Origin of the sequence: Bartonella sp. AP11XZML (assembly GCF_042196445.1) — a bacterium.
Classification (GTDB): Bacteria; Pseudomonadota; Alphaproteobacteria; order Rhizobiales; family Rhizobiaceae; genus Bartonella.
In genome coordinates this window covers 1-57671 of the sequence record NZ_JBHIQF010000019.1, presented here as the reverse complement: position 1 = coordinate 57671, position 57671 = coordinate 1, and the positions used below count along the sequence as shown (strand labels likewise).

The following is a 57671-nucleotide window of genomic DNA, read 5'->3' as shown; positions in this document are numbered from 1 at the left end:
CAGTTATATTAATTAAACATGTTATTATTATAAATATAATTAATTATTTTAATATAATTTGTTACTTCTTAGAAAGAACAAAAATATTTTTTTACATCAGTAATAGATATGATTCAAAATACAATTTATTATTTTTTATCTTACGTTATTATTCATTATTGCTTAGTAGAGCTGTTTTGATGATTTTGTTGGAAATATTTGCATAATTTCCTTGAATCCATAACCGGGATACATTCCTTCGCGCATAAATAAATTACGTAATGGTGGGAAACTATGCAACAAACCAAGCCCAATGCTTCGTATGATATGAACAGGCAACATATGAGAAAGTAGAGCAGAGTTCAGTGTATGAACAGCTCCACTTCGGATTAATATATCTGGTTTTCGGCATTTGTTATAATGTGCAACAATCATTTCAGAGTTAGAATTGGATATTTTATCCGGTAAAATATCAATTAAAGTTTGGACATCACGGAATCCTAAATTCAATCCCTGTGCCCCAATAGGGGGAAAAACATGAGCGGTTTCACCCACTAAAATTGTTCGATTAGCAGCAAAATGATGAGAAAGAAGTCCGAAAAGCGGCCATGCTTGAATTGATGTTTCTAAGCTTAGCTTTCCAAGCATTGATTGCATTTGGTTTTCGATCATTTTTGCAATTGTTTTTGGTTCTATATTTAATAATTCCTCAGCGCGGGAAGGATGAACAACCCATACAAGACTAGATCTTCGTCCTGGTAGTGGAACCTGTGTAAATGGACCGTGTTCTGTATGAAATTCAGTTGATGTATTTTGATGAGAAAACTCATGAGAAAAGTTGAGAACAAGTGCTTTTTGGGGATAATTCCACTGTTTGACACTTATCCCTGCTGCGGCACGTGTAAGAGAGTGACGTCCATCAGCTGCAACAACAAGTGGTGCTTGAATAATTCTATGATCAGCAAGAGTAATGCATACATGGTTTTTTGTGTGATGAACAGATTTGGCTGCAGAAACAAATCTTGTAATATTGGGCGTATGTGTAACAGCGTCGACTAAAGCACTGTTCAATTTTACATTAGGTATATTATAGCCAAAAGCTTTTTCGCCAATTTCAGTAGAAGAAAAATGCACCGTAGGAGCATGCACAATTCTAGAAGTTATATCTATAATTCTCATGGACGATAAAGCAGCTGCATGTTTTTGAAGATTATCCCAAATATTGAGTTTTTGAAGCATGCGTATTGCAGGCATCATAAGAGCCGTTGTCCGTAACTCATCTGTATGAGCAGGGGGCCCAACAAGAAAAACAGAAAGCCCCTTCTGTGCAAGACTCAGCGCGGCTAACATTCCGACAGGACCTGCACCAATAACAGCAATATCTTTATGCTCTTCCTTTTCAAATATCACAACGATTTGAACCTTTATTCATTGAGAAAATATTTTAACATTTCCAAATGATCTCTCTCTTTTTATTATATGAAGCTCTTCTATTATTATAGTATGTAATAAATAATGCGATATAAAAAAGTAACCTTTTTATGATTTTTTAAATGCTGAGTTATATCATCGTTAAAAAATGGCGTATTGATAGATGGTTGAAGACTTTAAAAACGAGGATAAGAAAACCTTGAAACGTAAATTAACAAAGAAAATCAAAACAAATGCTAAATTATTACGCCATAAAAAAGTAACAATGCCACAAGCAAAGGCCTTTTCCGTTCATTTACTAACAGCTTCGGGATCATTTTTAGCGTTTCTTTCTCTTATATCAGCCTCTCAAAAAGAATGGACAGCTATGTTCTGTTGGCTTGGGCTTGCTCTTCTCGTTGATGGTATAGATGGACCAATTGCACGCAAACTTGATGTTAAGTACGTTCTTCCAACATGGTCTGGAGAGCTGTTAGATAATATTATTGATTACGTGACTTATGTCTTAATTCCTGCCTTTGCACTCTATCAAAGTGGTTTCATGGGGGTAGGGTTATCATTTTCATTGAGTGCAATTATTGTTATTTCATCTGCTATTTATTATGCAGATACTAGTATGAAAACCAAAGAAAACTTTTTTAAAGGATTTCCTGTTGTTTGGAATATGATGATTTTTACGCTTTTTGTCGTCAGACCAGGAGAGTGGATTACTTTTATCATTATTGTTTTATCGGCGATTATATCTTTTTTGCCAATTTATTTTATTCATCCAGTAAGAGTCCTTCGTTTACGTAAAATTAATTTTCCCATTTTTCTCTTATGGTGTTTTTTTGGTGTTTCTGCCTTCTTTTATCAACTAGAGGCTCCCTATTGGGTTAAAATAGGAATTTCGGTAACAGGAATTTATATATATTGTATTGGCGCAATCATGCAAATATTTCCTAAACTTGGGGCAAAAAGTATAAAAAAACAATGAATAATTGTTTTAAGAAGGGTGTGAGATGCAAATTAATTTTGGAGCAGATGATGATATTTCTTTTACGAAAGAAGGGTGTGCTGGTATTATAAAGCTCACACGTCCTTCAGCATTAAACGCTCTTAATCAACGAATGGTTTCAGCTTTAAAAAAAGCTCTCAGAACATGGGAAACAGATGATAATGTTTCTTGTGTCTTAATTGAAGGGGAAGGGCGTGCTTTTTGTGCTGGTGGAGATGTTGTAGAAATCTATCATATGGGGAAAAGTGCTGCTGCTTGTCAATACTTTAGAAATGAATATAGTTTAAATGCTTATATCAAACATTTTTCAAAGCCCTACATTTCTTTCTTAAACGGTATTTGGATGGGAGGAGGGGTAGGTATTTCTCTCTATGGCTCGCATCGAATTGTTACAGAAAATACAGTTTTTGCTATGCCAGAAGGTGCGATTGGATTTTTCCCAGATGTAGGTGCAAGTTTTTTCTTACCATCTCTTCCCAATCATTTTGGTATCTATCTTGCATTAACGGGCGCACGTATAAAGTGGGGAGATTGCTTAAATTTAGGATTAGCAACACACGCCGTTGCTGAAACTGAATTCGATATGATTAGAAAAGCTGTTATTGAGCAAGGAGATCCTACTTTAGCTTTAAACGAGCGAGCAATTACAAAAGACTATGAAACAAGTCATGAAATACGTTGTATTATTAACACTTGTTTTAGTGCACATACCTTAGAAGAATGTCTTGAGTTGCTACATAAAAAAAGCAATGAAGATGTTTTATTTGCTAAAGAATGTTATGATATTTTGCAGTCACGTTCTCCGACAAGTTTAAAAGTTATCTGGAAACAAATGAAACAAAATTCATCTCAAACGTTGGAAGATTGTATGAAAATTGAAAACCGCATAGCGTATCATATGATTCATTCACATGATTTTTATGAAGGTATACGTGCTATGTTAATCGATAAGGATAAAAGACCTCAATGGCAACCAGATAAACTTTCAAATGTGACAGATGAAATGGTAGATTCTTACTTCCAACCTGTTGAACAAGAGTTATTATTGTGAAAAATAATTCTCACAAACAGATTTCAAAAATCAATTTAATCTATAACTGTTACTTACGGTTTTTGGCACTTATTTGCTTAGTTCTAGGTATTTGTTATTGGATACGCCTTGTTGGTGTTTTTCCAGGTATTCTATGGCGTTTTGATCTTATGCCTTGGCAGTGGCAATTTGCATCAGCTATATTGGCTATTCTCTATCCTATTGCCTTAGTTGGACTTTGGATGTATTCACTATGGGGTATCATTGTGTGGTGTATTGCAGCATTGATTGAAGCAATAACAATATATTATTCCGATTTTATTTATCAGCCATTTGTACCATTATTTCATGGAATATTGTTTTTAGCTTTTATAGTACTACAAATTGTAATTATTTTTTTTAAAAGAGTAAAAAATAAAAAAACATTGTGATTGAAATTTTCGAGCCAGAATAACAGGCTCGATTTTCGATCTTAGCTAACTTAACTAGCTCAAGTAGCTCATTTTAAAGCTTCGTTCCTCAAAACATTGATGCTAGCTATACTTCTCCATAAAGTTCCATAATATATATTATGCGATAATATGATGCAGAAGATAAATCCTTTATCCAAAAAGAAAACCCTACTTTAAAACATCATCATAATATTTATATCATACAATTTACTTTTAAAATAAAATTTGGTCTTTAAGGTATATTCCTTAAAGACCAAAAATAGTGATAATGAAGTTACGTCGTATAAATAATAAAAATTACTGTACTATTTTACAACGTTTCATACGTGCAAGATCACTCAAAACAGCATTACGATTATTTAAAGCTGAAATTTCATTACTTTCACTGGATTTAGTATCCATAAAAAACAAAGCAGGTACAAATACAACACTTGCTGCTGCTAAAGCCACGTTCTTATTTCTTGCTTTAGAACGCTCTGCAATTGTATCATTAATCTGACGTTTATTAGCAAAAAACTCCCGTTGAATATCGGCACAACTCATTGATCCGTCATGTAATGTTGTCGTTGCAATATTTTTTTCTAAACGCCCCCCACATGCTGTTAAGGAAACTGCTAAAACCACAATACATACACCCCGCTTAAAATTCTTATACATAAAAGCCTCATTTTTGACATAAAAAAACACTAAATATGTCAAAAATGAAATAAAATAAAGGATAAATTTAAAAGTATTTTATTTAACTTAAATATTGCGCATAATAAGCTTATGCATCTGTTTCAAAAGTAAGACCTTGATATGCAGGTTTTACATAGGATGGAACGTAATTTATAACCTTATTGTAATCCAGCGATCTGTCCATATGTGTGAGTATTGCTTGTTTTGGCTTTAAATATTCTATCCACTGTAATGCTTGATCAACAGAAAAATGACTCGGATGGGATTTAAATTGAAGAGCTTCAATGATGAGAACATCCAAATCCATTAATTTGGATAAAGTTTTTTCAGGAAATTCACTAACATCCGTACAATAGGCAACATTCCCAATCCGAAAACCTAAGGAATGAATGTTTCCGTGGTGTTGTAAATGTGTATTGACGCTTATTTCTCCGCCCTGCCCCTGAATAATAAATTGGCTATCTTCATTGATAAGATGCTCTTTTAAAATGGGAGAATAAGATGAATCTTTTGGAGTTTGAAAACAATATCCGAAAGCACTTTTGAGATGCTCTAGTGTAAATCTGTCGGCATAGATATCTATTAAACATTTTTGTGCAAGTGCATAGCTGCGTAAATCATCAATACCGTGGATATGGTCTGCATGAGAATGCGTGTAAAGAGCAGCATCAAGATGGCTTACACGCGCATCGATCATTTGTGAGCGAAAATCTGGACCTGTATCAATAACGATCGTTGTTTTGCCTCCTGAAGGTTTAATACGTTCAACTAATAAAGAACTTCTGTAGCGTTTATTTTTAGGGTTATTCGGATCACATGTTCCCCAATCACCATTAGGTCTTGGCACTCCTGGAGAAGGACCACAACCTAATATTGTAAATCGGTATTGATCACACATATCTTTTGCCTTATTTCATTTTGCTAAATAAACGAAAAGCATTACGCGTTGTTATTTGAGCTGTTTCTTCAATGCTTAAGCCAATTGTTTCAGCCAAAACAGCTGCTGTATAACATACAAAAGATGGTTCATTTGTTTTGCCCCGATGGGGACTAGGTGCTAAAAATGGAGCATCTGTTTCCACTAACAAATGCTCATGGGGCACAATTTTTGCTATTTCACGGATTTCAAGTGCGTTTTTAAAAGTAAGAATACCCGAAAAAGAAATATAACCACCAAGTTCAATTCCAGCACGAGCAAGTTGCATTCCAGACGAATAACAATGAAGGATAAAGGGAAAAGCTCCTTCTTTTATCTGTTCACGTAATATTTTCTCCATATCGATATCGGCATTGCGTGAATGTATAACAAGAGGAATCTGTGTTTCTCGAGCAGCAATGATATGTTCTTGAAAAACTTTCTTTTGCTCTTCTGGTGTAGAATAATCATAATGATAATCAAGTCCCCCCTCCCCAAATGCAACAATTTTAGGGTGATTCGAAAGCTGTATAAGCTCTTTGGCTGTAATATTTTGTTCTTCATGCGCGTGATTGGGGTGTGTTCCAACGGAACAAAAGACTTGATCATAGCTTTGCGCAATGGCTAACAGTTTATCTAACTTATGAACATGGGTTGAAATTGTTATCATACGTTTAACGTCAGCATCTAAAGCCCGTTGGATAACATTATCCAAATCTTGTGAAAAGTCTTCAAAATCAAGATGACAATGTGTATCAATCAACATGATGAGTGTCTTCTTTCTTCAAGATATAACGAGGAAAAATTGGTTCTGGTGGTGGAAGATCAAGCCCTTCTTGAATTTTTGAATGACTTATATGATACAATAACCGATCATCTTCAGCAACCGCAAGGCTATCAAGAAGTTTTGTTGCTGATTGGGGTATGAAAGGCAAAAGCATAATTCCTATTCTCCGCAAGATTTCTACAGTTATATAAAGAACTGTAGAAAATCGTTCTCGATCGTTTTTACGTAAACTCCAAGGTTGTTCGTTGGCAAAATAGCGATTGGCATCTGCTACAATTGAAAAAATAGCTGAAAGTGCTAAATGCATACTATAAGAAGACATAGCTTGGTGTACAGTTTCAAGTACTTGAAGAGATTGTTCTAAAAGCTGTTTATCTTGAGCTAAAAATAAAGCTGGTTTCGGGACTTGTGCATTACAATTTTTGGCAATCATAGACAAACAGCGCTGTGCTAAATTACCAAGATCGTTAGCAAGATCAGCATTAATACGGTTCACAAGGCTTTCATGACTATAACTACCATCTTGTCCGAATGGCACTTCACGGAGAAGGAAATAACGGACCTGATCAAGACCATAATGATCAACCATTTCAAAAGGATCAACGACATTTCCAATAGATTTTGACATTTTTGCACCACGATTAAGTAAAAAACCATGTGCAAAAATATTTTTAGGCAATTCAATTCCAGCAGACATTAAAAATGCCGGCCAATAGACTGCATGAAAACGAATAATATCCTTACCAATAATATGCGTATTTGCAGGCCAAAAATCACGTTTTTTTGAATTTTCATTGAAAAAACCTATTGCTGATAGATAATTTGTAAGCGCATCAACCCAGACATACATCACGTGCTTTGGATTCTCAGGAACAGAAATTCCCCAGTTAAAACTTGCGCGTGAAATAGAGATATCTTTTAAACCTGATTTGATAAAACTTATAATTTCATTACGCCGCTCAAATGGAGCAATAAAATCAGGATGTTTTTCATAATATTCAAGAAGAGCCTTTTCATAATGAGAAAGTCTAAAAAAATAACTTTCTTCTTCATTCCATTCAACTGGAGAGCCTAATTCTTTCTCACGACGGATGTTGTCTGCTCCAATTTCCGTATCTTTTTCTTCATAATAGGCTTCTTGGCGAACCGAATACCACCCCGTATAACGACCGAGATAAATATCGCCATTTGCTTCCATCTTTTTCCAAATTTCTTGACAAGCTTGATAATGGCGTTCTTCTGTCGTACGGATAAAATCATCGTTAGAACAATTTAATACTGCAAGCATTTTTTGAAACACCGCACTATTACGATCTGCAAGTTTCTGAGGTGTCATGCTTAATGCAGCTGCGGTTTGTTGCATCTTGAGACCATGCTCATCTGTACCAGAAAGAAAAAATACATTTTTTCCGTTTAACCGTTGAAAGCGGGCTAAAACATCGCTTGCAATGGCACTATAAGCATGTCCAATATGTGGAGCACCATTAGGATAAAAAATGGGAGTTGTTATGTAATATGTGTCACGCATGTCATACTCGTTGTAAAACGCTATAAAATAGAAGATATAATGACATAACGCTTGTTCATCGCATTGTCACGGAAAAACTAATTCTCATGAATGATCTTATGAACTTTAAAAAGTAAGTTAATAACAAACTGCTTTTTATCGAGATTAAACAGTTGTATTTCCTCTATTTCTTGATGAATCTCCTGCCATTTTTCCGCATATTTTTTTGAGAGAAATAAGTCTCCCTTTTCAACGAGCATGATAGCTTTTTTTTGAATTTTATTAAGAATTTCATCACAAAATTGTTGAAATTGGAATGTAGAAGAAGCAGATGAAAATGTTTGTGCAAGAGTATGTACAATTGTTGCGTTACAAACAGGTTTCTCTAGGAGAGCATCAATTGTTTTAATAATTTCAAGACCGCTATGGCAAATAAGTAAAGCGGCTTTTCGAGGGCTTCCTTTAGATTTTTTAATAATCATTTCAATTGTTTTTTCATCAGGTAAATCCTGATCGGCGAAAATATGTATAATAACTTTTTTCATTTCATCGTTATTCAACGGACGAAAAGAAATTTTTTGACACCGTGAATGGATTGTTGGAAGCAATTTTCCTGAAGAATGTGCGATAATAACAAATAACGTTTTTGTAGGTGGTTCTTCAAGTATTTTGAGAATTGCATTTGCTGCATTTCTATTCATATCATCTGCAGAATCAATAATAACAATACGCCATCCATTATCTTGCGATGTTCGACTTAAAAAATGCATAATATCACGGATATCATCAACGAGTATTCCTGTTTTAAACTTTTGCGTTTTCACATCAAATCGACGTGAAATATACAAAAGACCAGGGTGACTTCCTTGTGTAATTTGGCGCCATGGGGTAGAATAAGGATCGGGTTTGAAGAAAGAACTCTGTTGAAAACTTAAAATGTTCCAAGCAAGATGAAAGGCTAATGTAGCCTTTCCAATCCCGTATTCTCCTTCAAATAATAATGCATGATGCAAACGCTCTTCTTTAAGCATTTGTGTCAAAAAATGACGCACATCCTCATGACCAAAGATAACATTGTTCTGGGATGGTGATAAAATTGTATCAATATCATCATATTGGCGTAAGGTATTTAAATTACTCATGAAAGCTGATCCAACAATACCTGATGACAAATATTTTTTATTTGATGAGCAATAGCTTCCACTGAGCCAGTGGCATCAATGACTCGAAATCTATGGGGTTCTTGTTTGGCCAATTGAAGAAAAGCCTGACGTCTTTGTTCTTGAATTTCCAACTGATCTTTTTCAAAATAATCAATTTCTTCTGTTTTTTTTCTTCGTAAATTTGCACGCTTCATACCACACATTGCTGGCATATCTAATAAAAATGTTAAATGAGGCAAAATACCATTGAGCGCAATACACTCTAAAACAGAAAGAAGAGAAGAACTGACTCTATTATTGAGTCCTTGATAAACGCGTGTAGAATCAATAAAGCGGTCACATAAAACGATTTTACCTTTTTGCAAAGAAGGTGCAATAACTTCATGAAAATGGTCAGCGCGTGCAGCTGTAAACAAAACAGCTTCAATCAACGGTCCATACTGTTGCGTCTGCCCCGACAACAAAATATGCCGGATTGCTTCTGCTCCTGGCGTTCCTCCTGGTTCTCGTGTTGTAACAACATCATAACCTTGGTGAGAGAGAGACTCAGCAAGTAAAGAAATCTGCACCGTTTTTCCTACCCCCTCCCCTCCTTCGAATGTAATAAAATAACCTGACACGTATGACCTTAACCTTATTAGCGCGTAACTACAAATATTTCCGTAACCATCCAATTGTTATTTCATAGAATGCATTTTTTACTTTTGCAAAGAAACTTCCTTCCTGAATATTCATTCCGGCAAAAACTGGTTTTTCCAGAAGAACCTTTTTATCTTCTAAAATTTGAATAACACCAACTGATTGCCCAGAAACGATGGGGGCTTTCAATGGACCATGATATTTAATTTTTGCTTTAACATTTACTTTTTTTTCATTCGAAAGCATAAAACTTATTGGTGTTTTAACAATGAGTGGAACAAAATTTTTCTTACCACCGTAAACAGAAGCACGACCAACCGTTTCTTCTTTTGTGAAAATTGTTTTGAGATCAAATGCCGTCATCCCCCATTGAAGAATGCGTTCTATTTCTTTTGTATATTTTTTACCATCTTGCAAACCATTGATTGCTAAAAAAAGACGTCGATGATTTTTAGAAATGGTGGCAACCATTGAAAAACCTTCTTTTTCACTGTAGCCAAAACCAAATCCTTCTACACCAATTTCCTTAGAAATAAGAGGGTTTTTATTACGTTGAAAAATATTATTCCATGTAAAATGAGGCTCACAATAAAGTGCATAATAATCCGGATATTCCTGAACAATATGACGTGCTAATATAATCATATCACGCACAGTTACAAATTGTCCCTCTTCGGGTAGCCCTGTAGCATTAACAAAATGACTCTGAGATAATCCGATTATTTTTGCGCGCTGATTCATCAGTTTTACAAAATGATCTTCATGTCCTGATATTCCTTCAGCAAGAATAATAGCAGCATCATTTCCATTCACAATAATTAAACCACGTAAAAGATCAGAAACACTGATTTCTGTCTTTATCTTTGCAAACATAGTGGTTGTACCGGAAGGTGTTCCACCTTTGCGCCAAGCATTTTCACTGACCTTGAATTTTTGCGTACTTTTTAATAATCCTTTTTTTAATTGATGAAATACAACTTCTGCTGTCATCAATTTTACTAATGAAGCAGGAAAAAAAGGAGTATCACTTTGTTTTTCATAAAGTATTGTCTCTGTATCATCATCGAGTAATAACAGTTGTGATGCGGGAGTTTGAAAATCTTGTGCTCTCCCCCACGTATCAAATGCCAATACTCCCCATAATATCAATAAGATCCTTAATGCTGTATACATAGCTGCTCCTCCCATCCCAAAGATCAACATAAAGAATCTTATATAGGAAAAAACTTTTTGATTTCTGAAAATTGAGGAATTATTTACAACTCATAAAAAGATTTTATTTTCATTTAGCTTTAGAAAAAATAATATGACACGTTTTTTATCTTCCATGTAGGTTCAATTTAACATTTTAAATGTATGAGAGACAAAAGATTTTTTCCTATTTTTATTGATAGTATTTTGATTTGTTATGATAAATTATCATTTTAAAATTGAAGCTAACTCAAAATACTGTAAGATTCTCTCATCCCCTCTTCTCATATTGAATTCATTAAAAATCGCTTACTTACGGGTCATAAGTAGGGTTCGTATATGGATAAAAATTATTAAAAAAGAGAGTAAAAATACTTCTTATAAACCTCTCAAGTGTTAAGAATTATCGCACAAAACATTGGGGACTTGCAAAATGTATGATGGTGTCGATTTATATCTTCATAAGAGTAAAGATGCTGATGTCTAAAGGCGTTAACAGTTATACCATTCACAGGCGCTGTCGTAAAATAGGCTTGTAGCGTGTTAAAGTATGTCTCTTTTAAATAAGTCCATGAATTGGCAATGTAAGTGTATTTTGTTTGAGACGCTCTGTTTTTCGTGAGGGAACTTACTCCATTAAAGAACATGATAAACAAAAGCATGAGATAATGCATAATCTTTTCATAAGATATTACCGTAGATACTTTAGAAAGATGCAAGGCCGAATCAAAAGAAAATATTTTTTTACTTGTTAAAGCTTTTTATTCCTCTCAAATCGATTGTACAAGTTGTTTTAGAGATTACACAAACAGACTGACACAATAATTTACCTTCGTCTAGCAAAAGCTATTACAGCAAGAAAAGTACACGCTTTATTAAGCAAGCAATATCATAAAACGACGAATAGACCAGCAATGGAGTGGAAAGGCAGTACTGAATTTATAATAATAGAACCCAACCACGCTTTTTGAAAAGGACAAAGCGCTTTAAATAAAAATCCTACACTAAATCCGTAATTTCTTACCTTTTTTACTAGAAAATTATATAGATAAAAAATCAATGCATTTTTTCTTAAAACAGTTGTAGCCAATTAACCTTTGTTTTTTTGTTTAGCTTATTTATAGAAGCAACTTGATCGAATGGTATCGGCTTATCAACCATGATAGGACCAATTTCTGGCAATTTAACTGCAACAGTTTTATTACGTTGTTCTTGTTCAACAGCAGCTGCTTTAGCTAATTCTTTTTTGTTCCTTGTATTGCGCTGCTCTTTTAACAAAACAGTTTCTCTTTTTTTCGCAACATTTTCCGACGCTAATGAATATGGGGCAGCATTTCCAGGAGTATAAGAGGACATTAAATATGCAGCATCATAATAGCCAATAGGTGCTTCAGCAATATATTCTACTTTAACATCTGCGACCCCCCTATCTACATACCCCAATATTGCCGCAGCTTGCCTTGATAAATCAATGATTCTGTCTTTCATAAAAGGTCCGCGATCATTCACTCTAACAACGATTGAAGACCCATTTTTCAAATTAGTAACACGAGCATAGCTAGGTAAAGGCATTGTAGGATGAGCAGCAGTCAAAAGATTCATGTCATAAATTTCACCGTTGGCAGTTAAACGTCCATGAAAATCTGAACCATACCATGATGCTTCGCCAACACGTTTATAAGTTGGATCACTTTGAGGATAATACCACTTTCCTTTTATTTGATAAGGTTTACCAACAATCGCTCGTCCACGCTTTTTTTCTTCCGATTGATTCTTCTTATTGGATACTTGTTGAGGTAGTACAGAAGTGTTTACGTTAATTGGTTTATTATGATAGGAATCTTTTATTGAAAAATTCATAGTTTGGCTTGCGCAACAAGATACCAGTAACTGAGAAATGACGATCATAGAAAACAATTGAAGTGTTGGTTTAATCATAAAAGTAATTTTCTTTTTTCTATTTGAAGGCATCTATTCAGTCCACTTATTTCTGTTAAGTACTACTTGTAAAAACCACGTCACGCTTTTTGTACGCAACGGAAGAATTTACGTTTTTAAATGATTCCCCTCGCGCATATACCACTCTTGAATTGGCCCCTTCTATCAAGAAATTAACGTATTGTTAACCTTTTTATGGTTTTCATACAAAATAAATGTACTATAGTAGATGTTAAAAAGATTAAAATTTAAACAAATCAACATCTTATAGAAAATTCATTTCATAATATAAGTGTGAATAAGTGGTGATTTTAGCAACTGTTTTGCGAATCATGTAATGCAGTGGGTATTAAAAAACCACCTATGGATTGAGAAAATTAGAAACCGCATGTGCTGCCAACGCAGGTACAACCCTATCCGTAAGTTTGTTGAAAATGGAGACAGCATAGCACCGCTCTATTCCAAAACAGCTGATAGAAAATGACAGACTATAGAATCAATAAAAACTTCAAAAAGAATCAAAACAAAAAAGATTCTTAAATTTTTTATAGCCTATTGATATTACTTAAATTTGGTGAGCGCGCAGGGATTCGAACCCTGGACCTACTGATTAAAAGTCAGTTGCTCTACCAGCTGAGCTACGCGCTCTCACACAAGCTATCTAGTTTGCAGAAAGTGAAGGGAACATACGGTTGACTTTCCATTTGGTCAACACCTTTTGGAAAAAAATATTATTATTTTCTTCAGTTATCAATAATTTTCCGTTTTCGCCCCTTTACTTCATCATTGTATAAGTACTCTTTAATCTTCTTTTTGAAGTTTCAATAAAGGAAAAATTTCACTGCAAAATATTGCATAGATTCGAAGCGTTAAAATTATGAGAAATACCCCCTTCCCCTCACATGGGTTGTTGAGCATAATGGGTAGAGAAGAAAAAATACCTTTTATTATAATATTATTTTTATATCTTTATATTTTAGTGTTCAATTTTCAAATATGAATACAGCTTTATAAGATAATATATTGATTTATAATAATTTATTATTTTTTACTTGAGTGAAAATTCTCAAATACTGTAAGTTTTTCTCATTTCAAATCTTTTTTATATTGAAACAATAAAAAGCATTTTCTTGACCGATATAAGCGAGAGAATAAAACTATAAAAAAGAAATGAAAATACCTTTTATGCCTCCTTTCAACAACCAAAAATATCGCAACATTAGGGTTCATGAAAATAGTATATAGCGGTTGACACGTTAGACTTGAAAATGGAACAATGAGCAACAATGGCTTTGAGAGTATGATTTTTATTCATGTATAATGAATATATAACGAAAGCCAATTTATCCTATAGAATCAAGTGGATATGAAGCTAAAATTTAGTCTCATTGAAAATATCCCGAATGACTATAGATTATGCTCACTATTAGAGCTGTAGATAATTTTACTAAGAATAAAAAAGCAGAAATAATATGCAGTATGCAAAATTATTTTAAGTGTTTTGAATATATAGAATGCCTTCTAATTAACTTTTTTATATCAAAAATTACAAAATACGTAGATATATTTTTAGAAGAAAAGGATAATACTAGTCATAAAATTTAGTGTTGGATAATTCAGTCAGAACTATAAAATATATTTATACATTATTTAATATTAATGTAGATATACAGTATATAAATAATAATTTAAATATATCTATAAATAAACATATTGATTTATTAAACGATAAGATCAAAAACAAAGAAAATAATTTTGATTTGGCGATAAAAAATTGTAAAAGTGTTATATATACATGTATTTTTACTTTACTAATTTTTATTATTTTGATTGGAATATTGAATGCTAACATGTAAACAGTATGAGCTACTCTTGTTTATTCATAACCATATAAAAGAAACTGGTGTTCCTCCTTCTTTTGAAGAAATGAAAAATGCATTAGAACTTTCTTCAAAGTCTGGTATTCATAAGCTCATTATAGCCTTAGAACAACGAGGTTTTGTACGTCGCTTGCCCAATCGTGCTCGTGCTGTGGAGGTGATTCGCCTCCCTGAAAAAATAACATTTAACCTTTCTTTAGCACGTAAAATTTCTCCCAGTATGATAGAAAGAAAGAAAAGGGAAATATCAAAAAGCTTGAGTCCCTTTGATGAAGAAGAAAAAAAAAATATCACCATTCCTATTATGGGACGTATTTCTGCGAGCGTACCCGCCTCTGCTATACTGCAACAAATAAACAGCCTTTCTCTTCCACTCGATATGGTTAATACAGGTGAGCACTACGCATTAGAAGTTAAAGATGATTCTATGATGGAGGCTGGTATCTTTGATAAAGATACGATCATTGTAAAACGTCAAAATACAGCAATAACAGGTGAAATTATTGTTGCGTTTATTGATAAAAAAGAAGCCACATTAAAACGTTATCGACGCAAAGGAGCTTCTATTGCATTAGAAGCAGCAAATCCTCATTATGAAGTACGGACATACGAATCCGAGCGTGTAGAAATACAAGGCAAACTTACCGGTCTTATTCGCAAATATTAAAAAATAAACCTTATAGTACGCGATAGATATCGCAGTAAGAAACTATTGAGTATTTTTTTATTGTGCCACACGCAATTGACTTCTTCTCCACAGCCAAAGGATGCCCCAATTCGGTTTATAAACAATCCAGATCCTTATCGAGCGGGTTTCACTTTCCCTTCCCTCCATGTTCTTCACTTAATGCAAGGCTTGACAAGTAAGTTTTAAAATATTCACCACGTATTTTGAAAAGAACTTAAATGCTTTGAAGGAAGCTGCCTTATATCATCATCCTCAATAACGGAATTTTACGATATAATAAGACAAAATTGTATGCATGCATAAAAACACATAAAATTTTGTAGAAAAAAATCAAATAACTTTGTAACAGATTGTATTGCATAGGTATAAAAATAAAGAACATTATTTTTAAATTAATAAAAGCGTAACTCAATCATTCATAGTAATTGTAGGATCATCATGGTAGCACCTCGTATTAGTTTTGTCTCCCTCGGATGCCCAAAAGCACTCGTAGATTCTGAGCAAATTATTACACGCCTTCGCTCTGAAGGGTATGAGATTTCACGTCAACATCAAGGAGCTGATGTCGTTATTGTGAATACCTGTGGTTTTCTTGACTCGGCAAGGAGAGAATCATTAGCCAATATTGATGAAGCTCTTAAAAAAAATGGAAAAGTTATTGTAACAGGGTGTCTTGGTGCTGATCCTGATGCTATTCGCCAAACATATCCTAATGTATTGGCTATTACAAAACCGCAAGCTTATGAAAGCGTTATAGAAGCTGTTCATACAGCAATTCCTCCTGTTCATGATCCTTTTCTTGATTTAGTTCCTCCCCAAGGTATTCGTTTAACACCTCGCCATTACGCCTACTTAAAGATTTCTGAAGGATGCTCTAATCGGTGTAGTTTTTGTATCATCCCTACTTTGCGTGGTGATCTCACTTCACGTCCCATCAGCGATGTTCTTCGTGAAGCTGAAAAACTCGTGCAAGCGGGTGTAAAAGAACTTTTGGTTATTTCACAGGATACGAGTGCTTATGGTGTTGATCTTAAATATCTCGAAAATTCTTGGAAAGATCGTACAATCAAAACCAAATTCTTTGATCTTTGTCGCGAACTAGGCGATATGGGTATTTGGGTACGTATGCATTACGTTTATCCTTATCCCCATGTTGATGAAGTTATCGAACTTATGGCTGCAAAAAAAATTCTTCCTTATCTGGATATACCTTTTCAGCATGCATCACCAACTGTTTTGCGTCACATGAAGCGTCCCGCACTTATGGAAAAAACAAACCGTAGAATTGAAAAATGGCGGAAAATATGTCCAGATCTTACTTTGCGATCAACATTTATCGTTGGTTTTCCTGGTGAAACGAATGAAGATTTTAATATACTTCTAGAATGGCTAGAAGAAGCAAAAATTGAACGCGCGGGGTGCTTTAAATATGAAGAAGTAAAAGGAGCTGCCGCAAATGATTTGGGATTAGAAAATATTCCTGAAGAGGTGAAAGAAAACCGCTGGCATCGTTTTATGGCAAAACAACAACAAATTTCTACACATCTTTTAAAGAAAAAAATTGGAAAAAGACTCCGAGTGCTTATCGATGAAAGTCAAGGAAAAGTTGCCAAAGGACGTAGTCAGTACGATGCTCCAGAAATAGATGGTGTTGTCCATATATCATCACGACGCCCACTGCGTGTTGGTGAATTTGTCACCGTTAAAATTGAACAATCGGATGCCTATGACCTTTATGGTATAGCAGTTTAAAAATTTAACTCCTTCCCTGTCCTCAATGATGAAGATTTCTATCAGCATTGGTTTATAAAAAAGCGACTTTTCATAACAAGAACCGATCATGTGACTTACTTCATGAGAATTTACGAACAATCCTTACTCTGAATGTTTGCTATACACTCCCAAAATACCAAGCAGTTATATATTCTCTTAATTTAATGCCTTAAATGAGCTTTAAATGGCGGTGACGGCGGCGAAAAAGAATAAAATTCACACAAGGCTCACCATTTTTAATTAACAAAAGAGCAAATCGACAACCGTACTATTTTCCCATTTTTCATATTACGACAGTCATTGGTTAGTGAAAGGAAACTTTTTTCAAGAGTGTTTTATGCACACAAGAATTTCCTTTGTGATATGCAAACGGATGTTTTTTATGGTTGCAATATAAGAGAATTTGAAACAAAACAATCTGACGATATTTAAATGAAAAAAATAAATTATCATTATAAATAAGCCTCTTATCTTAAACTCTTTAAACTTATTTTTTTAAATATCTAATTTTTATTAACACGTTTTAAAATCAAAGAATTTCTTATCAAGCAAATGACTTGGGCGTACATTTGTTAAAGCGCGAATCATCGTATCTTTACGTCCTGGCATTTGTCTTTCTATATTTTTCAGCATTTCTTTCATTGCATTACGTTGTAATCCATCTTGACTACCGCAAAGATTACAAGGAATAATTGGAAATTGCATTTCTTGAGAAAATTTTTCCATATCTTCCTCAGCAGCATAAACAAGAGGACGTAACACAAAAAGATCTCCTTCATCATTTTTAAGTTTTCCAGGCATGGCAGCTAATCGGCCACCGTGAAACAAATTCATAAAAAATGTTTCTAAAACATCATCACGATGATGACCTAAAACTAATGCAGAACATCCCTCTTCACGTGCAATACGATAGAGATTACCACGTCGTAATCGAGAACAAAGTGAACAATATGTCTGCGACTCTGCCAATTTATCTGTAACAATGGAATAAGTGTCCTGATATTCAATACGATATGGAATTTTATAAGAACTTAAAAAGTCTGGAAGAATATGCTTAGGAAATCCTGGTTGCCCTTGATCAAGATTACAGGCTAGAATTTCAACGGATAAAAGACCTCGCCACTTTAAGTCTAAAAGAAGCGCTAATAAACCATAAGAGTCTTTTCCACCCGATAAAGCAACAAGCCATTTTTTCCCTGTAGAGAGCATAGAAAAATCATCCAAAGCTTGTCGCATATGACGTAAAAGTCGTTTGCGCAATTTATTAAATTCTACGCTTGAAGGAGCAACACGAAACATTGGATGACAATTATCTGCTTCGCTTATTAAAGGATCATCTCTCCCTTTGTTTTCTTCTATTGCCTGATATTCAACTGAAACATCATTCATAATACCATATCCTGCACAATAAACGGCTCGTTTTGCAAAGATAAAAACAAATATTAAAGCAAGCTTACATTTATGTTTTTTGAATTTATAAATTAGATACACAAAAAAGAAATGGAACTATACAAATTTATGACTATAAAACATAGCAATAAACTTAATATAGAACCATTTACAAAAAGAACTTATTAACTTCAAATATTGTAAGAATAACACAATATTTTGAAGTTATCATAATAGAAGAGAGAAACAATTTCTCTTACAGAAAAATTATCGAGAATAAAATTCAACAACCAGATTAGGTTCCATTTGCACAGCATAAGGAACATCTGCAAAAGCAGGAATACGTGTAAAGGTTGCTTTCATCTGTTTATGATCTGCTTCAATATAATCAGGGACATCACGTTCTGCCAATTGCACTGATTCTAACACTAAAACAAGTTGTTTCGATTTTTCCCGAACCTCAATAACATCACCTGGTTTACAACGATAAGATTGAATGTTTGTGCGCCGCCCATTGACATTAACATGACCGTGATTGATAAATTGGCGAGAAGCAAAAATCGTAGGTACGAATTTTGCACGATAAACAACAGCATCCAAACGTGATTCTAACAGACCGATAAGATTTTCACCAGTATCTCCCCGTCGACGAGCAGCTTCTTCATAGGTTTTATGAAATTGTTTTTCTGAAATATCTCCATAAAACCCTTTCAATTTCTGTTTAGCGCGCAACTGAACCCCATAGTCAGAAAGTTTTCCTTTACGACGCTGTCCATGCTGACCTGGACCATAATCACGACGATTGACAGGAGATTTTGGACGCCCCCAAATATTTTCTCCCATACGACGGTCAATTTTATACTTTGTTGTTTCGCGTTTACTCATCGCATTTCCTTATAAAATAAAACACGAGATCTTAAGACCCCAAGGAAACGCGCCCTCCTCTGCCTTTAAATACTAAAGACTGACAGAATACCTTAACATATCAATATGCAAAGTTATCCACGGGACACGTCAATTAATGCTATTTTCTTGAAAAAATAGCTAGATCATCATTATTGGTCTCGTAACCCAAAGTCAACTCCTTTCATGAGTTTTAAGCCAAATCCTTTAAACAAATTCTCCGTTAAAGAAGTGATATTTTTTGATGTCAACAACGCAAAATCTTGATATTTCTTTATATATTGATGGTGTATCTTTCCCGACAATGGTAATAAAGATCTGATATGTTTGGCGATCGCTTTCGCCGGATCAATCCACTCAACGGACCATAAAGCATGTTCACGAAAGAAATTAATCAAAAAAGGATAATGTGTGCAGGCTAAAACAATAACATCCGTATATTGTCCATTTTTTTCCACAAAACATGGCAGGATTTCTTTTCTTAACTCTTCTGAATCGATAGATTTTCCCCGTAAATAATCTTCAGCAAGTCCAGCCAGCTTTTTACTTCCCACAAGCTGAACATGACACTGTCCAGCAAAAGAGTTAATTAATTCATTTGTATAAGCACGTTTAACTGTTCCAGGAGTCGCTAATACGGAAATAAAACCAGATTTTGTTTGTTCAGCAGCTGATTTAATTGCAGGAACCGTTCCTACAAAAGGGACATGAGGAAAATTCTGTCGTAAATCTGCTATCATCAGTGTAGAAACAGTGTTGCAAGCAATCACACATAAAGCTGGATTGTAACGTGTTAAAAGATTTGTAAAAATCTTCAAAATACGCTCTTTCAAAATATTTTCTTTCCAATTTCCATAAGGAAATCCTGCATCATCAGCAACATAGATAAATTGCATGTCAGGGATAAGAATACGCGCTTCCCTGAACACTGTTAAACCACCAATACCGCTATCAAAAAAAAGAACAGGTCGTTCATCCATTAGTTTTCACACTTATTTTTAATTTTTTTACGATCACGCTCTTCCGGTGCTCTACTCCCCCGTGGATATTGTGGCGAAAAATGATCCAAAGAAGATATAATGCCTCGCAATAAACGAACCTCAGGTTCACTAAAGTTAGCGCGCGTAAAAACAGAGCGCAAATTTGCAAGCATTACTTCTTTGCGTTCTGGGGGTCTAAAATACCCACGGATATTCAAAGCCTCTTCTAATTGAGATAAAAAACCATGAAATATTGTTTTATTTGCAGGTTCCATCTCTGCGGCACGAAATGCCGTATCGCTGACATTCTCTAAACCAGTTTTCATCCATTCGTAAGACATTAAAAGAACCGCTTGCGCAATATTAAGTGACGCAAAAGCAGGATTAACTGGAAAAGTAATAATTTCATCAACAAGGCTGATTTCATCATTTTCTAGTCCCCATCTCTCTCTTCCAAAGACAATCCCGGTCTTATGTCCGATACTTTCACGCTGACGTAATACGCTTGCTGCTTCGACAGCACTTTTTACAGTTTTAAATCCACATCTTTCACGTGCTGTTGTGGCAAAAACATAGTGTAAATCTGCAATTGAATCACGCAATGTGTTAAAAATCACAGCATTGTTAATGACATGATCAGCTTTACTCGCAGCAGCTCTAGCTTTTTCATTTGGAAACATTTCTCGAGGATTGACTAATCGAAGCTTAGAAAGCCCAAAATTTGCCATTGCCCTTGCGACCATACCAATGTTTTCAGGAAGCTGCGGTTCAACTAAAATAATAATGGGACCATTTGTTAAATTTTCACGATTCCTATTCGTTCCTGCCATCAATTTTACCTAGTTTCACTTAAACTATCTCCCTCTCCACTATTTTTACGAAACCTTTTTCACAATACTCTAATGCTGTTTAATAATAAATTATAGATAATCTATCTTTTCATTCAAAGATAATAGTTTCTAAACCTAATAATAAATTTTAAAAGCCATTAAAGTGAACGATGGAATTTATAACAATTTATATAAGATATCGTAGCGTTTTTTACATCAATTTTATCTTTTTAATAGGGAACAGCCCCTATAAATCATAATCTCAGTTGAATTATGAAATCATAAATCCTAAAAAAGGGATATGCACTTTATTCCCAAACTTTTTCCTGCAAAGCTTATCCGTCGTTATAAACGTTTCCTTGCGGATGTTCAACAAGATGATCAGCATGTCCTCACCGTGTCTGTACCTAATACAGGATCAATGCTTGGATTAACAGCTTTCAACACCAATATTTGGCTTTCTTATCATAACAACATCAAACGAAAATATGCCTATCAATTAGAAATTATTGAAGCCGATAATACTTTGGTTGGTATTAATACTTCTTTACCCAATAAACTTGCGTTAGAAGCAATTCAAAACGGATTACTACCAGAATTAAATGGATATAAAACAATTTTAAAAGAACAACGCTATGGGACACAATCACGAATTGACTTTCTTTTACGTGATGACATTCTTCCTGATTGTTACCTAGAAGTCAAAAATGTTCATTTTATTCGTCAGAAAGGATTAGCAGAATTTCCTGATAGCGAAACAAAACGTGGTGCACGTCACCTTGATGAGCTCATAGGAGTTGTACAACAAGGAAAACGAGCTGCTATGCTTTATATTATTCAACGAGAAGATTGCTCAGCTTTTACAATTTGTCATGATCTTGATCCACTCTATGGACGTAAGTTTGATTTAGCATTAAAATCAGGAGTAGAATGTTATGCTGTAAAGTGTCATGTAAGTGTAGAAGGCATTTTTCCGATTCAGAGAGTAAAAATAGAAAATAGAAGAAACAATGACTGAGTATATCGAATATAATAAAATCCCTTTAAAATTTAATGGAAAAATCCGCATTTTCGATGATTATGCTTTTGCTAAAATGCGTGAAGTTGGTCGTATTGCTGCAGAATGCCTTGATGCGCTTACAGATATTATTAAGCCGGGCGTTACTACGCAAGAAATAGATGATTTTGTATTTATTTTTGGAGCTAAGCGAGGAGCACTTCCTGCTGATTTAAATTATCATGGATACAGCCATTCATGCTGTACATCTATCAATCACGTTGTCTGCCATGGCATTCCCAATAAAAGACCTTTGCAAGAAGGTGATATTGTAAATGTTGATGTAACCTTTATCCTTGATGGTTGGCATGGAGATTCAAGTCGAATGTATCCTGTTGGAAAAATTAGGCGTGCAGCAGAACGCTTGCTAAAAATAACCTATGAAAGTCTTATGCAAGGAATCGCTGTCGTTAAGCCTGGAGCAACGACAGGTGATATTGGGGCAGCCATTCAACAGTATGCAGAATCTGAACGCTGTTCAATTGTGAGAGATTTTTGCGGACATGGTATCGGCCAGCTTTTTCATGATGCTCCCAATATTCTCCATTATGGAAATCCTGGAGAAGGAGTTGAATTAAAACAAGGTATGATGTTTACAATTGAGCCTATGATTAACCTTGGTAAACCACAAGTTAAGATTTTATCTGACGGTTGGACTGCTGTTACCCGTGACCGCTCTCTGACAGCACAATATGAACATACAATTGGTGTTACAAATGAAGGGTATGAAATATTTACACAATCTCCTAAAAATATTTTTTATATTCCAAATTCCTATACCTAACGCAATGTAGAGATGTTATGGCTAAAAAATTAAATCAAAAGGAAGATACTCAAAGTAATCACTTTGCATTAACATCGAGTTCTCCACTCACCCCAGTATCAGAAAGAAAAAGTGAAGAGCCTCAGAAAAACGCACAGCTTCATAAACATTATCAAGGCCATCGTGAACGTCTTCGGAAGCGCTATTTAAAGTCAAAAGGAAATGCAATTGAAGATTATGAATATCTTGAATTATTGCTTTTTCGCACAATACCCCGTGCAAACACAAAACCCATAGCTAAAAATTTGATAGCGCGTTTTGGTTCATTAGCTGATGTGTTGGGAGCGGATATTCACCGACTTCAAGAAATTCCAGGATGTGGTCCCGCCACTGCAGTTGATTTAAAAATTATTTCAGATGTTGCTGGACGTCTTGCTCGTGCGCAATTGTTTAAGCGCGATATTTTTTCATCATGGGATAAAGTGTTAGCGTATTGTAAAGCTGTTATGGCTCACGAAACACGTGAACAGTTTCGTATTTTGTTTCTTGATAAGAAAAACGGCTTACTTGCTGATGAGGTGCAACAAACTGGAACCATTGATCATACCCCTGTTTATCCTCGTGAAGTTATTTCTCGAGCTTTAGAGTTATCCGCATCAGGACTTATCTTAGTCCACAATCACCCTTCTGGCGATTCCACCCCCTCTAATGCAGATATAACAATGACATATAGATTAAAAGATGCAGCAAATGCATTAGGCATTATTATCCATGACCATCTTATTATTGCACGAAATAACCATACGAGTTTTAAAGCGTTAAAACTTATATAAATCTTATGGGATAAAAAAGACTTCATTCAACTATGAATAACGAATCAATTTTCTAAATCAATATCTAATATAGCCATTGAGAAATTATAGGAGAGCTCATCTTCATCTTCATCTCGATAGATAATGCCTAAAAACTCATCTCCCATATAAACCTCACAAGAATCACTCTTTTTAGGCCGTGCTCTGACTTGCAATGCTGAGTTTTGGAATATATTTTTAAAATAATTATCAAGTTTTTTTATTTCATCAGCATTCACTATGCTCTCCTGTTTTTTTGAAACGATTAAAATAATTGCGTGTTGTGCAAATAAGACACTCTTATGATTCTGTAAAGTCAGTAAAAAAGCATAATCTGAATATTTACTTAATATTACATATATTCACAACGTTCTTTATACATTCATAAAGAACGTTTACAAAAGGAGTCTATCATTATTAAATATACCCGTATAGATTAAAAAATGGCAAAAAAACTGTATATTTTTAATAATTTTACTTTATCTCCAATTTTAGCATCTGTATTTAAAATGCATATTCGTAAGAATAAATTGATCAATAATTTATAATTTTGTTTATTTTATAAAAAATACAAATAAAAATATTTTTTTATTTAAAACTACATTTTTTAGCAAAAAATATTTATTACATCATTCGAAAATAATTCTTTTTAATAACCTTTAAAGTATAATTATCTAATCTTAGAAGAATTACCTCTCTGGAAAATATACAAAATAAGCTAATAAGAGTTTATTTTTCTTTTCATTTTTTATAAAAACTTACGTCATAACAGAAAGATTTTTTAATAAGCTTTTTTCAATTTATACGAAATAAAAATATTGGGTATTTCTGTAAATTCTAAAAGCTATGAAGAGTTCTTATTTTATAGGATAACGAGAAAGAAAATCGATAACGCCTTTTTTATAAACTTTATCGCCTACAGCAAGCATATGATCTCGATCAGGAATTGATAAAGCTTCACCACAAGGCAACAAGGCTGCCAATGGCTCTGCATCACCGCCAATTTCATCTAATGAACCAACGGCAACAAGTGCTGGTTGTTTGATTTTGTAAACTTCAGACGCCGTTAACTCCTGTTTTGATGTAATGATACAAGCAGCAAGAGCACGCCTATCGCTTTTCGTTTGATCTGCAAATTTACGGAACATTAAACCGCGCGTATTGGTAATAGTGGAAATATCTTCTGCTAAAAGGGCCTCAGCAACAGGCTCCCAATTTCCTGCTCCCGTCACCATACCAATACCTAAACCACCAAAAATAACACTGTGTACATATGTTGGATGCAAAAGAGCCATGAAAGCACTAATACGAGCCCCCATAGAATATCCCATAACATGGGCTTTAGATAACTCTAAATGCTGCAGTAACTTTACTGCGTCGCCAGCCATAGCTTGAGGTGTATAAAAGACAGGATCATAACTTTTAACTGAATCTCCGTGACCGCGATTATCAAGAGCAATAACACGATATCCTGCTTCCGTGAGAATACGAAACCAACCTGTTGCATACCAATTCACCCGTGCAGAAGATCCAAAACCATGGATCAACAAAACAGGAGCGCCTTGTCCTTCTTCTCGATAAGCAAATCGCAAACCATTATATTCAAAAAAACGAATATCTTCAGCGGTCATTTTTTATTGCACTTTCCACAAAGTACAGGATGAATAACACGTTGTCCTTTTTGTATCTTTTTTTTAGAAACTTCACCAGCGTTAATTTCAAGTGCAAAAGCTGCAGGAACTTCTGATGAAATGGTATTTGTTGAAAGTGGCGAAGTATTTTCAATAATCGATACAATAATTCCCTCAGAGTTTAAGAAAATCATATCTAAAGGTAAAGGCGTATTTGCCATCCACATAAAAATTTTCTGCTCATCTCCCGATCGAGAACTTTTTAGCTGCTTAAAGAGCATTGCACGATCGCGTGGAAAATCAGTTCGATACATTAAACCAGCTGCTGCTTGAGATGGCGTAAAAGCAATCTCTACCTTATAAAAAACCGAACCTTGCTTTGTATGTATTTCTAAAGGAATTGGATGCACAGGAATCTCTATGGGCTCCTTTGCTACAACAACACGCATATCTAACATAAAAAGCATCACCAATAAAACAATACGCCCCTTTTTAAAAGGCTTTAACATTCTTGTCTCCACCACAGAAAAATTTTAAATTTTGTTTCTAAAATAAAAGGTACCAGAGTTTAAAAGTCAAAAAAAAAAAGAGGATTGCTTCCTTGTTATTTTCTAGTTTCTTTCAACGTAATATGCGAAATTTTCTTCATTTGGTTTATGGATTCACGAGAGCCATATTTTCTTTAAAAATCTACCTCTATAGCAATTTACGGAATAACCATCTTTAAAAATATAGAAAACATACTGATTTCACTCGTGAAATTCAATGCGTAGCTAAAGGAATGCCTATGTCCGGATAAATCTCTGCTGTCATTAAACCTTTTTCTCCTTTACCAAAACGTACAAGAACAACTTGGCCAGAACGAAGCTCTGCTAAACCAAAACGGCGCAATGTTTCCATATGAATAAAAATATCTTCTGTTCCTTGCCCACGGCTAAGAAAACCGTATCCTTTGTCACGATTAAACCATTTAACAATTGCTCGTTCTAGTCCACTTTCTGGAGTAACAACAACATGGGTACGGGCAGGAACTTCTGATGGATGAATTGCTGAAGAACAATCTATGGATTTCACCTGAACGCACTTTAACCCTCGTTCAGTTTTTTCCACAGCACAAATGACTTTAGCTCCCTCTAAAGCTGTTTGAAAACCATCTCTTCGCATTACCGTAACATGCAATAATATATCGGGAAAATGAGGTAAATCAGGTACAATAAATCCATACCCCTTACTACCATCAAACCACTTAATGACACCACTGATTTCGATAATCTCCCCGCAAGCACCTATACTATCCTCAGATGGGGAACAATCCTTTAATGCATCCTTACTCGTCATAATAACGTGATCCTGTAGCTTATAAATTGTACGATATTGATTCTCTAGGTTTAAGTAAACATTGCTCTTGTATCAACACGCAAGCCCCAAGATAAGATTTCCCCACATTGTCGTATCTTCTATGTTAATGTCAGAGAATATCAACATGAATATTTATAAAACTATTTGATTGTACACTTTACATACCTTACAAGGAGTGCCCTACAAAAGAGGTCATATAAAAGTTTTTTTACATAATGATATTTTGATTAATGTGTAACTTGCATGATGAAGAAGTTCAATATAAGGTGAAAAAACGACAATTCAATTAAGGAAAATGCGCAATGCAATTGAAGAAAATCCTTACGATAATCGCAGCATTTATGGCATTTACAGCAAATGTTTATGCGAGTGAACCTATTAAGATTGGTGTTTATCTTCCATTAAGTGGTCAAAATGCATTTGGAGGTCAGCTTGAAATTAGAGGTATAGAATTAGCCCATAAAAAAGTTCCAGAAATTTTAGGACGTAAAGTGGAACTTGTTATTATTGATAATAAATCTGATAAAGTAGAAGCGGCTAATGCTGTTATGCGTTTAACAGCAAGTGAAAAAGTGAGTGGAATCATTGGTAGCTATGGTTCTTCACTTTCGTTAGCAGGTGGTGAAATATCTGAAAAGGCAAAGACTCCAACCATTGCAACGTCCTCAACAAGTCCCCTTGTTACACAGGGTAAAAAATATTACTTTCGTGCTTGCTTTATTGATTCCTATCAAGGAGTAGGAATCGCAACTTATGTAAGCCAAACTTTACACGCAAAAAAGGCTGCTATCCTTAAAGATATTTCAAGCGATTATGCTATTGGTCTTGCAAGTTATTTTACGCGTGCTTTCAAAAAATTAGGTGGTGAAGTTATCTCAAATTTAAATTATAATTCTGGAGATCAGGACTTTTCAGCTGTTCTCACGCAAATTATCGCCCAGAAACCTGATATCTTATTCATTCCATCTTACTTTTCTGAAGGTGCTATCATCATGAAACAAGCACGAGAATTAGGGGCTAAGTTTCAAATTATGGGTGGAGATGCTATGGATAATCCAGAAACCATTACGATTGCAGGAAAAGCTGCAGAAGGTTTCTTACATACGACACTTCCCTATAGTGAGGATATGCCAAATATGTCAGTAGCTGCGCAAGAATTCACAAAAGAATGGAAAAAAGCTTACCCAGACAAAGAGCCAAATATCAATTCTGTTTTGGGATACACGAGTTATATGATGTTCATGAAGGCTATTGAAAATGCTGGTAGCACTGATCGTGAAAAAATTACTATCGCACTTAGCCAATTAAAAGACTTTCCTACCCCCTTTGGGGATATGTCAATGGATGAAAATCATAATCCTAAAATTCCTATTGGTATCATTAAAATACAGGATGGAAAACGTGTTTATTTAGAAGAAGTTAAACCTGCTTTTTAATTAAAAAGTTGTACTTATTAAAATGCAAGAATTGGTTGAGGATCTTTTTCTCAACCAAAAATTTAGAAATTTCTTATTGTCCTATGTAAATTAACAAATGTGGAAGGATGAGAGATGAGCACTGAAATGTTCATCCAGTACTTTTTTAATGCACTGGCATTGGGATCTCTTTATGGGCTTATTGCTATTGGCTACACCATGGTCTACGGTATACTGAGACTCATTAATTTTGCTCACGGTGATATCTTTATGCTGGGAGCATATTTTGTTTTCTTTTCCACAATTGGCTTTATGCCTGCTTGGGCAGCTTTTCTTCTTTTGTTTTTTGCTGCTCTTGTTTATTATTCGGTCTTTATAGGCTTTAAAAGGCGTCCTCCAATTTATTGGATTGCTGCTTTTTTAATTCTTGCGCTAGGATTTGTTTATTATTTTAAAATTTCCCCGCAAGACTTTACACCGATTTGGGTTTTAGCTCTTTGTTTTTCCATTTTTATTACAAGTGCTGTGGGTGTTGCTGTTGATCAATTTGCTTATAAACCTCTACGCCATGCTCCGCGTATTTCGGCACTTATCGGTGCAATTGGTGTTTCTTTTTTTATTGAAAATCTTGCTACTGTACTCTTTAGTGGTGTTCCGAAAGGTGTACAACAGCCAGACTTTCTTGTAACACCATTTTTATGGCATCTAGGATCAGGAGCAGATGGTATCATCAGAATTGCTCCCATGTCTCTGATCGTTCCCTTTGTGTCATTAATTCTTATTTTATTACTATTATGGATTATCCATAAAACAAAACCGGGTCTTGCTATGCGCGCAATCTCCCATGATATTGAAACAACACGTTTGATGGGTGTGTCTGTCAATAAAGTTATTGCGTTTACATTTGGAATAGGCTCAGCTCTTGCCGCCATAGCAGGCATTATGTGGTCTTTACGTTATCCTCAAATTCAGCCTTATATGGGTGTTCTTCCTGGTCTCAAAGCATTTATTGCTGCTGTTATCGGAGGTATTGGTTCGATACCAGGAGCAATGTTGGGAGGATTGTTATTAGGGTTTATTGAAATTATGATTATCGCATTTTTCCCCGCGCTATCTGGATATCGAGATGCCTTCGCTTTCATTTTATTGATTCTGATTCTATTGATATTGCCCACAGGATTAATGGGTAAAAGAAATCAGGAGAAAATCTAATGGCAAAGTCAGCGACAACTGTTTTATCGTGTATAAGTGTTTTAGTTCTCATAGGTTTTTTATTTTATGCTGATAGCCATTTTAATGACTATACGCTTCGTATCATCAATCTGATTGCTATTAATGCGATATTGGCAATTTCGCTTAATTTGATTTACGGTTTCACAGGTATGTTTTCTCTTGGACATGCTGGATTTATGGCTATTGGTGCTTATGTTTGCGCAATTTTACTTCTTTCCCCTGAACAAAAAGAAATGATGTGGATTCTTGAGCCTATTGCTGAACCATTATATCATTTGCAGTTACCTTTTTTTATCGCTGTTGTCGTAAGTGGTTTGTGTGCTGCTGTTATAGGTTTATTAATTGCTTTACCAATATTGCGTCTTGGTGGCGATTATCTTGGAATTGCAACATTAGGTTTTGCGGAAATTATTCGCATTGTCATTACGAACGCAACATCGCTCACAAATGGCTCTTTGGGAATCAAAGGAATACCTCAAAATGCAACATTATGGTGGAACTATGGTTGGCTAGCATTTACAGTTCTCTTTATTGTCCTCTTACTGCAAAGTAATACTGGTAACGTATTACGTGCTATTCGTGATGATGAAATAGCTGCGAAAACTATGGGAATTAATGCTTTTTTCTACCGTAGTTTTTCCTTTACTGTTGGAGCATTTTTTGCAGGTATAGGTGGCGCATTAATGGCGGCTCTTATTTCAACCATTGATCCAAAAATGTTTAATTTTCTTCTGACTTTTAATATTTTAATGATTGTTGTTGCTGGTGGTCTCGGTTCAATTACAGGGAGCATTATTGGCAGCATTATTATTACAGTCATGCTTGAATGGCTTCGTATTATTGAAAGTCCATTTGACTTAGGTTTTATACATATTCCAGAAACCCCAGGGCTTCGTATGGTTGTTTTTTCTCTTTTATTGCTGGTAATTATCTTGTTTTGGAGAAAAGGGTTAATGGGACAACGAGAATTTTCATGGAATGGAATTTATAGCTTTTTGACACGCAAAAAGCTTTCTAATACTGAGGGAAAGCTATGAACGACAATATCCTTTCACTCAATAATATTGTAATGCGTTTTGGCGGATTAGTTGCTGTAAATAATGTTAATATGGCAATTAAACGAGGAAGTATTACTGGATTAATTGGTCCCAATGGTGCTGGAAAAACAACAGTTTTCAATATGATTTCTGGATTTTATGCTCCTACAAGCGGCATCATTCTTTTTGATGAGAAAAAAATTTCTGGAGCGTCTCCTTATATTATCTGTAGAAGCCATATTGCCAGAACATTTCAAAATATTCGTCTTTTCTCAGGGTTAACGGTTTTGCAGAATGTTATGGTAGGAGCGCATGTTCGACAAAAATATCCTTGGTTTTCTTCAGCTCTCTTTTTTTCAAAAGCAATAAAAGAAAAGAAGGAAGTTTATAAAAATTCCTTGGAGCTCCTTGAACAGCTACAACTTGATCATCTTGCCAATCAATCGGCAACAGCTTTACCTTATGGTGTGCAACGACGTCTAGAAATTGCACGTGCGTTAGCCACAAAGCCCAAATTGCTTCTTCTTGATGAACCTGTTGCTGGCATGAATCCACAAGAAAGTGAAGATCTTAGAAAGTTCATAGCAAAAGTGCAAAAAGACTTTGATCTTACAATTCTTCTTATTGAGCACGATATGAAAGTGGTTATGGGGCTTTGCCAACATATTTTGGTTATGGAATATGGCTGTTGCATTGCCAGTGGTACACCAGATGAAATTCGTAATAACCCTAAAGTTATTGAAGCTTATCTTGGCGGAGATGTTTATGGATATTCTTAAAATAAAAAATCTTTACGTTCATTATGGCGCCATTAAAGCTGTCCAAAATCTTTCTATGTCCATAAAGCGGGGCAGTATTGTCACTTTAATTGGAGCCAATGGTGCAGGAAAAAGCAGTATTGTACGTTCTATTACAGGGCTTAATCGCTCTGTTTATGGAGAAATTACCTATAATGGCAAATCTATTATTAAAAAATCACCAGAAGAGATTTTGCGATTAGGGATTGCTCTAAGCCCTGAAGGACGACGTATCATGCCCCATCTCACTGTTTTAGAGAATCTTCATCTAGGCGCTTATATTCGTCACGATAAGCAGGGAATTTCCCGTGATATTGAATGGATATTTGACCTTTTTCCGCGCCTACGTGAAAGAACAAAACAGTTGGGAGGAACAATGTCAGGTGGTGAACAACAGATGGTTGCTGTGGGCCGTGCACTCATGAGCAATCCTGATATGGTCATATTAGATGAACCCTCGTTGGGGTTAGCACCACTTCTCGTTCGAGAAATTTTTTCGATTATTCGAAAAATTAATGATATGGGGAAAACTGTTCTTCTTATTGAACAAAATGCATTTGCTGCACTTTCCATAGCTGACTATGCTTATATTTTAGAGGTAGGACATATTTTATTTCACGGTGAAGGAAAAACTATGCTCTCTGATTCGCGTGTTAAAGAAGCCTATCTTGGTGGGTAAGACTACGAATTAAGGAAATAGAGCTCATCCCTCCACCATTTAAAAAAGCATTTCTCATTAAGTATGAGAAATGCTCCTTTGTGAATTTTGACTATTACATCCACCATTTTTCTGCACTGAATATTCCTGCTTCTTGTTCAATAATGTGCGCTATCTGAAAAATGACTTCTTCAGAAAAAGGTTTACCAATCAATTGCAATCCTAGAGGTAAACCATTTGATGACAGACCAGCAGGAACAGAAATTCCTGGTAATCCAGCCATATTAACTGGTACAGTAAAAATATCATTAAGATACATTGCTACAGCATCATTTTTTATTTTTTCATCAGCAATACCAAAAGCAGATGTTGGTGTTGCTGGTGTCAAAATAGCATCAATGCCTGAAGCAAAACATTGATCAAAATCACGTTTTACGAGTGTTCTTACTTTTTGAGCTCTTAAATAACAGGCATCATAATAACCTGATGAAAGAACATAAGTCCCAACCAGAATGCGCCGTTTGACTTCATCACCAAAACCAACAGAACGCGTATTTTCATACATCTCAATGATGTCTTTCCCAGGCATGCGCAAACCAAAACGCACACCATCATAACGCGCTAAATTAGAAGAGGCTTCTGCAGGAGCTATAATGTAATAAGAAGGTAGAGCATATTTTGTATGGGGCAAAGAAATATCTTTAATCTCAGCACCTGCTTCTTTTAACCAATTTATTCCTTTTTGCCAAAGCTCAATAATTTCTGGAGACATTCCATCCACATGATATTCTTTTGGAATACCGATTTTCATTCCTTTGATTGATTGACCAAGATAACTTTCATAATCAGGAACTGGTAAATTGACGGAAGTAGAATCTTTTTCATCAAAAGAGGCCATTGATCTGAGTAAGATAGCACAATCACGAACATCTCTAGCAACAGGTCCAGCTTGATCAAGAGATGAAGCAAACGCGACAACGCCCCATCGCGAACAACGTCCATAAGTTGGCTTTATTCCTACAGTTCCAGTAAAAGCTGCTGGTTGACGTATTGAGCCACCTGTATCGGTTGCAGTTGCACCAGCACAAATTTGTGCAGCAACAGCGGCTGCGGATCCCCCCGAAGAACCACCGGGTACGAGTTTTTCATTTGAGCCTTTTTTTCTCCATGGACTAATAACGGGACCATAATATGATGTTTCGTTGGATGAGCCCATAGCAAACTCATCCATATTAAGTTTTCCTAACATCACAGCACCATCTTGCCATAAATTAGCCGTGACAGTTGATTCATAGTGCGGTTTAAAACCATCAAGGATATTTGAACAGGCTTGAGTATGAACACCATAGGTTGCAAAAAGATCTTTAATCCCCAAGGGAATTCCTTCCAAAAGCCCTCCCTGCCCTTTCGCTAAGCGACTGTCTGATTCAGCAGCCATTTTCATTGCCTGTTCTGCTGTTATTGTTACATAAGCATTCAAAGTTGGATTCGCCAACTCTATTGCTTGTAAATAAGCTTCCGTTAATTCTATTGCTTTGAGATTTTTCTTTGTTAGAGCATCACGAGCTTGCGCAATTGTGAGAGTTGTTAAATCAGTCATATTGGTTCTCAAATTTCAAAAATATAAAAAGTTACTCAACAATTTTTGAGACAAGAAAAAAATTTTCTTCTGTAACAGGGGCATTGGCTACAATATCTGCTGCTTTATCGCCATCTGTCACACTATCTTCACGCATTCGTAGAGTCATCGGCATCACAGATGTTAATGGCTCAACTCCACTGACATCAACTTCATTCAATTGCTCTACAAAACCTAAAATAGCATTGAATTTTTTTGTCACAGGTTCTATCTCATCATCGTGGAGGGCAATCCTTGCTAAATGTGCTATCCGCTTGACTGTCTCTTGATCAACAGACATACTCTTTACGCCTTTCTGCTTTTTTGTTTATTTATTGATCTTTATTCTGGCTATACAAGGCTGCACTTGTAAGTGCAAGAATATTAGATAACATGAATAAAGAATATAACTATAGATCTGAAACATTAAAAAACGTATTATACCTTTATGACTGTTATTAATATAGATGAAGTTATAAAACATCTTTTGCCTAGACAAACAATAGCAGGCTTAGATTTAGGGACAAAAACTATCGGAATTGCGATTTCTGATATGGGGCTGACTATCTCAAATCCGCGTCCTGTACTACAGCGAAAAAAATTTACAGAAGATGCTTACACACTTATTAAAATTTTTGACCGTGAAAATGTAGGCGTTATTATCATTGGCTTACCTCTTAACATGAATGGAAGCAGTGGCTCTCGTGTTCAAGCAACCAGAGCTTTTGTGAGCAATATGAAAGCTTATACAAAAATTCCATTTGTTTTTTGGGACGAACGTTTATCAACAATTGCTGCGGAACGGTCTCTTTTAGAAATGAATGTATCGCGCGCTAAAAGAGCAAGCCGTATTGATTCGGCAGCCGCCGCTTTTATATTGCAAGGTGCTCTCAATAGAATTCAAAACTTTCATCATATGGAAGGATAGAGGACATTGAGCAAATGCCCTGCATTATATCGTGCAATGAGCATCCCGTAAGAAGATCTCCATTGTCCCCCAAGGCGGCTTTCCATATAGGCATTCGCAACATGTTCTATGTCTGTAGAACGTAATGCTGCTGCTGCTGCTGCATAAGCTACTTGTTCAACAAAAAATCTTCCTGCACCTTCATTTGCTGATGCCATATCACCTGCTGACTTAATAATTTCAATTGCTCGGGGTCCCGCTGGTCCAATATCAAGAGCAATTTTTTCCAACAATTTCTGAAACAATCCCGGTGCTTTTTCAGCAATAAGAATGGCATCCTTTACCAATTGATTAGCAGAACTATTTCTCACAATTCGCGCAGGCCCATTATGCAACATTTGTGATAATGGATTATTCTCTATAAAACTTTCAATACCAAGTTGTGCAATAATTTCACCAATAATAGGCACAACCAATTGACTTACATGATAAGCAATAATAGGTGTCATAATGCGGGCAAAAGCTGCTTCAGAACGGTCATTTGCTGCATTGTCAAATGCTCTCGCTAAACGCAAAACCAATGCTTGTGAGGCAGCTATATCTAATGCAATATCTGCAAAAATACGTTCTGTCAGTGGAGGTAACGGCTGATTGGGCATTTTTTTCCGGAAAAAATCCATACCAAATTGAAGAGCCGCTCGTAAAACACCTGCCGATATGACAGATTGATCGAAACGCATCATCGTCTCGATATCTTTCATAACTTTAAGCCCTTCTCCAGCATTTCCCAAAAGCCAGCCATAACTGCCTTGGAAGTCGACAACCCCCTCTGGTGTTAAAAGTTCTCCAGATCGCTGAATTAAATGACGAATCGATATAGATCCATTTAATGCGCCATTTTCTTGTATGCGTGGAATAAAAAAACAACTTAAATGACCATCTAAATCTGCACTAACAAGATATCCGTCAGCGGTAGGATTAATAACGTTGGTTTTTACAACATTTAAACGATATAGATCACGTTCCATACTTTCATCGAAAGAAATTTTCTTAACACTTGGAAAATTGAAAGCGTATTTTTCAATATCGTCAAATGCACAAGTTAGAGAAGCAGCCTTTTTATGATGAATAGGCTTTGATGAGGAATCATATTGGCGTGATAAAAGTACATTTTGCCATTTTTTGAAGAGCTCAATATCACTAATTAAAACAGCAATAGCTGCACTCGTTATGATAACTTCATTCAAATGTCCTGTTTCTAAACCAGCAGATAAAGCTAAACGAATCGCACGCGCTTGATAGCGTACTCCATTTTCTGAGCTCGTATTTTCCCAAAGCGAGGTAACCAAACCTGCTTGTCTAGAATATTGTTGAAGAGCTTGATAGGAAGAATGGATCTCTAATCTTTCTGTTGGTTGCCCCCATTCATCATTATAGCATAGTAAAGGCTTATAATGATTCGCTAAGCAAGAAAGTTTCCATGCTTCTCGACTCGCGGCAAAATCCCCTATTTCTTCAAAACTTGCTAACAAAAACTTAGGCAAAGTAGAAGCAATACGAAACATAAGCGTATCGCTAAGAAATGTATTTTTTCGACGAGTATTTTGCGCAGATACAGCACTCATAGGTATATTCCTACATTCAAATCATTCATATCATAGACTATTTGTCTTTTTAGAGTTAAGAAACATTTATCATATTCAAACAAATGCTTGTTTAACCTGTTTAGAGAGAGATAAAGAAGAATGCTATGATGCAAGATAATTTTTCCCCACTTTTCCCTCATCAACATCTTTTAGCTATTAAAGATCTGAGTGTACAAGATCTTAATACATTGCTTGATCGTGCAGAAGCAAATATTATCCTTTCTAACAAAATTGATAAAATAAAATCTACTTTGCATGGACGGACTCAAATTAATCTCTTTTTTGAAGCCTCTACGCGAACACAATCTTCTTTTGAATTAGCGGGTAAAAGGCTAGGTGCACACGTGATGAGTCTTGCGATCGGCAACTCATCTGTAAAAAAGGGAGAAACATTACTTGATACTGCTACAACTCTCAATGCGATGAAGCCAGATATATTGGTTTTTCGCCATAACAGTGCAGGAGCGGCAGCTTTATTAGCGCAAAAAGTTGATTGTTGTGTTATTAATGCAGGTGATGGTGCTCATGAACATCCAACCCAAGCTTTATTAGATGCTCTAACCATTAAAAGGGCAAAAGGTCGTATTGAAGGATTAACTGTTGCGATTTGCGGAGATATCTTACACTCACGTGTTGCCCGTTCCAATATCCTGTGTCTCAATGCTTTGGGTGCTCGTGTTCGTGCTGTTGCTCCCTCAACACTCTTACCCGCAGAAATCGCTCATATGAGTGTTGAGGTTTTTAACACGATGAAAGAAGGTCTTAAAAATGCTGACGTTATCATGATGTTGCGCTTACAGCATGAACGGATGACAGGCTCTTTTATTCCCTCTACGCGTGAATATTTCCATTATTTTGGCTTACATAAAGAAAATTTAGCCTATGCCAAAAATGATTCTATTATTCTGCATCCTGGCCCATTAAACCGTGGTGTAGAGATTGCATCCGACATAGCAGATGGACCACAAAGTATGATTCATACACAAGTAGAAATGGGAATTGCAGTGCGTATGGCTGTCATGGAGGCTTTATTAGATTCACGCGCAAAGATCAGTGGAGAAAAAAAATGATAAAACCAATTGTTTTTCAAAATGCTCGTATTATTGATCCTTCGCGCACAATCGATGAAATTGGTACAGTTATTGTTGAAAATGGACGAATTATAGCCGCTGGAAAAGAAGCTCTGAATCAGGGATTCCCTGAAGAAGCAGAAGTTATTAACGCACAAAACAAAGCAATTCTCCCTGGACTCGTTGATGCGCGCGTTTTTGTTGGAGAATTAGGGAATGAGCATTGTGAAACAATTGCATCAGCAAGTCAAGCGGCCGCAGCAGGTGGTATTACTTCCTTTCTTATGATGCCAAACACGCATCCAGTTATTGATAATATTGCTCTGATTAAATTTATTACGCATACAGCACAGGAAATCTCATTGGTCAATATTTATCCCATTGCTTCAATCACACAAGGTTTCAACGGACAAGAAATAACCGAATTTGGTTTGCTCAAAGATGCAGGAGCTGTTGCTTTTAGTGAAGGCAAAAAAACACTTCAAAATTCATCTGTTATGCGGCGTGCAATGACTTATGCACGCGATTTTGATGCTCCATTGATGCATGAAACGCAAGATAAAGATCTTACAGGGCAAGGTGTGATGAATGAAGGACTGCTTGCCAGTTGGCTTGGTCTTTCTGGCATCCCTCGCGAAGCAGAAGTTATCCCACTTGAAAGAGATCTGCGATTAGCAGTATTAACGCAAACACGCTATCATGCCGCTCAAATATCGACAGCACTCTCTGCTGATGCACTTCGTTTAGGTAAAAAACGCAGTGAGAAAATTTCAGCGGGTGTATCTATTAATCATTTATCTTTCAATGAAAATGACATTGGTGAATATCGCACCTCTTTTCGCTTAATGCCCCCATTGCGTACAGAAGAAGACCGTATAGCAATGATTGAAGCAATAAAGGATGGGACTGTAGATGTTATTGTCTCTTCTCATGATCCTCAGAGTATCGACAAAAAACATTTACCATTTAATGACGCGGCAGTTGGCGCTATTGGTATGGAGACCTTATTGAGCGCAGCCTTACGCCTTTATCATGATGAGAGCCTATCTCTTCTACGGATAACGGAACTTTTGTCAACGGCGCCTGCAAAGCTCTTTGGACTCAATGCAGGAACACTCAAAAAAGGTGCTCATGCAGACTTTATTGTGGTTGATCTTGAAGAACCATGGGTTGTTTCGAAAGAGAAGCTCTATTCACGTTCAAAAAATACCCCTTTTGATAATGCACGTTTTCAAGGACGTGTGCTCCAGACCTTTGTGAAAGGGAAATCCGTTTTTAAACTTGATCAACAAACTTAATGAGATTCTTAATGAATGAAGCAGAAATATTTTTTCAGTCCACTCCATGGTTTATTTTCCTCATATCTTATCTCATTGGCTCGATTCCATTTGGGCTTCTTTTTACGAAATTGTTCAAAATTGGTGATATAAGAACAATCGGTTCCGGCAATATTGGAGCAACAAATGTTTTACGAACAGGAAATAAAAAGCTTGCTGCTCTAACACTTCTTTGTGATATGTTGAAAGGAACTATCGTTGTTTTGATTATAAAGTTTTTTAGTAATCCGCTAGACAATAGTATACTTGTTTCTCTAGCGGGTTTTTTTACTTTCTTAGGACATCTTTTCCCCGTATGGCTTAAATTTAAAGGTGGCAAAGGTGTTGCTACCTATCTAGGGGTCTGTTTAGGAATCTATTGGCCCGCAGCAATTATTTTTATTATTGTATGGAGTGCGGTTTTTCTTCTCATGCGTTATTCTTCATTATCTGCGCTTATTGCTGTTACGATCACACCGATATTTGTTTTTTATTTTTCCGCTTCTTATTTCTATTGTATGCTGATTGTGATGAGCGTATTTGTGTTTATAAAACATTCTGCAAATATCAGTAGATTATTAATTGGGGAAGAAAGTAAGATTGGTACGCAACACGGAGATAAATAAAGGAATCCTGCTTACTGATCGTCAACGTCTAAGCTGGTTACGGTTATTGCGCAGTGAAAATATTGGAGCTGTTAGTTTTCGCAATCTCATTGATCATTATAAAACAGCAGAAAATGCTCTGGCAGCGCTGCCAGAGCTTAGTAGAAAAGGGGGTGGTTCTGTATCTATTAAAATAGCAAGCTTAGAAGATGCAGAAAAAGAAATGCAAGAAGCTGAAAGATTAGATATTCGGTTCATCGGTATGGGCGAACCAGATTATCCAGCTTTTCTTAAGGTTACAGAAGCCCCTCCGCCGCTTATTGCTATCAAAGGTAATGTTTCAATTTTTCAAAAAACTTCTATTGGAATTATAGGTTCTCGAAATGCTTCAGCTGCGGGAAAAAAGCTTACAGCTCAATTTGCGCGTTTTCTCGGAGAAGCAGACTTTGTAACAATTTCTGGGCTCGCTCGTGGAATTGATAGCGTTGCGCATCAAGCAAGTTTAAAAACAGGAACTGTTGCAGTCATGGCGGGAGGAATTGATCATATCTATCCTCCTGAAAATAAAAAGTTGCATGAAGATATTATTGCCAACGGTGGAGCCATCATCAGCGAAATGCCCATTTCTTGGAAGCCGCGTGCTATCGATTTTCCAAGAAGAAACCGTATTATTGCAGCTCTATCACTTGGTCTCTTGGTTGTAGAGGCAGCCCTGCGCTCAGGGTCCTTAATTACCGCACGTCAAGCAGCTGAAATGGGACGGCTAATTTTCGCCATTCCCGGTTCTCCACTTGATCCAAGATCTGTTGGTACAAACAATCTTATCAAAGACGGTGCTCTACTCACCACACATCCTTCTGACATTATAGAAACACTTACGCCATTAATTTCACCGCTTCCAAATTCGCAACTCAATTTTTTTGAGGAACCATCCTCCTTACAACTTGAAAAGGAGAATTTTAATTTAGCAGATGAAAAAAACAGCGATCTCTCTTTAGCAGATGATGATGATGCACGTGCAGCAGTTCTCTCCGCTCTTTCAACAACGCCAATCGATTTAGACACACTCAGTATCCACTCAGGTATTTCACTTCCAACTCTCTACCTCTTGTTGGTAGAACTCGAGCTTGCTGGAAAGCTTATTCGACACTCTGGTGGTTGTGTGTCATTGTCGAATCTTGATCTTCCCCAAGAGCCTCAGCACTATTAATAATGCTTTGCCCTTCTTTGGCAACCATATCCAAAAGCAATGCTAAAAGCGGACTGTGCGCCTGACGCGCCATCTGATTCATTTGCTTTGACATGTCTGTAATATATTGGATAACTTTTAAATGATTTATAAACATAATCCTCTATCCTTGAGCATTTCCCCTCCTACCTCTCAATAGACGTTATCTTAGTATTTCGCCGTATGTTTTTGTAATAACAGTGGAAAATAAATCGTGTAATTCTATATAGGGTGTACTCTAATAATGACAATCATAAGTTGTACAATATTCATGTTTTTTATATGGCTAATATTTTTTTTATGTGCTCTTAAGCAATTGGCATTAGCTATTCGCGTAAAAGGCGTTTATAAAAAAATTTTTATTTCAATATTTGGGTAAAATTATGAATATCGTTATCGTTGAATCTCCAGCAAAAGCAAAAACAATTAATAAATATCTTGGGTCTCAATACAAAGTTGTCGCATCATTTGGACATGTTCGTGATTTGCCTGCAAAAGATGGTTCTGTTTTACCGGATCAAGATTTTTCTATGAAATGGGATATAGATTCTGCTGCCGCTAAACGTTTAAATGAAATAGCAAAAGCCGTTAAAGAAGCTGATAGCCTTATATTAGCAACAGACCCTGATCGTGAAGGGGAAGCTATTTCATGGCATATTCTGGATGTTCTTCGTCAAAAAAAAGTTTTAAAAGATAAACCTATTAAAAGAGTTGTCTTCAATGCCATCACCAAAAAGTCTGTGCTTGATGCTATGAATAATCCACGTGATATTGATACATCCCTTGTCGATGCTTATCTTGCACGTCGTGCTCTCGATTATCTCGTTGGTTTTACACTTTCACCTGTTTTATGGCGTAAACTCCCTGGTGCGCGTTCAGCAGGACGCGTTCAATCGGTTGCTTTGCGTATTATTTGTGATCGTGAATCAGAAATAGAACATTTTATCAAAGAAGATTATTGGTCCATTACAACACAATTAAAAACCATCCGAAATGATAGTTTCCAAGCAAGATTGACAATGTTTAATCAAAGAAAAATAGGCAAGCTTGATATTCAATCTCAAGAAAAAGCAGACCAAATTCGCTTTATGCTGGAGAAAGCGCAATATCATACACTCAGTGTTGAAGCAAAACCTACAAAGAGAAATCCTTTTCCTCCATTTACGACCTCCACACTACAACAAGCAGCTTCTTCAAAACTAGGTTTTTCAGCTTCTCGCACTATGCAAATTGCCCAAAAACTTTATGAAGGCATTGAAATTAATGGTGAAACGGCAGGGCTTATTACTTATATGCGTACCGATGGTGTGCAGATAGCACCTGAGGCTATTGATTCAGCAAGAAAAGTTATTCATGAAACTTTCGGAAAAGACTATATTCCTGAAAAACCACGTTTTTATTCAACAAAGGCAAAAAATGCACAGGAAGCACACGAAGCGATCCGTCCAACAGATTTTCAACGCAATCCTAGTCAAGTCCGTAATTTTCTCGATAGCGATCAAGCAAAGCTCTATGAGCTGATATGGAAGCGTGCTATTGCCAGCCAAATGCGCTCTGCTGAAATTGAACGTACAACTGTTGAAATTGAAGCACAGACAGGAGAAAACTGTGCAAATCTACGGGCAACAGGATCTGTTGTTCGCTTTGATGGCTTTATTTCCGTCTACACGGATCAACGAGACGAAGAAAATAATGAAGAAAATGAAACAACACGTTTACCACAAATAAACACTGGTGAAGCACTTACAAAAGAAAAAGTTGAATCTGTACAACATACCACAGAGCCCCCTGCTCGTTATTCTGAAGCTTCATTAATTAAAAAGCTTGAGGAGTTAGGAATTGGTCGTCCTTCAACTTATGCATCCACATTGGCGACATTGTGTGACCGTGGATATATTGTCATTGATAAACGAAAGCTTATTCCCGATGCCAAGGGACGTATTGTTACAGCCTTTCTTGAAAATTTTTTTAATCGCTATGTAGAATATGGTTTCACAGCAGATCTTGAAGAAAAGCTGGATCTTATCTCTGATGGCAAACTTTCTTGGAAAGACGTATTGCGAGATTTTTGGGATGGATTTAATGCATCTATTATCAATATCCAAGAACTCCGTATAACCAATGTTCTTGATGCTTTAAATGTAACATTAGCACCTCTCGCCTTTCCTGAACGCGAAGATGGAAGTGATGTACGTTCCTGTCCTCTTTGTAAAAATGGTCAATTATCATTAAAACTTGGGCGTTATGGTGCTTTTGTTGGCTGTTCCAATTATCCCGAATGTAAATACACACGCCAACTTGGTACAGATACTGGAGAAGAGAATGAAGCTGTACGCAATGATGAACCTGTTATACTTGGTATTGACCCTGAAACAGGAAAAGAGATCTCTCTTCGTAATGGCCGGTTTGGTCCCTATATTCAACTTGGTGAAAGCAAAGAAGTTAAGCGTGCAGGATTACCAAAAGAATGGCAGGCAGAAAATGTAACCCTTGATAAAGCCTTGGCTTTACTATCCCTTCCCCGTGAAATTGGCATTCATCCTGAAACTGGAAAAACAATCACGGCTACGATTGGACGATATGGTCCCTATCTTAGCCATAACGGAAAATCTGCGCGCCTTCTTCATGCAGATGAAGTTTTTGATATTGGTATCAATCGTGCTGTTACAGTATTAGCAGAACAACAAGAAAACAAAACCAGGCAAAGCAGAACAACACCTGAAGCATTGGCAACATTAGGAGAGCATCCCGAAGGAGGAACCATTACCGTGCGCAACGGGCGTTATGGTCCTTATGTCAATTGGGGTAAAATTAATGCAACATTGCCAAAAGATAAAGATCCCATTAGTGTAACACTTCCAGAGGCACTAGAACTTATATCGGCTAAAGCATCGAGTAAAAAAACAACTTCAAAAAGAGCTTCTTCTAAAACAAAAGCAAAAATAAAAGAGACATAAATTTTGGCTAAAGGTGAAAAAAACATAAAATATCTCTCTTCATTCAAGGGGAAAACTTTTCCCAATAAGGAAGCAATCCTTTCCTTTATAATTGAGAATCCTAACCACTCAAGTAAACGAGAAATCGCTAAAGCTTTTAACTTAAAAGGCGATTCTCGTATCTGGCTTAGAGATATGTTACGTGAGTTAAAGGATCAAAATCTCATATCTGAACACCACAAAAGAGCAATAAACAAAGGAAAATTACCCCCTGTTTCTTTAGTAAAAATTAGCGGACGTGATAAAGATGGAAGTTTTATTGCACAACCTCTTGAATGGGAAGATTCTCCAAAGCCCAATATTGAAATACACTCTTTTCATCACATAACAAGAAGTAATATTGGTGTTGGAGATCATATTCTTGTAAAAGTTTTTCGAAATAAAAATTCTGAAAGCTCAAGCTATCCTTATACGGGACGAATTATTCGTAAAATTGATGTATCTCCCAAAAGCGCATTTGCTATTGTACGAAAATTGGAAAATAATCAATGGCGCCTTGATCCTATAGACCGCAAAACCAATGAACTCATTGTTGAAATGTCTCCAGAAATGAAGATTCAAATTGGTGATCTCGTTGAAGTCGAAATAAAAAAAAATACTGGTTACGGATTAAAGAGCGCAAAAATAAAGAATGTTTTAGGGCACATTAAGAGTGAGAAAACACTCTCAATGATAGCGCTTCTTTCGAAAGGAATTCCTTATATTTTTCCTGAAAGTGTTCTTGAGCAAGCCAAACATATCAAAGCTGCCAATATGGATAATCGTGAAGATTGGCGACAATTGCCCTTTATTACAATTGATCCACCAGATGCAAAAGACCATGATGATGCAGTTTATGCAACCAAGGATAAGGATCCAGCAAATAATGATGGTTGGATTATTATTGTAGCCATTGCAGATGTTTCTTATTATATCAAAACAGGAAGCGCTTTAGATAAAGAAGCATTGAAACGTGGAAATTCTGTTTATTTTCCCGATACCGTTGTGCCAATGTTACCTGAACGCCTTTCTCATGATTTATGTTCTCTGCGTGAAGGAAAAGAAAGACCAGCTTTAGCCGTTCGTATGATTTTTGATGCAAACGGTAATAAACGAAAACATAGTTTTCATCGTACTATGATTCGTGTAAGAGCCAAACTTTCTTATCAAGAAGTACAATTGGCAATTGAAGGTAATATAAATGAAAAAATAACCCCTCTTTTTGAGAGCATTTTGCACCCCTTATGGGAAGCCTATGCATGCCTTAAAGCTGCGCGAAATCGTCGCCAACCACTAGAATTAGAAATTGCAGAAAAAAAGATTATTCTTGATCAAAATGGTTGCATAAAAGATGTTGTGAGTGAAACACAATTAGAAGCGCATCGTTTAATTGAAGAGTTTATGATACAAGCTAATATTGCAGCTTCTGAAACATTAAAACAACATCACCAGCCGCTCATTTATCGTATTCATGAAAAACCTTCTCTTGCTAAGCAAGAAATACTTCGGAGCTTTCTTCAAAGTTTGGGGATACCACTCTCCCGCGGAAGCGAACTTACCTCAGCGCGCCTTAATAGAATTTTAGAAAAGGTCGCTCATACTCAACAACAAGAACTAGTCAATCAAGTTATTTTGCGTTCACAATCACAAGCAGAGTACAACCCTAAAAATAGTGGCCATTTTGGTTTAAATTTGCAGAACTATACACATTTTACATCACCAATCCGTCGTTATGCTGATCTCATTATTCATCGAGCACTCATTAAAGCTCTCAAATTAGGAAATGATCAATTAACAGATACACAAGAACAAAATCTTGCAGAAATTGCTACGCAAGTTTCTTTATACGAACGCCGTGCAATGATGGCTGAAAGAGAAACGATTGATCGGCTTGTTGCTCACTATTTAACGAATAAAATCGGTCGTATTTTTACAGGTCGCATTTCCGGAGTTACAAAAGCAGGTCTTTTTATCTCACTTGATAAACTCAATACAGATGGTTTTGTCCATATTTCTACACTTAAAAATGATTATTATCATTTTGATGAAGCACAACATGTTCTTGTAGGACAGCGTAGCCATAAAGGCTATCAGCTCAGTGATGTTGTAGAAGTAAAACTTATAACGGTACAACCTTTTGCTGGCGCTTTATGCTTTGAACTGTTAACAAAACCTCGTCCAATAAAATTTTCACCGACATCCTACCATAAAAACAAATTAAAAAAACAAAAGTATACTTTTTATGGGAAAAGAAAAAATTAAGCTTCTTGCCCTCCATTAAATATAATATGAATAATAAATTCAATTTAAGAAATGGCTTATATTATATAATATTTATATTATTTTATATGTACAATCTTCTTTCTTTAGTATACAAGAGGATAAATTTTATTGTTAAGTCTATAATAACCATATAAAAATCTTGCAGTTTTTTATACTTAGGAAATGAGAGAAACTGCAAAGGGTAGTTTTGGCTCCCTTTCATTTCAGCTCATCTTTTCATTGTTTAAATAAACAAGAGTACCTTAAGCCATTCTCATGAAAAAAAAACCTTTTGACTCTCAAAATAATTCTTTGCGTGCAATTATTGCCGCTATTGCAACCATTGGCACTGTTGGAACAGCATTGGCAATGGGAACACAACTTGTCTCTCTTCTTATGGCAGAGAAAGGACTTTCCAACAGTACAATCGGCTATAGTGGAACAGTTGGTGGAATCGCCACAATTATTGCAGCTATTTTTACGTCTCGAATTGCCTTATGCTTAGGAATCGCTCAAACAATATTGCTTATGATGGCGATAGGATCTTTAAGTTTTTTAGGATTCTATTTTTTTGATCCCATATGGGTTTGGTTTATTTTAAAGTTTATATTACATTTCAGCATGACAGTTATGTTTATCCTGTCAGAGTTTTGGATCAACAGTTATGCTCCCCCCAAAAAACGCGGTTTTATCCTTTCTATTTATGCTATTGTCTTAGGATTAGGGTTTATAATAGGTCTAACGCTGCTAGCAAAAGTGGGAACACAAGGATTTATTCCTTTTGCTGTTGGATATAGCCTTATTATACTTGCTACTATACCAATTCTTACCGCTTGGAAATTAAGTCCAGAATTTCAAAAAAATCAATATATGCCATTTTTTCGTTATCTTTTTCACGTTCCAAGTGCAATGATAGCGGTCCTTGTTTACGGGGCCATTCAAATGGGCGTATTAACTCTTATAATACCCTTTAGTTTATCCATTGGTTATAATGAGAATGAAGCAGCACATTTTATGGCAACCCTTGCACTTGGGAATATTTTCCTCTTAATTCCTATCAGCATTATAAGCGACTACGCCAAAGATCGACGCTACCCGCTGATGAGTTGCGCTATTCTAGGTTTTATAGGAACTTTTATAGTACCATGGATTCTTCAATATCCATGGATTCTGATGCTTGATTTGTTTTTTCTGGGTGGTGTATCAGCGAGCCTTTATACAATTAGTCTTGCACATTTAGGAGCCCGTCTCAAGGGGCAAGAGCTTGCTGCTGCTAATTCTGCTTTTATTTTTTGTTATGGAATTGGTATGCTCATCGGACCGACCTTTATCGGAAAATCCATGGATATCTTTAAACCCTTTGGTTTTTCAATAGCCATGGCTGTTTTTTTCGGTTTATATGTCATTTTCGTGTTTGTCCAACTTATGAGAAAATTAATCAGCTCTTGACTTTTTTGAGAACATCCGTAGTGTTGCCGGAAAATCTGATGATGTCGGAAATAAGTTTTGACAGCAATAATATTTTTTCAGTATAAATAGGGTACTTACATTATGGCTAAAGCAGCAACCATTAAGATCAAGCTTTTATCAACTGCAGATACTGGTTTTTTCTATGTAACAAAGAAAAACAGCCGTACAATGACAGATAAAATGAGCAAGCGTAAATATGATCCAGTTGTAAAAAAGCACGTTGAATTTAAAGAAACAAAAATTAAATAAATAAAATTATTATTAAATTGATAGATTTTATACTCCAAAAGAAATGTGGAAGTATTGCTCTTCAAAGTTATTTTTTGAGGTGTGTTTTTTTATTTCCTTAAGTTTAAAAAGTTTACTTTAAAATTTGTATGTTTTGTACGGATTTGGATAAGTTGATTTATTATTTAAGTTACTTACATATATTCTGTATGAGTATTTGATTATTGTGATATCTAACGAAAATTTTGTCATTAAAACGAGACATTGTTTCGTCATATGAATAAAGTTTCTCGGGTGAATTATAAACAATACTAAAATAGAGTTATAATAATGTTAGCAGTTTCTTTATTTCATGAAAAAATCTTTTTCTCATTTTAATCTAAGAAGCTTTAATCTAAAAGTAATCGGTTTCAGTATTTTTGTCGCTGCTAGCATTCTTATCATTATGTCAACTTATTTTAAGAAAACTCAGCGGTTGCCTCAAAAAGAAAAATTTTCTTCTCAAAATTCTGTTGAAGGAAATGCATTAATCATTGATGGCGATACCATTATGATTTCTTCAATTAAGATTCGACTAGCTGGAATTGATGCTCCTGAACTCCACCAATTTTGTGGAAAAAAAGAAGCTCGCTACCCTTGTGGGCTTGAGGCAAAGAAATATTTAGAAAAACTATTAAAAAATCAAACTGTTACATGTCACTGGCAAAAAACAGATAAATATCGCCGTATTCTTGCAACATGTAAAACAAAACAAGTTAGCAATATCAACGCAACACTTGTACATAATGGTTGGGCTGTAAATCATTATGAATACCCCAAAGAAGAGCAAGAAGCTAGAAAGAAAAAGAAAGGAATATGGGCATCAAGTTTTCAACGACCAAAAGAATGGCGCAAAGCAAATCCTCGCACAGAATAAGAAAAATATTTTTTAATTTTATTTACCAATGAAACAATGTAGCCAAATTATCAAACTTGAAAAAGAGATCTATTCCTGTCGTGTTTGCGTCCAACAACCCCATTATTTTCCTCCTCTTCCTCATGAGCCAAACCCTGTCGTTTATTTATCCGATACTGCTTCGATTGCAATTGCAGGCCAAGCACCAGGGTTGCGTGTCCATGAAACTTCTATCCCTTTTAATGATCGCTCTGGTGAAAAATTGCGTAATTGGCTGGGTGTCACGAAAGAAGAATTTTATAATAGATCTCTTTTTGCTATTGTTCCTATGGGATTTTGTTTTCCAGGCTATGACAAAAATAAAGCTGATTTACCACCAAGACGTGAATGTCGAGAAATATGGCATGAAAAGATATTTCAAGCGATGCCTCAAATAAAGCTTGTTCTTGCTATTGGCAGTTATGCGCAAAAGTGGCACATTACAGAATTAAAATATAAAACCGTTTCTGCAACTGTTGGTGATTGGAGAAATATTCTTTCCATTCCCCAACCTCGAGGCTATAATGTTATGCCTTTGCCTCATCCATCATGGCGAAATACTTCTTGGTTACAGAAAAATCCATGGTTTAATGATGAGCTTATTGTATATCTGCGTTGTTTAGTGCGTAAATTTTTATAAATTAAAATATTGAGAATAAATATGGACCGTCTTGACCGAAAAATTTTACATCTTTTGCAAGAAAATGCGACACTTTCTGTTGCTGATATTGCTAAAAAAGTGGGACTTTCGACCACTCCTTGCTGGCGTAGAATTCAAAAACTTGAAGAAGATGGCGTCATTCAGCGTCGTGTTGCTGTTCTTTCTCCTGAAAAAGTAAACGCACACGTCACTGTTTTTGTGTCTATTCGCACAAACACACATAGTCATGAATGGTTTAAGCGTTTTTCAAAAATTGTGCAAGAATTCCGTGAAGTCATTGAATTTTATCGAATGAGTGGAGATATTGACTATTTATTGCGTGTTGTTGTGCCCAACATTGAAGCTTATGATCTTTTTTATAAAAAATTAATTTCTAAAATTGATATCCGTGATGTCTCATCTTCTTTCGCAATGGAACAGATTAAATATACAACGGAACTTCCACTTAATTATATTAAATTACACGACAAGACGCATGAACAAAACTCTTAAGATTTTTATATCCGTCTCATGATCTTTTAGGCATTCAAACTTTCTTGTTGAAAAACGACCATTTGTGCATGTGTTAAAACAGCAGCTTTGACAATACCAGCTGCCATAGCTGCTCCTGTCCCTTCACCAAGACGCATCCCCAAATCTAGAAGTGGTTCTTTGCCAATTTTTTTTAAAAGTTTACGATGAGCTGTCTCAGAAGAAACATGTCCAACAAGGGTATGATCAAGAGCTTTTGGATGCATTTTATAAAGGACCGCTGCAGCTGCTGTTGCCACAAAACCATCTAAAATAACAGGTATTTTTTCTATTCTTGCTGCTAAAATAGCACCAACCATAGCAGCAATTTCACGTCCTCCTAAGCGACGCATTATCTCAAAAGGATCATTAAAATAATCCTTATGCAAAGAAATGGCTGTCTTAACCGCTGCAATTTTACGCTGATAAAAATCACCTTCTGATTCCATAGCATTTCCTGTCCATTCTTCCACTTCCCCTCCAAACAATGCTAAGCATAAAGCTGAAGCTATTGCTGTGTTTCCAATTCCCATTTCTCCAATACATAAAAGATCTGTTCCACCCGCAATGGATTCCATTCCAAATGCCATTGTAGCAGCCGCACTCCGCTCATCCATTGCGGCATCCTTCGTAATATTCATTGTTGGATATTCCAATGCTAAATCAAATATTTTTAATCCAAGATCATAAGCAATACAAATTTGATTGATAGCAGCTCCACCAGAGGCAAAATTTTCTACCATTTTTTGTGTCATAGATTGTGGAAATGGTGTAATATTCTCCTCTACAATACCATGATTTCCAGAAAAAATAGCGACCAAAGGTCTCGTTACGATAGGTTTTTCTGTACCCCTCCACCCCGCATACCAAACAGCAATATCTCCTAGTTTTCCTAATGTTCCTTGCTCTTTTGTTAAGTCTTTTTGCCGTTTTTTTGCCAAAATTATAGAAAACTCATCAGCAACAGGTAAATTTGTAAGCAAAGCACGAAAATCATCAAATGGACTAGCGGTCATAAGGATACCTTTTAAAATCTACAATGTTTATGAAAATCCCGTCATATATACAGGATATGAATAATTTATTGTTTTTTTAACAGTGCTTTAAAAATGTTAAATACTATGAAAGCAATAATTTCTACATTCTATTTTCAACCCTAATAACAAACGTGCAAGATTCAAAATGTTATTAATATCTTATGATTACCTTTACAGTGATACCCTTAACCTATTTTTATTTAATAGGCATAATCAGCATGCCGTTTAATATATACATTCCAACAATTCTTATGCATAATAAAAGTTATAAACTTTCAAAAACTTATAAAATTGAAGAGATCAAAATTATAGCAAAGACATCCAAACGCAAAGGATCTCAACTTTAATATATGTTAATTATTAGGCTATTATTAAATGAGAGCATAAAAAGCTTCTTTTAAAATACATATATCTGCATTTGGTTTTGTCGCATCATTTGATAATATTTGCCTCCATCGACGTGCCCCACCCCGCCCATGAAATAAACCAATCATGTGACGTGTCACATGAGAAAGCCGCCCCCCCGATGCAATATGTCGAGCTGCATAATCACACATAACCTCAATAAGATCACTCTCACTCAGATTATTTTGCGTCTCACCATAGAGTTCAAAATCAATATGTTTTAACAAAGCTGGATTATGATAAACTTGGCGACCAACCATGACAGCATCACAGAAAGTTAAGTGTTCTTTGATCTCATCAATCGATTTAATTCCACCATTTATCCCAATGAATTTATGAGGATATTTACGTTTTAATTTGTAAACTCTTTCATAATTAAGGGGCGGAATATTACGGTTTTCTTTCGGACTCAATCCTTGCAGCCATGCCTTGCGTGCATGTATCCAGAGCGCATCACATCCAGCATTCCAAACCTGATTAGCCAAAAGATCTAACGCTAACTCTTCATCTTGTTCGTCCACTCCAATCCGACATTTGACAGTTACAGGTATAGTAACCTCTCGTTTCATCGCTTCCACGGCATTTGCCACAATGTCTGGATGTAGCATCAAACAAGCCCCAAAGACACCTGCTTGAACACGATTTGATGGGCACCCGACATTAAGATTTATTTCGTTGTAGCCAAAATCCTCAGCAATTCGTGCAGCTTCTGCTAACTTTTTCGGATCAGCCCCCCCTAGTTGTAATGCAACTGGACGTTCTTTGTCGCTAAAAGCCAACAATTGTTCGCGAACACCATGAATGACAGCATCTGCTACCATCATTTCCGTATAAAGGAGAGCTTTTTTCGTTAAAAGACGATAAAAAAACCTGCAATGTCGGTCTGTCCAGTCCAACATTGGTGCTACTGCAAATTTTATAGGCGATGGAAGGTTGTAAAATATCATGAGGGTATTACTCTCATGTCCCTATAGCTCTCTCTTTATACATAGAAAAATACTTACTTTTAGTTTATAGAAAGTTTTATTCTCTTATACTATCATGAGTATAATAACAGTTCATTATTTTCAATTGATATCAAAGTTTACGACAATCAATCATGATAAAACACAATATCGCATTTCTCATAGATTAGTGTTCAGGTATATAAACATGAAAAAAGAAGATTTTCACCATAATATAAAAAACTCATTTACAAGTTCTTCTTACGCTCATCAAGCCTCCATCCTTACATGATTTAGCACAGCATTTAAGATAATAAATGCTAAACTAACACATTATACAATTTTTCATGCTCGATTTAATTTTCTTTAGATTTTTTAACTCATTGTGCAAATAAACGCTATAGAAAGTATCTTTATCTTCTCCTAAAGAAAGAACAAAAATCCTTATTTCACACGAATCTAATTATAAATCATTTTTTATCAATGAGTTCTTTTTGGTAATATTCTTAGATTTCACTTTATAAGATAGACAAATTTCATCTTAAATATTCTATCTAATTTTGCCATTTTGTGATTCTTGCAAAAAAAAACTAAAATCAGGGTACAGACAACCATTGCCTTTTTAATATCTATAACTAATATCAGTATCTCTCGAAGGAAAATATTTTACAATATTGCAGATACAATTTGTAAAATGAAATGATCATAAACGTTGTTCAATCTCTTGTTGGCTTTGCATATAGGAAGAAAGAGTATCAACCTCTTGTTCATTAAATAGGAGCCCCAGTTTTGAACGACGCCATAACACATCTTCACATACTTTAGCCCATTCTTTTTCCATCAACCATTTTACTTCTACTTCATAAAGCCCATGTCCGAAATTTTTTCCTTTATTTGCCTTACCATGTGCAAAGATCACCAATGCTTCCGTACCGTAGGAGCGTGCAAGCCTGCGATGTGTAAAAGCATCTAAATCTGGCATTAAAAGAGCAATCCTATTTTCGATTGTATCTAATTTGTTATAGGGAAAATCACCCCCTGGAAGTACTGCCTTAGCCGTCCATGATGCTCCCTTTTTACCAAGCTCTTTTTCAACAAATTTCATCGCATCTTCAGCCAACTTACGATAAGTTGTAATCTTTCCACCATAAAGATTAAGTATCTTTGGTGTCGTTCCTGTTCCCATTTCTTTAAAAACATAATCGCGCGTAATTTCTTGTGCTTTTGAAGCTCCATCATCATAGAGTGGACGAACTCCAGAGTAAGACCAGACAATCGTTTCAGGCAACACTGGTTGTATGAAATATTCACTGGCTGCTGCACAAATATAATCAATTTCTGTATCAGTAATATGAACGTCAGCCGGATCTCCTTGATAATTACAATCTGTTGTTCCAAGCAAGGTAAACTCTTCTTGATACGGAATAGCAAATATAATACGCCCATCACCATTTTGAAAAATATAAGCACGATCATGAGTATAAAGCTTGGGAACCAAAATATGAGAACCTCTAACAAGCCGTACTGGTGGATGTTCTTTACAATCTAATATGCTTGCCAAAACATGATCAATCCAAGGTCCTGTCATATTCGCGATATAAGAAGCTGTGACACTATATTCTTTGCTACTTAACTTGTCTTGAAGAAATATACGCCATTTATTGTCTTCTTTTTTTAAAGAGAGAACTTCTGTTCGTACTTTTATATCAGCTCCCCACTTTTCTGCATCACGAGCATTGCCAATAACTAAACGCGCATCATCTACTCTTGCATCAGAATATTCAAAACCTCTCTGATATTCTTTCTTCAGTGTAGAGCAAAATTTTTGTGAAAAATTAATCGTTTTACTGCGCCACAATTTCTGATTCCAATTCCCTAAATAATCATAAATAAAAAGTCCAAAACGCAACATCCAAGCAGGGCGCAATTCTTTATGATAAGGAAGGAGAAAACGCAAAGGACGCACAATATGTGGAGCCATACGTAAAATAATCTCGCGTTCTTTCAATGCTTCACGAACAAGTTTGAACTCATAGTGTTCAAGATAACGAAGCCCACCATGAATAAGCTTTGTTGACGCACTTGAGGTCCCAGATGCAAGATCGTTCATTTCAGCCAATCCCACTTTAAATCCGCGTCCTGCTGCATCTCTTGCCAATCCACAGCCGTTTATCCCTCCTCCAATGATAAACAGATCATAATGTGTTGTGGTTTTCATAATTTCACTTTTCATTATTTAATTTTGTTTCTCAGTACTCAATAAAGCAACAGAAAAAAATAATACAAATGTTCTTCATTGTATTATCAACGTACTTTTTCCTAAAATAAACACGCACAAAAAGCTTTTGATACCCTTATACATCAAAACAACATTTGACAAATTAAAGAGAATTTTTTTATCTTTTACAAAACATAATCCTTGCCAAGCCAAGGTTCATCATATGAAATCTTTTTAGAGAAAAATTGATGTTTTTTCTCATTCTTAAAGATACACTATAACTAAATGCTTCATTGCACATAGATAGCGCTTTTCATATAGTTCACTCAATGACACCCTAAAAAATGTGAAGGTATACAAATGAATTATCACTCTCAAAACTCGAAAATAACACTTCTTTCAAAAATTTTAGTTATGTTGAGTATTTTAACCTTTTTACCTTCTTTATCAAACGCAACATCACACTCAAAAACAGCAAATAATTTAAGCTTAGAAAAGCTTAAAACACAACTTTTGGAAGATTCTAGCTTTTTATCTAAGCTTAAAGAAAAAATGATACCACATACTGATTCTCATCATATTCAACAAATTGTCAGAGAGTACCTTCTTACTCATCCAGAAATTATGATTGAAATGCAGCTTATTCTTCAAGATAAGCTGGAAAAACAGAATGAATACGAAAACCAAAAACAAACTTCTGTCATTCATTTATTAGAAAAAGAAATTTTTCATTCTCCTCATGACGCTGTTTTGGGAAACCCAAATGGTAAAAGAGTGCTTGTCAATTTTTTTGATTACAACTGTGGATATTGTAAAATTTCCTATTCAAATATAGAAGACTTGATAAAAGAATATCCAGATTTAAAGGTTATTATCAAGGATTTACCAATTTTAAGCTCTGATTCTATGGCAGCCCATACTGTTGCCTACGCATTTCGAAAACAATTTCCAGAGAAATATCCTCAGTTTCACAAAACGCTTTTAATGTATCAGGGTCGTGCAAATGAAGCTAAAGCTATTAAAGTAGCTGTTTCATTAGGAGCAGATGAAAAAAAACTACGTAATGCAATAAAAGATCCCACTCTGCAAAACGCTTTTAAAGAAAATATTCAAATTGCCTCTACACTTCATATTACGGGAACACCTTCTTACATCATTGGTAATAAAATATTCATTGGCGCAGCCAAACAAGATATTCTAAAACAAGCGATAGACAATACACAGTGAATTCCTGATCCATTTTAGAAAGAATACTGTAAATGAGGTAATTTTATGCTTTCTCTTTTTTGACAACAGGCTTATAAGTGCAATTTTGCGTAAAGCAGATACGAGTTTTAAATTGCAAAGTATAATAATTTAAAGGAAATAAAAATCTTTAAAGCCTCAAAAGATGTCATCCCTAATCTAGAGATATTCGGTCATAAAATGAGATAATGACGATCTTCATTGATCAAGGAGTTAGAAATAAAATGACAACAAAAAAAATGGATTCGGCAAAAACCGCAATTGATACGAAAATTATTCGTGATCTTGCTGAAATTTTGAATGATACAAATTTAACGAACATTGAAGTTGAACAAGGGGAGCTTCGTATTTGTGTCTCACGCCAAAATACCTTAATTTCTTCTGAGCAAGCAATCTATGCTCCTGTTTCTACTCCTACTTTTTCTGTAACATCTTCTCCAGTTCCAACAGCTGAATCTCCTATACAATCTATCCAAGAAGATAAATCAAAAAACACAATAACCTCTCCAATGGTTGGAACAGCCTATCTTGCACCCTCACCAGGCGCACAATCTTTTGTAGAAGTAGGACAAAATGTTTCTGAAGGGGAGACATTACTTATTATTGAAGCCATGAAAACAATGAATCAAATTTCATCACCGCGCTCAGGTACGGTAACCACTGTTCTTGTCAAAGATGGTCAACCTGTTGAATTTGGTGAACCACTTATTATTGTTGAATAAAGCGAGGGGCAACCATGATTCGAAAAATCCTCATTGCTAATCGAGGAGAAATTGCTCTTCGTGTTTTACGTGCATGTAAAGAACTTGGCATAAAAACCGTGGCTGTTCACTCTACCGCTGATGCAGATGCAATGCATGTTCGTCTTGCTGACGAAAGTGTTTGTATTGGCCCTCCTCCCGCTCGTGATTCTTATTTGAGTATTCAGCAAATTATTGCTGCTTGTGAAATTACAGGAGCAGATGCTGTTCATCCAGGTTATGGCTTTCTTTCGGAAAATGCAAAATTTGCAGATGTTCTAGAAGCCCATGATATTACATTCATCGGTCCAACAGCTACTCATATCCGAATCATGGGCGATAAAATCGAAGCAAAGAAAACCGCCAAAAAACTTGGTATTCCTGTAGTTCCAGGTTCAGATGGAGCCGTCACTGAAGAATCAGATGCTTTACGCACTGCTCGTGAAATTGGTTATCCAGTTATTATAAAAGCTTCTGCCGGTGGTGGTGGACGTGGTATGAAAGTCGTTCATTCTGAACAAGAATTTTCTATAGCTCTCAAAACAACGCGTTCAGAAGCGAAAGCTGCTTTTGGTGATGACGCTGTTTACATAGAAAAATATTTAGAAAAACCCCGTCATATTGAAATTCAAGTCATAGGTGATGGTAAGGGAAATGCTATTCATTTAGGAGAACGCGATTGTTCACTTCAACGACGGCATCAAAAAGTATGGGAAGAAGCTACGTCACCTGCACTTAATGAAACTGAACGGAAAAAAATTGGAAGTATTGTTGCAAATGCCTGTGCCCAACTTGGATATCGTGGAGCTGGTACTATTGAATTTCTTTATGAAAATGGCAGATTTTATTTTATTGAAATGAATACACGTTTACAAGTCGAGCATCCTGTAACTGAAGCAATTACAGGTATAGATTTAGTCCACGAACAAATCCATATTGCATCAGGCTGTAAACTTTCAGTGACACAAGATGAAGTCTGTTTTTCTGGTCATGCCATTGAATGCCGTATTAATGCAGAAGATCCTATTAACTTTACGCCATCACCTGGAACCATTACACATTTTCATACACCTGGAGGTTTAGGGATTCGTGTTGATTCAGGCGCTTATTCAGGTTACCGTATTCCTCCTTACTATGATAGCATGATTGGAAAGCTGATTGTTCATGGACGTACCCGTTTAGAATGTATGATGCGTTTACGGCGTGCTTTAGATGAATTTGTCGTCGATGGGATAAAAACTACACTGCCTCTTTTTCGCGATCTTATTAATAATCAAGATGTTGCTGATGGTAATTATAATATTCACTGGCTAGAAAATTACCTTGCTCATCAATCAAAGTCTTCAGATTCGTAATTCGATAGCAAAACGGTGCATTCTTATAAAAGATTCTATAAGATATCAACATAAGGATAGTTCCAACCTTGCTGTAAAAAGTGGAAAAAAGGAAATAAATTGGTTATTTTTTATATAGTTTTCTTTTAATATGTATAAAATTTAATAATTTTCTGTTTTCCTTTTTGTTAGTTTGTGCTACCTCCTACATGGTTACGCCCTTATAGCTCAGTTGGTAGAGCACCTGATTTGTAATCAGGGGGTCGGGAGTTCGAGTCTCTCTGGGGGCACCATGTTCTTTTTTATCCAAAATAAATTATTGATTTTCCATATATTTTTTACAGTGAGGGACGCGTAAATAAAAGT

51 protein-coding genes, 2 tRNA genes and 1 pseudogene are annotated in these 57671 nt (G+C 35.7%); 29 read left to right on the top strand and 25 right to left on the bottom strand.

From position 1 onward, the window contains the following. Nucleotides 1-162: 162 nt before the first annotated feature. The gene (locus ACFIMG_RS01895; protein WP_375679092.1) at nt 163-1389 is read right to left on the bottom strand and encodes a UbiH/UbiF family hydroxylase; all 1227 of its coding nucleotides are present in this window, start codon (nt 1387-1389) and stop codon (nt 163-165) included. 184 nt (nt 1390-1573) lie between these two features. On the opposite strand from ACFIMG_RS01895, the gene pcsA reads away from it, so the two are divergent. Genes pcsA through ACFIMG_RS01880 form a run of 3 tightly spaced genes read left to right on the top strand, consistent with a single transcriptional unit; the run spans nt 1574 to nt 3868 of the window. Beyond that, nucleotides 1574-2386 carry a phosphatidylcholine synthase gene (gene pcsA / locus ACFIMG_RS01890; protein WP_375679091.1) on the top strand — a complete coding sequence of 271 codons (813 nt, stop codon included), beginning with the start codon at nt 1574-1576 and terminating at the stop codon, nt 2384-2386. 25 nt (nt 2387-2411) lie between these two features. Continuing rightward, complete coding sequence (locus ACFIMG_RS01885; RefSeq protein WP_375679090.1) at nt 2412-3458, top strand: enoyl-CoA hydratase/isomerase family protein; 1047 nt, start codon at nt 2412-2414, stop codon at nt 3456-3458. Further along, nucleotides 3455-3868, top strand: a complete 414-nt coding sequence (locus tag ACFIMG_RS01880; RefSeq protein ID WP_375611911.1) for a DUF6163 family protein — start codon at nt 3455-3457, stop codon at nt 3866-3868. The genes ACFIMG_RS01885 and ACFIMG_RS01880 overlap by 4 nt, the downstream gene beginning before the upstream one ends. A 318-nt stretch (nt 3869-4186) precedes the next feature. Here ACFIMG_RS01880 and ACFIMG_RS01875 read toward each other — a convergent pair whose 3' ends face one another. The 9 genes from ACFIMG_RS01875 to ACFIMG_RS01835 all read right to left on the bottom strand — a co-directional run bounded on the left by ACFIMG_RS01875 (nt 4187) and on the right by ACFIMG_RS01835 (nt 13356). After that, complete coding sequence (locus tag ACFIMG_RS01875; protein ID WP_273791051.1) at nt 4187-4546, bottom strand: hypothetical protein; 360 nt, start codon at nt 4544-4546, stop codon at nt 4187-4189. 109 nt (nt 4547-4655) lie between these two features. Then, entirely contained in the window at nt 4656-5465 is an 810-nt protein-coding gene (locus tag ACFIMG_RS01870) for an MBL fold metallo-hydrolase (RefSeq protein ID WP_375611912.1), read from the bottom strand. Between the two features lie 10 nt (nt 5466-5475). Continuing rightward, the gene (locus tag ACFIMG_RS01865) at nt 5476-6249 is read right to left on the bottom strand and encodes a TatD family hydrolase (RefSeq protein ID WP_375679089.1); all 774 of its coding nucleotides are present in this window, start codon (nt 6247-6249) and stop codon (nt 5476-5478) included. Then, the gene (gene metG / locus ACFIMG_RS01860; protein ID WP_375679088.1) at nt 6239-7798 is read right to left on the bottom strand and encodes a methionine--tRNA ligase; all 1560 of its coding nucleotides are present in this window, start codon (nt 7796-7798) and stop codon (nt 6239-6241) included. The genes ACFIMG_RS01865 and metG overlap by 11 nt, the downstream gene beginning before the upstream one ends. A 77-nt stretch (nt 7799-7875) precedes the next feature. Continuing rightward, nucleotides 7876-8919 (bottom strand): DNA polymerase III subunit delta', encoded by a 1044-nt coding sequence (locus tag ACFIMG_RS01855; RefSeq protein WP_375679087.1) that lies wholly within the window; start codon nt 8917-8919, stop codon nt 7876-7878. After that, entirely contained in the window at nt 8916-9560 is a 645-nt protein-coding gene (gene tmk, locus ACFIMG_RS01850) for a dTMP kinase (RefSeq protein ID WP_375613423.1), read from the bottom strand. The genes ACFIMG_RS01855 and tmk overlap by 4 nt, the downstream gene beginning before the upstream one ends. Before the next feature lie 28 nt (nt 9561-9588). Further along, a complete protein-coding gene (locus ACFIMG_RS01845) occupies nt 9589-10752 on the bottom strand; it encodes a D-alanyl-D-alanine carboxypeptidase family protein (RefSeq protein ID WP_375679086.1) in 1164 nt (387 codons plus the stop codon). Nucleotides 10753-11841: 1089 nt separating this feature from the next. After that, a complete protein-coding gene (locus ACFIMG_RS01840) occupies nt 11842-12741 on the bottom strand; it encodes a septal ring lytic transglycosylase RlpA family protein (RefSeq protein ID WP_375679085.1) in 900 nt (299 codons plus the stop codon). A gap of 539 nt (nt 12742-13280) precedes the next feature. Beyond that, nucleotides 13281-13356, bottom strand: a tRNA-Lys gene (locus ACFIMG_RS01835). 1194 nt (nt 13357-14550) lie between these two features. On the opposite strand from ACFIMG_RS01835, the gene lexA reads away from it, so the two are divergent. Next, entirely contained in the window at nt 14551-15255 is a 705-nt protein-coding gene (gene lexA, locus ACFIMG_RS01830; RefSeq protein WP_375679084.1) for a transcriptional repressor LexA, read from the top strand. Nucleotides 15256-15714: 459 nt separating this feature from the next. Further along, complete coding sequence (gene rimO, locus ACFIMG_RS01825; RefSeq protein WP_375679082.1) at nt 15715-17028, top strand: 30S ribosomal protein S12 methylthiotransferase RimO; 1314 nt, start codon at nt 15715-15717, stop codon at nt 17026-17028. 534 nt (nt 17029-17562) lie between these two features. On the opposite strand, the gene ttcA is transcribed toward rimO, so the two are convergent. The 4 genes and pseudogenes from ttcA to ACFIMG_RS01805 all read right to left on the bottom strand — a co-directional run bounded on the left by ttcA (nt 17563) and on the right by ACFIMG_RS01805 (nt 21151). After that, a complete protein-coding gene (ttcA, locus tag ACFIMG_RS01820) occupies nt 17563-18438 on the bottom strand; it encodes a tRNA 2-thiocytidine(32) synthetase TtcA (RefSeq protein WP_375634106.1) in 876 nt (291 codons plus the stop codon). 267 nt (nt 18439-18705) lie between these two features. Then, nucleotides 18706-19323: a 30S ribosomal protein S4 gene (gene rpsD, locus ACFIMG_RS01815; RefSeq protein WP_273722651.1), complete on the bottom strand. Its 618-nt coding sequence runs from the start codon at nt 19321-19323 to the stop codon at nt 18706-18708. Nucleotides 19324-19493: 170 nt separating this feature from the next. Then, complete coding sequence (murI, locus tag ACFIMG_RS01810) at nt 19494-20321, bottom strand: glutamate racemase (RefSeq protein WP_375611921.1); 828 nt, start codon at nt 20319-20321, stop codon at nt 19494-19496. Beyond that, nucleotides 20314-21151, bottom strand: a pseudogene (locus ACFIMG_RS01805) (RNA methyltransferase). Before ACFIMG_RS01805 ends, murI begins: the two are co-directional and overlap by 8 nt. Before the next feature lie 301 nt (nt 21152-21452). On the opposite strand from ACFIMG_RS01805, the gene sfsA reads away from it, so the two are divergent. The 3 genes from sfsA to radC are packed head-to-tail and all read left to right on the top strand — an operon-like array spanning nt 21453 to nt 23804. Continuing rightward, nucleotides 21453-22169: a DNA/RNA nuclease SfsA gene (sfsA, locus tag ACFIMG_RS01800; RefSeq protein ID WP_375611922.1), complete on the top strand. Its 717-nt coding sequence runs from the start codon at nt 21453-21455 to the stop codon at nt 22167-22169. Continuing rightward, complete coding sequence (map, locus tag ACFIMG_RS01795) at nt 22162-22992, top strand: type I methionyl aminopeptidase (protein WP_375679081.1); 831 nt, start codon at nt 22162-22164, stop codon at nt 22990-22992. The genes sfsA and map overlap by 8 nt, the downstream gene beginning before the upstream one ends. Before the next feature lie 17 nt (nt 22993-23009). Next, complete coding sequence (gene radC, locus ACFIMG_RS01790; protein ID WP_375613419.1) at nt 23010-23804, top strand: DNA repair protein RadC; 795 nt, start codon at nt 23010-23012, stop codon at nt 23802-23804. A 44-nt stretch (nt 23805-23848) separates the two neighbouring features. Here radC and ACFIMG_RS01785 read toward each other — a convergent pair whose 3' ends face one another. The 4 genes from ACFIMG_RS01785 to ACFIMG_RS01770 form a co-directional block, all read right to left on the bottom strand. Then, complete coding sequence (locus ACFIMG_RS01785) at nt 23849-24061, bottom strand: DUF3126 family protein (protein WP_375621268.1); 213 nt, start codon at nt 24059-24061, stop codon at nt 23849-23851. 618 nt (nt 24062-24679) lie between these two features. Further along, nucleotides 24680-25453 (bottom strand): alpha/beta fold hydrolase, encoded by a 774-nt coding sequence (locus ACFIMG_RS01780; protein WP_375679080.1) that lies wholly within the window; start codon nt 25451-25453, stop codon nt 24680-24682. Continuing rightward, nucleotides 25450-25962: a DUF192 domain-containing protein gene (locus tag ACFIMG_RS01775; protein WP_375679079.1), complete on the bottom strand. Its 513-nt coding sequence runs from the start codon at nt 25960-25962 to the stop codon at nt 25450-25452. The genes ACFIMG_RS01780 and ACFIMG_RS01775 overlap by 4 nt, the downstream gene beginning before the upstream one ends. A gap of 253 nt (nt 25963-26215) precedes the next feature. Beyond that, entirely contained in the window at nt 26216-26791 is a 576-nt protein-coding gene (locus ACFIMG_RS01770; protein ID WP_273791031.1) for a cold-shock protein, read from the bottom strand. 323 nt (nt 26792-27114) lie between these two features. Here ACFIMG_RS01770 and ACFIMG_RS01765 point away from each other — a divergent pair, with 323 nt between their 5' ends. The 5 genes from ACFIMG_RS01765 (at nt 27115) to ACFIMG_RS01745 (ending at nt 31973) form a co-directional block, all read left to right on the top strand. Continuing rightward, complete coding sequence (locus ACFIMG_RS01765; RefSeq protein ID WP_273791030.1) at nt 27115-28248, top strand: ABC transporter substrate-binding protein; 1134 nt, start codon at nt 27115-27117, stop codon at nt 28246-28248. 114 nt (nt 28249-28362) lie between these two features. After that, the gene (locus ACFIMG_RS01760) at nt 28363-29439 is read left to right on the top strand and encodes a branched-chain amino acid ABC transporter permease (protein ID WP_375679078.1); all 1077 of its coding nucleotides are present in this window, start codon (nt 28363-28365) and stop codon (nt 29437-29439) included. After that, on the top strand, nt 29439-30497 hold the full coding sequence (locus tag ACFIMG_RS01755; protein ID WP_375679077.1) for a branched-chain amino acid ABC transporter permease: 1059 nt from the start codon (nt 29439-29441) through the stop codon (nt 30495-30497). The genes ACFIMG_RS01760 and ACFIMG_RS01755 overlap by 1 nt, the downstream gene beginning before the upstream one ends. After that, nucleotides 30494-31276, top strand: a complete 783-nt coding sequence (locus tag ACFIMG_RS01750) for an ABC transporter ATP-binding protein (protein WP_375611930.1) — start codon at nt 30494-30496, stop codon at nt 31274-31276. The genes ACFIMG_RS01755 and ACFIMG_RS01750 overlap by 4 nt, the downstream gene beginning before the upstream one ends. Further along, entirely contained in the window at nt 31263-31973 is a 711-nt protein-coding gene (locus tag ACFIMG_RS01745; protein WP_375639680.1) for an ABC transporter ATP-binding protein, read from the top strand. The genes ACFIMG_RS01750 and ACFIMG_RS01745 overlap by 14 nt, the downstream gene beginning before the upstream one ends. A gap of 94 nt (nt 31974-32067) precedes the next feature. On the opposite strand, the gene gatA is transcribed toward ACFIMG_RS01745, so the two are convergent. Together gatA and gatC are read right to left on the bottom strand one after the other, a co-directional pair. Next, nucleotides 32068-33552, bottom strand: coding sequence for an Asp-tRNA(Asn)/Glu-tRNA(Gln) amidotransferase subunit GatA (gatA, locus tag ACFIMG_RS01740; RefSeq protein ID WP_375639679.1), 1485 nt, complete (start codon nt 33550-33552; stop codon nt 32068-32070). A gap of 31 nt (nt 33553-33583) precedes the next feature. After that, on the bottom strand, nt 33584-33871 hold the full coding sequence (gene gatC, locus ACFIMG_RS01735) for an Asp-tRNA(Asn)/Glu-tRNA(Gln) amidotransferase subunit GatC (protein WP_375606898.1): 288 nt from the start codon (nt 33869-33871) through the stop codon (nt 33584-33586). Between the two features lie 147 nt (nt 33872-34018). Here gatC and ruvX point away from each other — a divergent pair, with 147 nt between their 5' ends. Further along, nucleotides 34019-34498 carry a Holliday junction resolvase RuvX gene (ruvX, locus tag ACFIMG_RS01730; protein WP_375679076.1) on the top strand — a complete coding sequence of 160 codons (480 nt, stop codon included), beginning with the start codon at nt 34019-34021 and terminating at the stop codon, nt 34496-34498. Here ruvX and ACFIMG_RS01725 read toward each other — a convergent pair. Then, nucleotides 34483-36102, bottom strand: a complete 1620-nt coding sequence (locus ACFIMG_RS01725; RefSeq protein WP_375679074.1) for an acyl-CoA dehydrogenase family protein — start codon at nt 36100-36102, stop codon at nt 34483-34485. The two genes, ruvX and ACFIMG_RS01725, sit on opposite strands and share 16 nt — an antisense overlap. A gap of 125 nt (nt 36103-36227) precedes the next feature. On the opposite strand from ACFIMG_RS01725, the gene ACFIMG_RS01720 reads away from it, so the two are divergent. Genes ACFIMG_RS01720 through dprA form a run of 4 tightly spaced genes read left to right on the top strand, consistent with a single transcriptional unit; the run spans nt 36228 to nt 40324 of the window. Next, nucleotides 36228-37193: an aspartate carbamoyltransferase catalytic subunit gene (locus ACFIMG_RS01720; RefSeq protein ID WP_375679073.1), complete on the top strand. Its 966-nt coding sequence runs from the start codon at nt 36228-36230 to the stop codon at nt 37191-37193. Then, nucleotides 37190-38491 (top strand): dihydroorotase, encoded by a 1302-nt coding sequence (locus ACFIMG_RS01715; RefSeq protein ID WP_375679072.1) that lies wholly within the window; start codon nt 37190-37192, stop codon nt 38489-38491. The genes ACFIMG_RS01720 and ACFIMG_RS01715 overlap by 4 nt, the downstream gene beginning before the upstream one ends. A gap of 11 nt (nt 38492-38502) precedes the next feature. Next, the gene (plsY, locus tag ACFIMG_RS01710) at nt 38503-39135 is read left to right on the top strand and encodes a glycerol-3-phosphate 1-O-acyltransferase PlsY (RefSeq protein WP_375628141.1); all 633 of its coding nucleotides are present in this window, start codon (nt 38503-38505) and stop codon (nt 39133-39135) included. Next, nucleotides 39092-40324, top strand: a complete 1233-nt coding sequence (dprA, locus tag ACFIMG_RS01705) for a DNA-processing protein DprA (RefSeq protein ID WP_375679071.1) — start codon at nt 39092-39094, stop codon at nt 40322-40324. Before plsY ends, dprA begins: the two co-directional genes overlap by 44 nt. On the opposite strand, the gene ACFIMG_RS01700 is transcribed toward dprA, so the two are convergent. Next, complete coding sequence (locus ACFIMG_RS01700) at nt 40254-40460, bottom strand: hypothetical protein (RefSeq protein WP_005773510.1); 207 nt, start codon at nt 40458-40460, stop codon at nt 40254-40256. The two genes, dprA and ACFIMG_RS01700, sit on opposite strands and share 71 nt — an antisense overlap. A gap of 265 nt (nt 40461-40725) precedes the next feature. Here ACFIMG_RS01700 and topA point away from each other — a divergent pair, with 265 nt between their 5' ends. From topA to ACFIMG_RS01665, 7 genes are all read left to right on the top strand, one after another. Next, nucleotides 40726-43299: a type I DNA topoisomerase gene (gene topA, locus ACFIMG_RS01695; RefSeq protein WP_375679070.1), complete on the top strand. Its 2574-nt coding sequence runs from the start codon at nt 40726-40728 to the stop codon at nt 43297-43299. A gap of 3 nt (nt 43300-43302) precedes the next feature. After that, nucleotides 43303-45579 (top strand): ribonuclease R, encoded by a 2277-nt coding sequence (rnr, locus tag ACFIMG_RS01690; protein ID WP_375679069.1) that lies wholly within the window; start codon nt 43303-43305, stop codon nt 45577-45579. A 276-nt stretch (nt 45580-45855) separates the two neighbouring features. Next, a complete protein-coding gene (locus ACFIMG_RS01685; protein WP_375679068.1) occupies nt 45856-47028 on the top strand; it encodes an MFS transporter in 1173 nt (390 codons plus the stop codon). Between the two features lie 102 nt (nt 47029-47130). Next, nucleotides 47131-47298, top strand: coding sequence for a 50S ribosomal protein L33 (gene rpmG, locus ACFIMG_RS01680; protein ID WP_004864083.1), 168 nt, complete (start codon nt 47131-47133; stop codon nt 47296-47298). A gap of 331 nt (nt 47299-47629) precedes the next feature. Next, the gene (locus ACFIMG_RS01675; RefSeq protein ID WP_375679067.1) at nt 47630-48193 is read left to right on the top strand and encodes a thermonuclease family protein; all 564 of its coding nucleotides are present in this window, start codon (nt 47630-47632) and stop codon (nt 48191-48193) included. 28 nt (nt 48194-48221) lie between these two features. Then, complete coding sequence (locus ACFIMG_RS01670) at nt 48222-48851, top strand: uracil-DNA glycosylase family protein (RefSeq protein ID WP_375637613.1); 630 nt, start codon at nt 48222-48224, stop codon at nt 48849-48851. A gap of 21 nt (nt 48852-48872) precedes the next feature. Then, nucleotides 48873-49364 (top strand): Lrp/AsnC family transcriptional regulator, encoded by a 492-nt coding sequence (locus ACFIMG_RS01665; protein WP_015856433.1) that lies wholly within the window; start codon nt 48873-48875, stop codon nt 49362-49364. Between the two features lie 26 nt (nt 49365-49390). Here the strand turns inward: ACFIMG_RS01665 and cobT are convergent, their stop codons facing one another. The 3 genes from cobT to glpD form a co-directional block, all read right to left on the bottom strand. Continuing rightward, nucleotides 49391-50398 carry a nicotinate-nucleotide--dimethylbenzimidazole phosphoribosyltransferase gene (gene cobT, locus ACFIMG_RS01660; protein WP_375637612.1) on the bottom strand — a complete coding sequence of 336 codons (1008 nt, stop codon included), beginning with the start codon at nt 50396-50398 and terminating at the stop codon, nt 49391-49393. A gap of 392 nt (nt 50399-50790) precedes the next feature. After that, nucleotides 50791-51771 carry a tRNA dihydrouridine(20/20a) synthase DusA gene (gene dusA, locus ACFIMG_RS01655; RefSeq protein WP_375674433.1) on the bottom strand — a complete coding sequence of 327 codons (981 nt, stop codon included), beginning with the start codon at nt 51769-51771 and terminating at the stop codon, nt 50791-50793. A gap of 700 nt (nt 51772-52471) precedes the next feature. Next, nucleotides 52472-54001 (bottom strand): glycerol-3-phosphate dehydrogenase, encoded by a 1530-nt coding sequence (gene glpD / locus ACFIMG_RS01650; RefSeq protein ID WP_375679066.1) that lies wholly within the window; start codon nt 53999-54001, stop codon nt 52472-52474. 345 nt (nt 54002-54346) lie between these two features. On the opposite strand from glpD, the gene ACFIMG_RS01645 reads away from it, so the two are divergent. From ACFIMG_RS01645 to ACFIMG_RS01630, 4 genes are all read left to right on the top strand, one after another. Beyond that, on the top strand, nt 54347-55213 hold the full coding sequence (locus ACFIMG_RS01645; protein ID WP_375679065.1) for a DsbA family protein: 867 nt from the start codon (nt 54347-54349) through the stop codon (nt 55211-55213). 242 nt (nt 55214-55455) lie between these two features. Beyond that, nucleotides 55456-55953 carry an acetyl-CoA carboxylase biotin carboxyl carrier protein gene (accB, locus tag ACFIMG_RS01640; protein ID WP_375679064.1) on the top strand — a complete coding sequence of 166 codons (498 nt, stop codon included), beginning with the start codon at nt 55456-55458 and terminating at the stop codon, nt 55951-55953. A gap of 14 nt (nt 55954-55967) precedes the next feature. Beyond that, complete coding sequence (gene accC / locus ACFIMG_RS01635) at nt 55968-57326, top strand: acetyl-CoA carboxylase biotin carboxylase subunit (RefSeq protein ID WP_375679063.1); 1359 nt, start codon at nt 55968-55970, stop codon at nt 57324-57326. 196 nt (nt 57327-57522) lie between these two features. Further along, nucleotides 57523-57598 (top strand) — tRNA-Thr (locus ACFIMG_RS01630). Nucleotides 57599-57671: the final 73 nt, after the last annotated feature.

Excerpts from the sequence above, each read along its gene's own strand:
- pcsA (WP_375679091.1), top strand. The coding sequence starts at position 1,574 with ATGGTTGAAGACTTTAAAAACGAGGATAAGAAAACCTTGAAACGTAAA.
- ACFIMG_RS01885 (WP_375679090.1), top strand. The coding sequence starts at position 2,412 with ATGCAAATTAATTTTGGAGCAGATGATGATATTTCTTTTACGAAAGAA.
- ACFIMG_RS01875 (WP_273791051.1), bottom strand. The coding sequence starts at position 4,546 with ATGTATAAGAATTTTAAGCGGGGTGTATGTATTGTGGTTTTAGCAGTT.
- ACFIMG_RS01870 (WP_375611912.1), bottom strand. The coding sequence starts at position 5,465 with ATGTGTGATCAATACCGATTTACAATATTAGGTTGTGGTCCTTCTCCA.
- ACFIMG_RS01865 (WP_375679089.1), bottom strand. The coding sequence starts at position 6,249 with ATGTTGATTGATACACATTGTCATCTTGATTTTGAAGACTTTTCACAA.
- metG (WP_375679088.1), bottom strand. The coding sequence starts at position 7,798 with ATGCGTGACACATATTACATAACAACTCCCATTTTTTATCCTAATGGT.
- ACFIMG_RS01855 (WP_375679087.1), bottom strand. The coding sequence starts at position 8,919 with ATGAGTAATTTAAATACCTTACGCCAATATGATGATATTGATACAATT.
- ACFIMG_RS01845 (WP_375679086.1), bottom strand. The coding sequence starts at position 10,752 with ATGTATACAGCATTAAGGATCTTATTGATATTATGGGGAGTATTGGCA.
- ACFIMG_RS01840 (WP_375679085.1), bottom strand. The coding sequence starts at position 12,741 with ATGCCTTCAAATAGAAAAAAGAAAATTACTTTTATGATTAAACCAACA.
- lexA (WP_375679084.1), top strand. The coding sequence starts at position 14,551 with ATGCTAACATGTAAACAGTATGAGCTACTCTTGTTTATTCATAACCAT.
- rimO (WP_375679082.1), top strand. The coding sequence starts at position 15,715 with ATGGTAGCACCTCGTATTAGTTTTGTCTCCCTCGGATGCCCAAAAGCA.
- ttcA (WP_375634106.1), bottom strand. The coding sequence starts at position 18,438 with ATGAATGATGTTTCAGTTGAATATCAGGCAATAGAAGAAAACAAAGGG.
- rpsD (WP_273722651.1), bottom strand. The coding sequence starts at position 19,323 with ATGAGTAAACGCGAAACAACAAAGTATAAAATTGACCGTCGTATGGGA.
- murI (WP_375611921.1), bottom strand. The coding sequence starts at position 20,321 with ATGGATGAACGACCTGTTCTTTTTTTTGATAGCGGTATTGGTGGTTTA.
- sfsA (WP_375611922.1), top strand. The coding sequence starts at position 21,453 with ATGCACTTTATTCCCAAACTTTTTCCTGCAAAGCTTATCCGTCGTTAT.
- map (WP_375679081.1), top strand. The coding sequence starts at position 22,162 with ATGACTGAGTATATCGAATATAATAAAATCCCTTTAAAATTTAATGGA.
- radC (WP_375613419.1), top strand. The coding sequence starts at position 23,010 with ATGGCTAAAAAATTAAATCAAAAGGAAGATACTCAAAGTAATCACTTT.
- ACFIMG_RS01780 (WP_375679080.1), bottom strand. The coding sequence starts at position 25,453 with ATGACCGCTGAAGATATTCGTTTTTTTGAATATAATGGTTTGCGATTT.
- ACFIMG_RS01775 (WP_375679079.1), bottom strand. The coding sequence starts at position 25,962 with ATGTTAAAGCCTTTTAAAAAGGGGCGTATTGTTTTATTGGTGATGCTT.
- ACFIMG_RS01770 (WP_273791031.1), bottom strand. The coding sequence starts at position 26,791 with ATGACGAGTAAGGATGCATTAAAGGATTGTTCCCCATCTGAGGATAGT.
- ACFIMG_RS01765 (WP_273791030.1), top strand. The coding sequence starts at position 27,115 with ATGCAATTGAAGAAAATCCTTACGATAATCGCAGCATTTATGGCATTT.
- ACFIMG_RS01760 (WP_375679078.1), top strand. The coding sequence starts at position 28,363 with ATGAGCACTGAAATGTTCATCCAGTACTTTTTTAATGCACTGGCATTG.
- ACFIMG_RS01755 (WP_375679077.1), top strand. The coding sequence starts at position 29,439 with ATGGCAAAGTCAGCGACAACTGTTTTATCGTGTATAAGTGTTTTAGTT.
- ACFIMG_RS01750 (WP_375611930.1), top strand. The coding sequence starts at position 30,494 with ATGAACGACAATATCCTTTCACTCAATAATATTGTAATGCGTTTTGGC.
- ACFIMG_RS01745 (WP_375639680.1), top strand. The coding sequence starts at position 31,263 with ATGGATATTCTTAAAATAAAAAATCTTTACGTTCATTATGGCGCCATT.
- gatA (WP_375639679.1), bottom strand. The coding sequence starts at position 33,552 with ATGACTGATTTAACAACTCTCACAATTGCGCAAGCTCGTGATGCTCTA.
- gatC (WP_375606898.1), bottom strand. The coding sequence starts at position 33,871 with ATGTCTGTTGATCAAGAGACAGTCAAGCGGATAGCACATTTAGCAAGG.
- ruvX (WP_375679076.1), top strand. The coding sequence starts at position 34,019 with ATGACTGTTATTAATATAGATGAAGTTATAAAACATCTTTTGCCTAGA.
- ACFIMG_RS01725 (WP_375679074.1), bottom strand. The coding sequence starts at position 36,102 with ATGAGTGCTGTATCTGCGCAAAATACTCGTCGAAAAAATACATTTCTT.
- ACFIMG_RS01720 (WP_375679073.1), top strand. The coding sequence starts at position 36,228 with ATGATGCAAGATAATTTTTCCCCACTTTTCCCTCATCAACATCTTTTA.
- ACFIMG_RS01715 (WP_375679072.1), top strand. The coding sequence starts at position 37,190 with ATGATAAAACCAATTGTTTTTCAAAATGCTCGTATTATTGATCCTTCG.
- plsY (WP_375628141.1), top strand. The coding sequence starts at position 38,503 with ATGAATGAAGCAGAAATATTTTTTCAGTCCACTCCATGGTTTATTTTC.
- ACFIMG_RS01700 (WP_005773510.1), bottom strand. The coding sequence starts at position 40,460 with ATGTTTATAAATCATTTAAAAGTTATCCAATATATTACAGACATGTCA.
- topA (WP_375679070.1), top strand. The coding sequence starts at position 40,726 with ATGAATATCGTTATCGTTGAATCTCCAGCAAAAGCAAAAACAATTAAT.
- ACFIMG_RS01685 (WP_375679068.1), top strand. The coding sequence starts at position 45,856 with ATGAAAAAAAAACCTTTTGACTCTCAAAATAATTCTTTGCGTGCAATT.
- rpmG (WP_004864083.1), top strand. The coding sequence starts at position 47,131 with ATGGCTAAAGCAGCAACCATTAAGATCAAGCTTTTATCAACTGCAGAT.
- ACFIMG_RS01675 (WP_375679067.1), top strand. The coding sequence starts at position 47,630 with ATGAAAAAATCTTTTTCTCATTTTAATCTAAGAAGCTTTAATCTAAAA.
- ACFIMG_RS01670 (WP_375637613.1), top strand. The coding sequence starts at position 48,222 with ATGAAACAATGTAGCCAAATTATCAAACTTGAAAAAGAGATCTATTCC.
- ACFIMG_RS01665 (WP_015856433.1), top strand. The coding sequence starts at position 48,873 with ATGGACCGTCTTGACCGAAAAATTTTACATCTTTTGCAAGAAAATGCG.
- cobT (WP_375637612.1), bottom strand. The coding sequence starts at position 50,398 with ATGACCGCTAGTCCATTTGATGATTTTCGTGCTTTGCTTACAAATTTA.
- dusA (WP_375674433.1), bottom strand. The coding sequence starts at position 51,771 with ATGATATTTTACAACCTTCCATCGCCTATAAAATTTGCAGTAGCACCA.
- glpD (WP_375679066.1), bottom strand. The coding sequence starts at position 54,001 with ATGAAAAGTGAAATTATGAAAACCACAACACATTATGATCTGTTTATC.
- ACFIMG_RS01645 (WP_375679065.1), top strand. The coding sequence starts at position 54,347 with ATGAATTATCACTCTCAAAACTCGAAAATAACACTTCTTTCAAAAATT.
- accB (WP_375679064.1), top strand. The coding sequence starts at position 55,456 with ATGACAACAAAAAAAATGGATTCGGCAAAAACCGCAATTGATACGAAA.
- accC (WP_375679063.1), top strand. The coding sequence starts at position 55,968 with ATGATTCGAAAAATCCTCATTGCTAATCGAGGAGAAATTGCTCTTCGT.